General features: G+C 65.5%; 54 protein-coding genes and 1 pseudogene (1 of these 55 cut by a window edge). 15 read left to right on the top strand and 40 right to left on the bottom strand.

The window, feature by feature from the left end; all coding sequences use genetic code 11:
• The 5 genes from C404_RS38270 to C404_RS38250 all read right to left on the bottom strand — a co-directional run.
• On the bottom strand, window positions 1–92 hold the 5' portion of the coding sequence (locus C404_RS38270; RefSeq protein WP_021194048.1) for a putative 2-aminoethylphosphonate ABC transporter substrate-binding protein. Its footprint begins 925 nt before the window's first position; the window shows 92 of its 1017 coding nt (coding positions 1–92); the start codon lies at window positions 90–92; its stop codon lies off the left edge, out of view.
• 64 nt (window positions 93–156) lie between these two features.
• Complete coding sequence (gene phnX / locus C404_RS38265) at window positions 157–1035, bottom strand: phosphonoacetaldehyde hydrolase (protein ID WP_037011355.1); 879 nt, start codon at window positions 1033–1035, stop codon at window positions 157–159.
• A gap of 28 nt (window positions 1036–1063) precedes the next feature.
• Window positions 1064–2818 (bottom strand): putative 2-aminoethylphosphonate ABC transporter permease subunit, encoded by a 1755-nt coding sequence (locus C404_RS38260; RefSeq protein ID WP_031329123.1) that lies wholly within the window; start codon window positions 2816–2818, stop codon window positions 1064–1066.
• A 7-nt stretch (window positions 2819–2825) separates the two neighbouring features.
• Window positions 2826–3929, bottom strand: a complete 1104-nt coding sequence (locus tag C404_RS38255) for a putative 2-aminoethylphosphonate ABC transporter ATP-binding protein (RefSeq protein WP_021194045.1) — start codon at window positions 3927–3929, stop codon at window positions 2826–2828.
• A gap of 129 nt (window positions 3930–4058) precedes the next feature.
• A complete protein-coding gene (locus C404_RS38250) occupies window positions 4059–4931 on the bottom strand; it encodes a LysR family transcriptional regulator (protein ID WP_021194044.1) in 873 nt (290 codons plus the stop codon).
• A 309-nt stretch (window positions 4932–5240) separates the two neighbouring features.
• Between C404_RS38250 and C404_RS38245 the strand changes: the two genes are divergently transcribed.
• Window positions 5241–6977 carry a M30 family zinc metallopeptidase gene (locus tag C404_RS38245; protein WP_374754711.1) on the top strand — a complete coding sequence of 579 codons (1737 nt, stop codon included), beginning with the start codon at window positions 5241–5243 and terminating at the stop codon, window positions 6975–6977.
• Here C404_RS38245 and C404_RS38240 read toward each other — a convergent pair.
• Together C404_RS38240 and C404_RS38235 are read right to left on the bottom strand one after the other, a co-directional pair.
• The gene (locus C404_RS38240; RefSeq protein ID WP_021194042.1) at window positions 6974–7660 is read right to left on the bottom strand and encodes an aspartate/glutamate racemase family protein; all 687 of its coding nucleotides are present in this window, start codon (window positions 7658–7660) and stop codon (window positions 6974–6976) included. The two genes, C404_RS38245 and C404_RS38240, sit on opposite strands and share 4 nt — an antisense overlap.
• A 66-nt stretch (window positions 7661–7726) precedes the next feature.
• Window positions 7727–8026 (bottom strand): PepSY domain-containing protein, encoded by a 300-nt coding sequence (locus C404_RS38235; protein WP_031329120.1) that lies wholly within the window; start codon window positions 8024–8026, stop codon window positions 7727–7729.
• Window positions 8027–8244: 218 nt separating this feature from the next.
• Between C404_RS38235 and C404_RS38230 the strand changes: the two genes are divergently transcribed.
• The 3 genes from C404_RS38230 to C404_RS38220 all read left to right on the top strand — a co-directional run bounded on the left by C404_RS38230 (window position 8245) and on the right by C404_RS38220 (window position 11354).
• On the top strand, window positions 8245–10071 hold the full coding sequence (locus C404_RS38230; protein ID WP_021194040.1) for an ABC transporter transmembrane domain-containing protein: 1827 nt from the start codon (window positions 8245–8247) through the stop codon (window positions 10069–10071).
• Window positions 10072–10154: 83 nt separating this feature from the next.
• Window positions 10155–10493 carry a ferredoxin FdxA gene (gene fdxA, locus C404_RS38225; protein ID WP_021194039.1) on the top strand — a complete coding sequence of 113 codons (339 nt, stop codon included), beginning with the start codon at window positions 10155–10157 and terminating at the stop codon, window positions 10491–10493.
• A 33-nt stretch (window positions 10494–10526) separates the two neighbouring features.
• Window positions 10527–11354 (top strand): crotonase/enoyl-CoA hydratase family protein, encoded by an 828-nt coding sequence (locus C404_RS38220; RefSeq protein ID WP_021194038.1) that lies wholly within the window; start codon window positions 10527–10529, stop codon window positions 11352–11354.
• 19 nt (window positions 11355–11373) lie between these two features.
• Here the strand turns inward: C404_RS38220 and C404_RS38215 are convergent, their stop codons facing one another.
• Complete coding sequence (locus C404_RS38215; RefSeq protein ID WP_021194037.1) at window positions 11374–11910, bottom strand: Mpo1 family 2-hydroxy fatty acid dioxygenase; 537 nt, start codon at window positions 11908–11910, stop codon at window positions 11374–11376.
• Between the two features lie 147 nt (window positions 11911–12057).
• Here C404_RS38215 and C404_RS38210 point away from each other — a divergent pair, with 147 nt between their 5' ends.
• A complete protein-coding gene (locus tag C404_RS38210; protein ID WP_021194036.1) occupies window positions 12058–12783 on the top strand; it encodes a Crp/Fnr family transcriptional regulator in 726 nt (241 codons plus the stop codon).
• 124 nt (window positions 12784–12907) lie between these two features.
• Window positions 12908–15010: an elongation factor G gene (fusA, locus tag C404_RS38205; RefSeq protein ID WP_021194035.1), complete on the top strand. Its 2103-nt coding sequence runs from the start codon at window positions 12908–12910 to the stop codon at window positions 15008–15010.
• A 55-nt stretch (window positions 15011–15065) separates the two neighbouring features.
• Here fusA and C404_RS38200 read toward each other — a convergent pair whose 3' ends face one another.
• Complete coding sequence (locus tag C404_RS38200; RefSeq protein WP_021194034.1) at window positions 15066–15971, bottom strand: LysR family transcriptional regulator; 906 nt, start codon at window positions 15969–15971, stop codon at window positions 15066–15068.
• A gap of 153 nt (window positions 15972–16124) precedes the next feature.
• On the opposite strand from C404_RS38200, the gene C404_RS38195 reads away from it, so the two are divergent.
• Window positions 16125–16958, top strand: a complete 834-nt coding sequence (locus C404_RS38195) for an aldo/keto reductase (protein ID WP_021194033.1) — start codon at window positions 16125–16127, stop codon at window positions 16956–16958.
• A 4-nt stretch (window positions 16959–16962) separates the two neighbouring features.
• Here the strand turns inward: C404_RS38195 and C404_RS38190 are convergent, their stop codons facing one another.
• The 4 genes and pseudogenes from C404_RS38190 to C404_RS38175 all read right to left on the bottom strand — a co-directional run.
• Window positions 16963–18147, bottom strand: coding sequence for an anion transporter (locus C404_RS38190; protein WP_031329118.1), 1185 nt, complete (start codon window positions 18145–18147; stop codon window positions 16963–16965).
• Between the two features lie 161 nt (window positions 18148–18308).
• Complete coding sequence (locus C404_RS38185; RefSeq protein WP_021194031.1) at window positions 18309–18770, bottom strand: helix-turn-helix domain-containing protein; 462 nt, start codon at window positions 18768–18770, stop codon at window positions 18309–18311.
• A gap of 560 nt (window positions 18771–19330) precedes the next feature.
• A complete protein-coding gene (locus tag C404_RS38180; RefSeq protein ID WP_031329117.1) occupies window positions 19331–22567 on the bottom strand; it encodes an error-prone DNA polymerase in 3237 nt (1078 codons plus the stop codon).
• A gap of 7 nt (window positions 22568–22574) precedes the next feature.
• Window positions 22575–23645: pseudogene (locus C404_RS38175) on the bottom strand (Y-family DNA polymerase); the annotation flags it as partial.
• A gap of 237 nt (window positions 23646–23882) precedes the next feature.
• Here C404_RS38175 and C404_RS38170 point away from each other — a divergent pair.
• The gene (locus C404_RS38170; protein WP_004265627.1) at window positions 23883–25739 is read left to right on the top strand and encodes a tyrosine-type recombinase/integrase; all 1857 of its coding nucleotides are present in this window, start codon (window positions 23883–23885) and stop codon (window positions 25737–25739) included.
• Window positions 25740–25771: 32 nt separating this feature from the next.
• Here the strand turns inward: C404_RS38170 and C404_RS38165 are convergent, their stop codons facing one another.
• Window positions 25772–26398 (bottom strand): LysR substrate-binding domain-containing protein, encoded by a 627-nt coding sequence (locus C404_RS38165; RefSeq protein ID WP_021194028.1) that lies wholly within the window; start codon window positions 26396–26398, stop codon window positions 25772–25774.
• A gap of 104 nt (window positions 26399–26502) precedes the next feature.
• Between C404_RS38165 and C404_RS0129775 the strand changes: the two genes are divergently transcribed.
• Window positions 26503–26808 carry a helix-turn-helix domain-containing protein gene (locus C404_RS0129775; RefSeq protein WP_003454714.1) on the top strand — a complete coding sequence of 102 codons (306 nt, stop codon included), beginning with the start codon at window positions 26503–26505 and terminating at the stop codon, window positions 26806–26808.
• 26 nt (window positions 26809–26834) lie between these two features.
• On the opposite strand, the gene mobH is transcribed toward C404_RS0129775, so the two are convergent.
• On the bottom strand, window positions 26835–28682 hold the full coding sequence (gene mobH, locus C404_RS38160) for a MobH family relaxase (protein WP_031329115.1): 1848 nt from the start codon (window positions 28680–28682) through the stop codon (window positions 26835–26837).
• 313 nt (window positions 28683–28995) lie between these two features.
• Here mobH and C404_RS38155 point away from each other — a divergent pair, with 313 nt between their 5' ends.
• The 4 genes from C404_RS38155 (at window position 28996) to C404_RS38140 (ending at window position 31275) form a co-directional block, all read left to right on the top strand.
• Complete coding sequence (locus tag C404_RS38155) at window positions 28996–29313, top strand: type II toxin-antitoxin system PrlF family antitoxin (protein WP_003454724.1); 318 nt, start codon at window positions 28996–28998, stop codon at window positions 29311–29313.
• Window positions 29313–29777 carry a type II toxin-antitoxin system YhaV family toxin gene (locus C404_RS38150; RefSeq protein WP_003454727.1) on the top strand — a complete coding sequence of 155 codons (465 nt, stop codon included), beginning with the start codon at window positions 29313–29315 and terminating at the stop codon, window positions 29775–29777. Before C404_RS38155 ends, C404_RS38150 begins: the two co-directional genes overlap by 1 nt.
• Window positions 29778–29863: 86 nt before the next feature.
• Entirely contained in the window at window positions 29864–30235 is a 372-nt protein-coding gene (locus tag C404_RS38145; protein WP_003454730.1) for a DUF3742 family protein, read from the top strand.
• 68 nt (window positions 30236–30303) lie between these two features.
• A complete protein-coding gene (locus tag C404_RS38140; RefSeq protein ID WP_021194026.1) occupies window positions 30304–31275 on the top strand; it encodes an IS5 family transposase in 972 nt (323 codons plus the stop codon).
• Window positions 31276–31441: 166 nt separating this feature from the next.
• On the opposite strand, the gene C404_RS38135 is transcribed toward C404_RS38140, so the two are convergent.
• The 21 genes from C404_RS38135 to C404_RS38035 form a co-directional block, all read right to left on the bottom strand.
• Window positions 31442–32959, bottom strand: coding sequence for a conjugal transfer protein TraG N-terminal domain-containing protein (locus C404_RS38135; RefSeq protein WP_003454733.1), 1518 nt, complete (start codon window positions 32957–32959; stop codon window positions 31442–31444).
• Window positions 32960–32974: 15 nt separating this feature from the next.
• Window positions 32975–33328: a hypothetical protein gene (locus tag C404_RS38130; RefSeq protein WP_004265620.1), complete on the bottom strand. Its 354-nt coding sequence runs from the start codon at window positions 33326–33328 to the stop codon at window positions 32975–32977.
• Window positions 33325–34728, bottom strand: a complete 1404-nt coding sequence (locus C404_RS38125; protein WP_003454739.1) for an integrating conjugative element protein — start codon at window positions 34726–34728, stop codon at window positions 33325–33327. Before C404_RS38125 ends, C404_RS38130 begins: the two co-directional genes overlap by 4 nt.
• Window positions 34729–34737: 9 nt before the next feature.
• Window positions 34738–35688 (bottom strand): TIGR03756 family integrating conjugative element protein, encoded by a 951-nt coding sequence (locus C404_RS38120; protein ID WP_003454742.1) that lies wholly within the window; start codon window positions 35686–35688, stop codon window positions 34738–34740.
• Complete coding sequence (locus tag C404_RS38115) at window positions 35685–36131, bottom strand: TIGR03757 family integrating conjugative element protein (RefSeq protein ID WP_003454745.1); 447 nt, start codon at window positions 36129–36131, stop codon at window positions 35685–35687. Before C404_RS38115 ends, C404_RS38120 begins: the two co-directional genes overlap by 4 nt.
• A 156-nt stretch (window positions 36132–36287) precedes the next feature.
• Window positions 36288–36782 carry a JAB domain-containing protein gene (locus C404_RS38110; RefSeq protein ID WP_004265610.1) on the bottom strand — a complete coding sequence of 165 codons (495 nt, stop codon included), beginning with the start codon at window positions 36780–36782 and terminating at the stop codon, window positions 36288–36290.
• 193 nt (window positions 36783–36975) lie between these two features.
• The gene (locus C404_RS38105) at window positions 36976–37722 is read right to left on the bottom strand and encodes a DsbA family protein (protein WP_003454752.1); all 747 of its coding nucleotides are present in this window, start codon (window positions 37720–37722) and stop codon (window positions 36976–36978) included.
• A gap of 13 nt (window positions 37723–37735) precedes the next feature.
• Window positions 37736–40618: a conjugative transfer ATPase gene (locus C404_RS38100; RefSeq protein ID WP_021194024.1), complete on the bottom strand. Its 2883-nt coding sequence runs from the start codon at window positions 40616–40618 to the stop codon at window positions 37736–37738.
• Window positions 40618–41052, bottom strand: coding sequence for a TIGR03751 family conjugal transfer lipoprotein (locus C404_RS38095; protein ID WP_004265606.1), 435 nt, complete (start codon window positions 41050–41052; stop codon window positions 40618–40620). Before C404_RS38095 ends, C404_RS38100 begins: the two co-directional genes overlap by 1 nt.
• Window positions 41033–42502, bottom strand: coding sequence for a TIGR03752 family integrating conjugative element protein (locus C404_RS38090; RefSeq protein WP_031329113.1), 1470 nt, complete (start codon window positions 42500–42502; stop codon window positions 41033–41035). The genes C404_RS38095 and C404_RS38090 overlap by 20 nt, the downstream gene beginning before the upstream one ends.
• Window positions 42492–43412, bottom strand: a complete 921-nt coding sequence (locus tag C404_RS38085; RefSeq protein ID WP_003454777.1) for a TIGR03749 family integrating conjugative element protein — start codon at window positions 43410–43412, stop codon at window positions 42492–42494. Before C404_RS38085 ends, C404_RS38090 begins: the two co-directional genes overlap by 11 nt.
• Entirely contained in the window at window positions 43409–44101 is a 693-nt protein-coding gene (locus tag C404_RS38080; RefSeq protein WP_003454780.1) for a PFL_4703 family integrating conjugative element protein, read from the bottom strand. Before C404_RS38080 ends, C404_RS38085 begins: the two co-directional genes overlap by 4 nt.
• On the bottom strand, window positions 44098–44526 hold the full coding sequence (locus C404_RS38075; RefSeq protein ID WP_003454784.1) for a TIGR03750 family conjugal transfer protein: 429 nt from the start codon (window positions 44524–44526) through the stop codon (window positions 44098–44100). The genes C404_RS38080 and C404_RS38075 overlap by 4 nt, the downstream gene beginning before the upstream one ends.
• A 12-nt stretch (window positions 44527–44538) precedes the next feature.
• The gene (locus C404_RS38070; protein ID WP_003454787.1) at window positions 44539–44916 is read right to left on the bottom strand and encodes a TIGR03745 family integrating conjugative element membrane protein; all 378 of its coding nucleotides are present in this window, start codon (window positions 44914–44916) and stop codon (window positions 44539–44541) included.
• A 21-nt stretch (window positions 44917–44937) separates the two neighbouring features.
• A complete protein-coding gene (locus C404_RS38065) occupies window positions 44938–45177 on the bottom strand; it encodes a TIGR03758 family integrating conjugative element protein (protein ID WP_003454790.1) in 240 nt (79 codons plus the stop codon).
• The gene (locus C404_RS38060; protein WP_004265602.1) at window positions 45174–45581 is read right to left on the bottom strand and encodes an integrative conjugative element protein, RAQPRD family; all 408 of its coding nucleotides are present in this window, start codon (window positions 45579–45581) and stop codon (window positions 45174–45176) included. Before C404_RS38060 ends, C404_RS38065 begins: the two co-directional genes overlap by 4 nt.
• A 205-nt stretch (window positions 45582–45786) precedes the next feature.
• Complete coding sequence (locus C404_RS38055) at window positions 45787–46263, bottom strand: Mov34/MPN/PAD-1 family protein (RefSeq protein WP_003454794.1); 477 nt, start codon at window positions 46261–46263, stop codon at window positions 45787–45789.
• Window positions 46251–47879: a ThiF family adenylyltransferase gene (locus C404_RS38050; RefSeq protein WP_003454796.1), complete on the bottom strand. Its 1629-nt coding sequence runs from the start codon at window positions 47877–47879 to the stop codon at window positions 46251–46253. The genes C404_RS38055 and C404_RS38050 overlap by 13 nt, the downstream gene beginning before the upstream one ends.
• Window positions 47876–49018: a CBASS cGAMP synthase gene (locus C404_RS38045; protein ID WP_003454798.1), complete on the bottom strand. Its 1143-nt coding sequence runs from the start codon at window positions 49016–49018 to the stop codon at window positions 47876–47878. Before C404_RS38045 ends, C404_RS38050 begins: the two co-directional genes overlap by 4 nt.
• A complete protein-coding gene (locus tag C404_RS38040) occupies window positions 49012–50013 on the bottom strand; it encodes a CBASS cGAMP-activated phospholipase (RefSeq protein ID WP_003454800.1) in 1002 nt (333 codons plus the stop codon). The genes C404_RS38045 and C404_RS38040 overlap by 7 nt, the downstream gene beginning before the upstream one ends.
• A gap of 5 nt (window positions 50014–50018) precedes the next feature.
• A complete protein-coding gene (locus tag C404_RS38035) occupies window positions 50019–50243 on the bottom strand; it encodes a DUF2188 domain-containing protein (RefSeq protein ID WP_003454802.1) in 225 nt (74 codons plus the stop codon).
• Window positions 50244–50519: 276 nt separating this feature from the next.
• On the opposite strand from C404_RS38035, the gene C404_RS38030 reads away from it, so the two are divergent.
• Window positions 50520–50906: a helix-turn-helix domain-containing protein gene (locus C404_RS38030; protein WP_003454804.1), complete on the top strand. Its 387-nt coding sequence runs from the start codon at window positions 50520–50522 to the stop codon at window positions 50904–50906.
• A 2-nt stretch (window positions 50907–50908) separates the two neighbouring features.
• Window positions 50909–51778 carry an ImmA/IrrE family metallo-endopeptidase gene (locus tag C404_RS38025; protein ID WP_003454806.1) on the top strand — a complete coding sequence of 290 codons (870 nt, stop codon included), beginning with the start codon at window positions 50909–50911 and terminating at the stop codon, window positions 51776–51778.
• A gap of 135 nt (window positions 51779–51913) precedes the next feature.
• Here C404_RS38025 and C404_RS38020 read toward each other — a convergent pair whose 3' ends face one another.
• From C404_RS38020 to C404_RS38005, 4 genes are all read right to left on the bottom strand, one after another.
• Window positions 51914–52663: a TIGR03747 family integrating conjugative element membrane protein gene (locus C404_RS38020; protein ID WP_004265580.1), complete on the bottom strand. Its 750-nt coding sequence runs from the start codon at window positions 52661–52663 to the stop codon at window positions 51914–51916.
• Window positions 52660–54819 carry a type IV conjugative transfer system coupling protein TraD gene (gene traD, locus C404_RS38015; protein WP_021194022.1) on the bottom strand — a complete coding sequence of 720 codons (2160 nt, stop codon included), beginning with the start codon at window positions 54817–54819 and terminating at the stop codon, window positions 52660–52662. The genes C404_RS38020 and traD overlap by 4 nt, the downstream gene beginning before the upstream one ends.
• Before the next feature lie 20 nt (window positions 54820–54839).
• Window positions 54840–55394, bottom strand: a complete 555-nt coding sequence (locus tag C404_RS38010; protein WP_004265578.1) for an integrating conjugative element protein — start codon at window positions 55392–55394, stop codon at window positions 54840–54842.
• Window positions 55391–55852: lytic transglycosylase (locus C404_RS38005; protein WP_021194021.1), on the bottom strand; the 462-nt coding region annotated here is incomplete at its 5' end. The genes C404_RS38005 and C404_RS38010, both read right to left, overlap by 4 nt.

Below are 55852 nucleotides of genomic sequence, written 5' to 3'. Positions count from 1 at the left end.
GCCGTGTACACGGTCAGCGTGGTCTTGGCGAAAGCCGACGTGGCAAAGGCCATCGTAGCGGCAACAGCCAGCAGGGAAAGACGTGCGGTCATGGTTTCCTCGGTATGGGGTGATGCAGGGGAAAGGACAACAAACAGGACAACAAACTCAGATGCGTCAAACGCATTGCGGCCGTTCACCGCGCGCGAGGCGGCGGTTGATGTCGGCCACAACTTCGGGCAGATCGGCAATCGTGTCGATCTCGTAATGCGGGCGGCAGGCGGCAAAGCCGGCCGAAATGGCGACGCGGTGGCGCGCACGCTCGTCAGCGGACAGTGCGGCGTACTGCTCGTACGGCAGGCCCAGCGCGTTGCCCGACATCAGCAGCGCCACGGTCCACATGCCGGCACGGCGGCCCTCTTCGATGCCTGGCACGGTGTCGTCGACCTTCACGCAGGCGGCCACATCGCCAATGGCCAGATCCACCACGCAGCGCAGGGCCTGTGCCGGCCACGGGCGGGCACGCGGCACCTCATCGCAGGCGATCACGCAGTCGGGGCTGTAGCCCGCCTTGGCGGCCAGTTCAACCACCCGGTCCATCACCACGCGCGGGTAGCCCGAGCATGTGCCGATCTTCAGGCCAGCTTCGCGCAGCGCGGCGATGGTTTCCAGCGCGCCGGGGATCATGGCCGAATGCGCGCCCACCTTCTCGATCTGCAGCGGCATGAAGCGGTTGTAGATGGCGGTGACATCGTCATCGGTGGGCATGCGGCCGTGGGCGAGCGAGAAGCGCGCGGCAATCGCACCGTCATTGCACAGCGTGCGGATGTGGTCCCACTTGCCCAGGCCCATCGGGCCGCGCGCTTCGTCCAGCGTGATGGCCACGCCGAATTCGCCAAACGCTTCCACGAAGATTTGCGTGGGGGCAAACGAACCGAAATCGACTACGGTGCCGGCCCAGTCGAGCACGGCGGCTTCCAGGCGCAACGGCGTGGCGCCGGGGTTGATACGGTCAGTACCCGCCTGGCGGGCCGTGATTGGGGATGCGTCACCCATGTTCATGTTTCCTTGACTTACAACGAATTCAATGTGAGGTGGTGCGCCAGGCCTGCGTGCGGCGCGTGATGCCGCGCGTGGCAAGTTCCAGCAGCAGCGAGACGACGATCGACGTGACCAGAATCAGTGTGGACATGGCCGCAGCGGGGCCGATGTCGCCGGCGTCGTCCATGTTCAGTACGGCCACGGAGGCCAGCACGGTGTCAGGGCTGTACAGGAAGATCACGGCTGACACGGTGGTCATGGCCGAGACGAACAGGTAGCGCGCGCACGACAGCACGGCAGGCAGACACATCGGCAGCGTCACGCGCCAGTACGTGCGCAGTGCCGATACCTTGAGCGAGGCCGATACCGCTTCAAACACCGGGTCCAGTTGCCCCAGCGAAGCCACGGACGTGAGGTGCGCAGCCGTGGCGCAATGCATGATCGTGCAGAGCACCATCAGCGCCATGCTGCCGTACAGGCCATTGAGCGGATTGGCCGGGTGGTTGAAGAAGAACACGTAGCCCAGGCCGAGCACGAGGCCGGGCACGGCCATCGGCAGCAGCACCGCAAAGCGGATGGCCGGATGCAGCCAGGCGGTGGCGCGGGTGGTGCGCGTCTTCTCGACCAGCCATGCGCCAGTAAAGATGAGTACGGTGCCAAACACGGTGGTGAGCGCGGCCAGCTTCAGGCTGTTGCGATAGGCCAGCCAGCCGCCGCCATCCATGTTGTCGAAGTCGTAGTTGCGCAGCGACAGTTCAAGGTTGTACGGCCAGAGCTTGACGAGTGACGCGCCCACTGCGGTGGCGAGCATCACCAGAATCCAGCCGACCACCAATGCGGTCAGCAGCAGATAGAGGCCATCACGCATGCGATCCGGTTGCGGGTGATACGGCTGGGCGCGGCTGGCCAGCGCGGCGTGCTGGCGACGCTGCACGAGGCGCTCCACGGCAAAGGTGAGCAGCGCAGGCAACAACAGCATCAGGCCGATGACGGCGCCACGCGCAAACTGCTGCTGACCCACCACCGCCTTGTAGGCTTCCACCGCCAGCACCTGGTAGCTGCCGCCCACCACGGTCGGCACACCAAAGTCCGTGGCGACCAGCGTAAACACCAGTGCAAAGGCACCAAACAGGCCATACCGTGCACCCGGCAGCGTGACGGTGCAGAACGTACGCCACGGGCCCGCGCCCATTGCGCGGGCAGCGTCGTACAAGCGGCCATCGGCCAGCGTGAGCGTAGCCAGTAACAGCATCAGCGCATACGGGAAGGTGTAGAACGCCTCGCCCACCACGATGCCCCAGAAGCCGTAGATGTTGCTGCCACCCAGCCAGGCCTTGAACAGCCCCTGGTTGCCGAACAGGTAGACCAGCGCAATACCCGGCAGCAGGGACGGTGCAAACAGCGGCAACATCGCCAGCGTGCGCATCGTGCCGCGCAACGGCATGCGCGTGCGCTGCACGGCGTAGGCAAAGGCAAAGGCCAGCGGCACGACGATGGCGGCCACGCTGCCCGACACGGCCAGGGTGCGCCCCACCATGGCCAGAAAGTTGGGGCCCTGCACGACATGGGCGACCAGCGCCAAGCCGTGCTCATCAGAGCTGCGTGCGCTGGCGACCAGGCCCGTGGCCTGCAGCAGCATCATGGCCGTGGGCAAGAGCAGGCCGAGCGTCAGCAGCAGGAACCACGCCAGCTTCATGCCGGTCAGCACGGGCGCATCAGTACGCCAGAACGACGTGCGCGCGGCTTGTTTCTGTGGGGTGACCGTTACCACGTTGGCCTCGGGCGGGAGCATTGACATCACCACCTCAGGCATAGACGCGCAGGCCATCACGCTCGAGCGCGATCCACAGCTTGCTGTCGCCAAGCGCGCCACGACCGCTGCGTAGCGCATTCGATGCCACTTCGGCCACCAGCGGCGCATTGGCCAGGCCGTCGATGGCCAGCGTCACACGCGTGCGGCTGCCCAGGTAGATCTGGTCGACCACGCGGGCGAGATGTCGGTTGGGCGCATCGTCGTCCGGATGCAGTGTCACGGCCTCGGGGCGGCAGAACAGGCGGCCAGTGCTGTACGCCGTATCGGCAAACGCCGGATCAAGCAGCAGCGGCTGGCCGGCCAGCGTGGGCGTGCCATCTTCGGTGCGTTCCAGCGGCAGCCAGTTGGCCTGACCGACGAACCCGGCAACGAAACCGGTCGCGGGGTGGGTATAGATTTCCGACGGCGAACCCGTCTGTTCGATCCGGCCGTTGGACATGACCGCAATGCGGTCCGCCATCGCCATGGCTTCGTCCTGATCGTGCGTGACCATCAGCGTGGTCACGTTCAGCTTGCGCTGCAGGCGTCGCAGCTCGATGCGCAGGTGTTCGCGCACCTGGGCGTCCAGCGCCGACATCGGCTCGTCCAGCAGCAGCAGTGAGGGCGCGGGCGCCAGCGCGCGGGCCAGTGCCACACGCTGTTGCTGGCCACCCGAGAGCTGCGACGGGTACTTCGCCTCGCTGCCGGCCAGGCCCACCAGCGCGAGCATCTCTGACACCCGCGCCTGCATGCGGGCGCGGTTGCCGTTGTGCGTATCCAGACCGTAGGCAATGTTCTGCGCGACCGTCAGGTTGGGGAACAGCGCGTATGACTGGAAGACGATGCCGTAGTCGCGCTCGCGCGGGGGCAGGTTCGAAATATCGCGGCCACCGGCAACGATCTGGCCGCCGTCCTGTGCTTCCAGCCCGGCAATGATGCGCAGCAACGTCGTCTTGCCACAGCCCGACGGGCCCAGCAGGCAGACGAATTCGCCCTGCGCCACGTCCAGCGAAACGCCGTCAAGCGCGGTGAAGGCGCCAAAGCGACGGGTAACTTGCCGCACGGAAAGGAACGGCGTGGCGTTACCCGGGGTCGGGTCGGAAGCAGGCTGGGGCATTGACGGGGCGGCTGAGGCAGTAGCAAAAACGGTCGCTACTGTAGCTAGCCGACATGTACCCCATGTGGCAGTTACCCCAAAAACGCCAATGCGCGCATTTCCAGATTTGTGTTCAGACGGATGACGAAGTTAAGGACGGGGCGAGCGCACTTCTGCCAGGAAGGCCGCAATCAGCCGCGCCTCGCGCCGGTCTTGCAGGCAGTAGAGGTATTCGCTCAGCTCCGGTGCGCCGCCCTCGAAGGCCAGTACGCGCAAATCCGCGTGGTTGGGCACCTCCTGGCGGGCGATGACGCTCACGCCCAGGTTGCGCATGATGGCCTCGCGGATGGACTCCCGGCTGCCGATTTCCACCGTGGATGCGGCGGTCACGCCGGCCTGGGCCATCATCGTTTCGGTCATCGCACGGGTGGTGGAGCCCACCTCGCGCACCAGCAACCGGCATTGTGACAGTGCCGTGACCGGCACCGCGCCGCTCGTCTGCCCAGCCAGCGGGTGGCTGCGATGGACCACCAGCACCAGCGGGTCGCGGGCCAGCTCAATGCGCAGGAAGCGGGCGTCGTCCACCCGCTGCGACGACGATGCCACGTCCACCCGGTATTCCTGCAGCGCGTCAAGCATCTGCACCGAGTTGCCGGCCTCGATGCTGACGTCGATGCCGGGGTGGCTCTGGCAGAAGCGGTCAACGATGTCGAGGATGTAGTACGGCGCCGTGGCCCCGATACGCAGGTGGCCGGAACCCATGTCGCCGGAGTTGCGCAGGAAGAAGTCGATCTCGGTTTCCTGCCGCACGAGCTGGTCGACCAGCGGCATCAGGCGCACGCCGGCGTCCGACAGCGCCAGCCGGCGCCCACCCCGGTAGAACAACTCGACGCCGTAGGCCTCCTCCAGCGCGCGGATCTGCGATGTCACGGTCGGCTGAGAAAGCCCGAGCTGCTTGGCGGCCAGCGTGATGCTGCCCAGGCGGGCGACCATGAAGAACGATTTGAGCTGCGCGACGAGCATGAATAGGTGATGTGTCCGGCGCCTGGAATGGCGCAATCGGCGGGAAGGCGGCCCATTCTAGCGGACCGCCCCGGCGCAAAAGTGCGGGTCGGCGCTCTCCCCCGTTTTCCGCTTCTACATCCTCGGGCTACGACTTTTTCAACCTTTCCGACCAGGTGCGCATGACGACACCCCCACATCGGGGGGAATTGGGCCTTGCTGACCCGTTATTTCCACGGATCGAATCCGTCACCTCCCCTTGAGAATCCGCCAGCGCGCCGCAGTCACGAGCCGACAGCGCGCCTGAATTCGGATTTTGGAGAGATGATGATGGAAGGCAGCAAGGGCGGTAGCAGTACAAAGCAATGGACCATCGCAGTGATGGTGGCAGCTGCAGGCATGCTGGCGGCCTGCGGTGGTGGCGGAGGCGGCGGCGGTAGCTCAGGGGCCACGCCGGCCGCAACGCCGGCTACCCCGGCCAGCATCAATCTGGCGGCTGCCTGCAGCGGCTCCAACTGCGGCGCATTGGGCAACACCTACGCCGGCTCCGGCGTGGGCGTGTGGCAAGCCACCAATACGGGCGGTTCGGCCGGCACCGTGAATGTATCGATCGCCGGGCTTACGGGCCAAAACGTCACCCTCATCTACACGAACCAGGGGGCGGCCGCACAGCCGATGCCGTCGGTGTCGCTCTCCAATGCGGGTCTGCTTGGCCTGGGCGGTGGCACAACCACCAGCAGCACGCCCACCAATGGCGCCTCCGGCAACCTGACCACGGCGTCCGTCAAGAACGACGCAATGAACGCAGCGTTCGACCGACAGATTTCCGATTTCAACGCGCATGCACTGGACAGCTACGCCACCGGTGCGGGCCCGCTCAAGACGCAAGGCGCTTCCAACGATACGGTCTTGCGTCCGCAGTCGGTTGCCGCCGTTGGCGCGCAACGCACTTGGAATCACCAGCAGCCGGACGGCACCGCCACGGTGCGCACCGCTACGCTGAAGCAGCAAGCAACCGCCACCGATGGCCGCATCGTCAACCTGTGGGTGGAGAACACGGAGTACGGCAGCAGCAAGATCTCCGACAGCATCATCAGCACGCTGATCACCAAGTTCGCCTCGGGCACGCAGTCGGTCTACACGCTGGCCACCTCGATCGTCGGGCAGCCGTGGGGCAGCTACTCCAGCTCCGCCAGCCTGATTGATCCGAACCAGGCGATCGACATCGTGGTGCTGAACATCCAGCCCGACGGCCAGCCTTATGGCCGCGTGGGCTACTTCTGGGCGCGCAACAACTTCACGACCAGCTCGCAGCCGCTGTCGAACCAATCGCTGTCACTCTATGTGGATTCGGAAACGATCTACCTGGGCGGCACCGACGGGCTGAACACGGTCATCTCCACGCTGGGCCACGAGTTCACGCACATGGCCAACTTCTACCAGCGCGGCGTGCTCAACGGCTCGCAGTACATGTACGGCACGTGGCTGGAAGAAATGACGGCGATGACGATGGAAGATGTGCTGTCCAGCCAGATCGACCCGAGCTTCAACAACGTGCGCGACAGCCGTTTTCCGGCTTGGTTGCAAAGTTCCTACAACTGTTCGCTGACGGCGTTCGACCCGTCGCTCTCGTCGTCGTGCCCGGGGTATCCGATCTCGGGCAGCCTGGGTGGCTTCCTGCTGCGCCAGTACGGCGTGCCGTACTACAAGAACCTGCTGCAGAACTTCTCGTCAACGGATTCGGCCACGGTGCTGAGCAGCGCCATCCAGGCCGGTGGCGGCACGGGCCTGGGCGATGCACTCGGCCGTTGGGGCACCGCGGTGGCACTGCTGCCGGTGCCGGGCAGCCCGGCAGGTTTTGCGTATCCGGCGCGTTCGGACACCGGTTTCTCGATCCCTGCCGTCAATGGCCAGAACTACAGCAGCCAGCGCTCGATGCCGAGCTCCGTGCCGGCCACGCTGCAAGGCTTCGGCCAGTTCCCGGTGGCGCGCGGCTTCAAGACTGGTACGTATAGCGAGACGATTACGGTGCCGGCCAATTCGACGGTGTCGATCATCGCGAACTAAGCGCGCGCGGCGGCACCAACTGGTGCCGCCAGTCCCCCTGCGATGCAGGCGCTCAGCCGGCGCATCGCAGCGGAAATCGGCGCAATGATCGGTACGTCGAATCGCTGCGCCAGACGCACGGCGGCCTGCCCCAGCGGCCCGCCGCCGATGATCACGGCCTGCGCGCCATCCTTAAGGCAGGCGCGCACGGCGTCACTCAATGCCTCTTCCAGCGCGCCTGCATCTGCGGTCAGCGCACGCGGCTCACCGGGCGTGAGTTGCGCGCCGGTATAGAGCGCGCCCAGCCCAAGCGCATGCGCCTTGGCATCAATCGCGGCCACCAGATCGGGCGTGACCGTGGCCACGCCAAAGCGGCGTCCGCCTTCCGATGCCTCCAGCATCGACGCCTCGCAGATGCCGACCACCGGTATGGGCCGGCTTGCCTCGCGAACCTGCATCACGCCGGGGTCGCCAAAGGCGCTGATGATCACGCCCGCGTGCGGCACCTGCGTGCTACGCCAGGTGGCCTCCACCTCGGTGGCCGCTGCGGCCAGCTCCACCTCGTTGATGATCATCGACGGCCCATTCGCAGCCGTGGCCCCCACAACCGTATAGCCGGCGGGCGCGTGGTCCTGCGCGATGCGCACCATCATGTCCGTGGTGGCCTGGGACGAATTCGGGTTGATCAGAAGAATGTGGGGCATGCGGATGCGGCGTCAGAACAAGTCTGCGCACAGCGTACCCCACGCGGGCACGCCATCAGCAATGCGCTACTTGTTGATCGCGGCAGACAGAATCCGGCCGCTGCGTGCATCGAGCCGCACATCGAAGATCCGGCCAGCTTTGACTACCGTGACGTCGTAAATCAGGCCCGATGCCGAGCGATCGAGCCCCGCCCGGATCGCCTTGCCATGCAGGTAGTTTTCTGCCGTGTCCACGGCCGATGCAAGCGGCCCATTGGCAAGCGTCGGGCGAATGGCCGGCCCACCCGGGCGGCGGGCGATGAGGACGGCCGCAACGGCCATCAGAACCGCCAGCATAAGGAAGGTGAGTGTGCGACGTCGGCGCATGCCATGTCTTGGAAAACCGGAGAGATCGCAAGACTAGACGGCTGGACTTAGCGAGCGCTGAGAGCGGTTGATCCAAGGGGTGTGATGCGCGCGCATCAAATATCTTCAGCGGTGCAAACGGTGGCTCGGGTATCTCCGGAAGCGCTGCACGCGGGCCAATCACGGGCCCATCCTGGGGCTGAGATAATGGGCGCCTTCTGGATTTGCTGCCGATTCCCATGTCTTCTGCTGCGCCCCTGCCGTCACGTATCAGCCCCCTCTTCGCGCTCATGCCTTTCCTGCGTCCGTATGCGCGGCGCTGGGCGGTGGCATTCCTGGCGCTGGTGATTGCGGCTGTTGCAACGCTGGCGCTGCCGGTGGCCTTCAAGTTTCTGATCGACCGTGGATTCGCCAGCGGCGAGCGATCGCACATCGACCGCTACTTCATCGCCCTGTTCGTCCTTTCACTGGTGCTCGCCGGTGCCACAGCGCTGCGCTTCTATTGCGTCTCGTGGCTGGGCGAGCGCGTAACGGCCGATCTGCGGCGCGCTGTCTACCGGCACATCGTCGGCTTGAGCCCGGAGTTTTTCGAGACGACACAAACGGGCGAGGTGCTGTCGCGGCTCACGACCGACACGACGTTGATCCAGACCGTGGTGGGGACCAGCCTGTCGCTCGGGTTGCGCAACACGCTGCTGACGGTCGGCGGGGTGGTCATGCTGGTCGTGACGAGCCCGGTGCTCTCGGGCTACATCATCGCCACGCTGATCGTGGTGGTTGTGCCCATCGTCATCTTTGGGCGTCGTGTGCGGCGGCTCTCGCGTGACAGCCAGGACAAGGTGGCAAGCGCAAGCGCGCTGGCCGGCGAGGTGCTCAATGCCATGCCGACCGTGCAGTCGTACACGCAGGAAGCGCATGAAGCGAAGCGTTTCAGCGCCGCCGTGGAAACGGCGTTTGACACCGCACTCACGCGCATCCGGGCCCGTGCCCAGTTGACCGCGGTAGTCATCGTCTTTGTATTCGCTGCGATCGTGTTTGTGCTCTGGCTCGGCGCAAAGGCCGTGCTGGCTGGAGAGATGACGGCGGGCCAATTGTCCCAGTTCATCCTCTACGCGGTGTTCACCGCGGGTGCCGTCGGTGCGATTGCGGAAGTGTGGGGAGACCTGCAAAGAGCCGCCGGTGCCACGGAGCGCCTGCTGCAACTGCTGGCAACCCGCTCCCCCATTGCGGAACCGGACACCCCTGTGGCGCTGCCCGCGCATGCCGAGGGCATCCGCTTCGACAATGTCACCTTCCACTATCCGTCGCGTCCGGGTGCCGCTGCGCTCTCCCACTTCACGCTCGATGTTGCGCCCGGGGAGCACGTTGCGCTGGTGGGGCCTTCCGGTGCCGGCAAGACGACGCTGTTTCAACTGCTGCTGCGCTTTTACGAACCACAGTCCGGAAGCATCTTGATCAGCGGTGTGCCAACGCGGCAAGTTTCACTCGCGGCGCTGCGACAAGCCATTGGCGTGGTGCTTCAGGAGTCGGTGATTTTTTCGGGGAGCGTGCTCGACAACATCCGCTATGGCACGCCCGACGCCACGCTCGCGCAGGTTCAGCGCGCCGCCGAGATGGCTGCCGCTGCCGACTTCATCAGCGAACTACCGCAGGGCTACGACACGCAGTTGGGCGAGCGTGGCGTCAGGCTGTCGGGAGGGCAGCGCCAGCGGATCGCCATTGCGCGGGCCATTCTCAAGGACCCGCCCATCCTGCTGCTGGATGAAGCCACCAGCGCACTCGATGCCGCAAGCGAGCGGCTGGTGCAGACCGCCCTGAACAATGCTGCGCAAAATCGCACCACGCTGGTCATCGCGCACCGCCTTGCCACCGTGCAGCAGGCCGACCGGATCGTCGTGCTTGAGCAAGGCCGCATCGTTGCGCAAGGCCGCCATGCTGAGCTTTTGCAGCGTTCGCCGCTTTATGCACGTCTCGCGGCGCTGCAGTTTGGTGGGGCGTCAATGGAGACCGAAGGGCACGGTGCGCCATCCGAACTGACAACAGGAAGTGCCGACAGATCACATTGAAACCCGCACCCGACGCGGTTCGGGTTGATGCTGCATAATTTCGAACGTTTTTTTTGAACGGGTGTTGAACACCCCGCTTTGCTATGCCGTACGTCGTCACCGAATCCTGCATCCAGTGCAAGTACACGGACTGTGTTGCCGTCTGCCCGATGGACTGCTTTCACGCCGGCCCGAACTTCCTGGTGATTGATCCGGATGAATGCATCGACTGCTCGATCTGCGTGCCGGAGTGTCCGGTGGGGGCGATCTATCCCGCCGCCGAGGTGCCGGCCGATCAGCAGGACTTCATTGCACTGAATGCGCAGCTCTCGCGCCGTGCAGATTGGCCGCGCCTGACCCAAGTGCAGGCCCCGCTGGCCGACCACGCCCATTGGGCGCAAGTCAAAGACAAGCGCGAGGCATTGCTCGTCACACCCGAATAAATCCGACGCGCACCTCGCACGGGACATCTCCCCATGACAGAACGCATCCTCCTCAGCATCGACGCCGGCGTCGCCGAAGTCCGGCTCAACCGGCCCGAGAAGATGAACGCCATCGACCCGGCCATGTTCGAGGCCCTGGTCGCAACCGGTGAACGCCTGATGAATGAACCAGACTTGCGCGCCGTGGTGTTGTCCGGCGAAGGTCGCGCGTTCTGCGCCGGGTTGGACATGGGCAGCATGGCAAGCCTCGGTAAGGGCGACAGCGGATCAGACATCGGCGCCGGCCGGTTAGCTCGGCGCACGCATGGATCGGCCAACCTGCCGCAGTACGCCTGCACGGTCTGGCGCGAGCTACCGGTGCCGGTGCTGGCGGCAGTGCATGGCGTTGCTTACGGTGGTGGGCTGCAGATTGCGCTGGGCGCAGACGTCCGCTACGTGCGTGCCGACACGCGCATGTCAATCATGGAAGTCAAATGGGGCCTGGTGCCCGACATGGGCGGCATGGCCCTCACGCGTGGCCTCGTGCGGCCCGACCGGCTGCGCGAGCTGATCTATAGCGGGCGCGTTGTCAACGGTGACGAAGCCTGCGCCCTGGGTCTGGCAACCCACGTGGTCGACGACCCGTACGCGGCTGCCCTGGCGGCAGCGCGAGAAATTGCGAAGAAGAGCCCAGACGCCATCCGTGCAGCCAAGCGCCTGATGCGCGTTGTAGAGGATGGCGATACCGCTGCCATCCTGCTGGCGGAATCGATTGAGCAGGACCGCCTGATCGGCGCGGCTAACCAGCGTGAGGCGGTACTCGCCGGCATGGAAAATCGCGCACCGGCATTCCAGCCGGCCGCGAAGCACTCAAACAGCTAGTTCAACGGAAGCGATGCACTCAGGCGGCGACGGGCTTGCCGCCGAGCGCCGCACGCATGGCGCGCGAACGGCTGACCACCTCGTCACGCAGCGGCGCGCGCAGGCCCATCGCAAAGGCGGTCTCGGCCACCAGAAACAACGGGCCAACCACCAGCCCGACCAAGTCATCGACAAAGGCCGGTTTGCGCCCTTCGTAGTAGTGGCCGACAAACTGGATGATCCAGCCGATCACAAACGCGCCGATGCCCGCTGACAGCCACGCCGCCACGGAATGCCCGGCCACCTGCTGGCCAACCCACACGCACAGGCCGATCAGCACAAACATCACTACGCCAAACGCCACATCCAGGCGCAGGTAGAACACCGTGACGGCTGCCAGCAGGAACAGCGCCGGCGTTACAGCCACACCGCCGGGCAACGCTGCAAACACGGGGCGGGACAGCAGAATCGCCACCGCCAGCACAATGGCCGGGATGCCGACAAAGTGCGTGGCGATATTGCGCCCGTCTTGGTGATAAGCCGCGTAGTTGGAAAGGTGGTCTGACAGGCTGCGCATTGTGGTCTCCGTTTTTGTGCGTTTGCAGCATGGACGCTGCAGTTGCCCCCTCGTTATGATCCTTTCATCTTAGTCAGCAGATGGAACGGCGCTCTGTCACATAGCCGACAAATTCGCCTTGTCCGTTGCCCCTCCACTGCCGGCCCTATGGACCGCTCCGCTCCCCTTCACCCACCCGCAGATGCTGCGTCGTACCGTGAACGCCTGCATGCCAGCAGCTGGTTCGGCGCGCTCGACGTATCGCTACAAGACGCGTTGATTGGCATTGCCGCCGTGCGCCGCTTGGGCGCGGGCGATGTGCTGTTCCGGCGCGGCGATCCACCCGACGGGTTGTATTGCGTGGTGGAGGGCACGATCTGCATCGGCGCCACCAGCGCAGAGGGGCGCGAAGCCCTGTTGGCGGTGCTGGAACCCGTCAACTGGTTTGGCGAAATTGGTGTTTTCGACCGCCAGCCGCGCACCCATGACGCCCGCGCCGACGTCAGTACCACGCTGTTGCACATGCCGCAGGCCGCGCTGATCACCCTGCTGGACAGCACCCCGGCCCTGCTGCACGCCTTCGCCCTGCTGCTCACGCACAAGCTGCGGTTGACCTTCACCGTGCTGGAAGAAACCGCCCTGCTGCCCGCCTCCGTGCGCGTGGCCCGGCGCTTGCTGTTGATGGCCGACGGCTACGGCGACCTGCGTCTGGGCACCCGCCGTGTGCTGCGGGTGCCGCAGGAGCAGCTTGCACAGTTGCTGGCGCTGTCCCGCCAGACCGTCAATCAGGTGCTCAAAGACCTGCAGGCACGCGGGATACTAAAGGTCGCTTACGGCGAGATTGAACTGTTGGACTTCGCCGGATTGCGCGATCTTGCCCGGGGTGAGGGTTGAATCACAGGCCAATGCCCCTACATGCGGTCAGATAGGACCGATCCTATAATGTGTTCCCACTCGCACATTCGCCCTTCGCATGGTGTGGAGGGCGTGAAGCGAGACTTTCTCCAAGAGATCCATCATGCCCCGCCAGACCCCCATCGAGCGCTATCGCAACATCGGCATCTCAGCGCACATCGACGCCGGCAAAACCACCACGACCGAGCGCATCCTGTTCTACACCGGGGTCAATCACAAGATTGGCGAGGTGCATGACGGCGCGGCCACGATGGACTGGATGGAGCAGGAGCAGGAACGCGGCATCACCATCACGTCTGCCGCCACGCACTGCATGTGGAAAGGCATGGCTGGCAACTATCCGGAACACCGCATCAACATCATCGACACCCCGGGCCACGTCGATTTCACCATCGAGGTGGAACGCTCCATGCGGGTGCTGGATGGCGCGTGCATGGTCTACGACTCCGTGGGCGGCGTACAGCCGCAGTCGGAAACCGTATGGCGCCAAGCCAACAAATACAAGGTGCCGCGCATTGCGTTCGTCAACAAGATGGACCGCATCGGCGCAGACTTTTTCCGCGTTGAGCGCCAGATGCGCGAGCGCCTGAAGGGCAATCCGGTGCCGATCCAGATCCCGGTGGGCGCGGAAGACGGTTTCCGCGGCGTGGTCGACCTCGTCAAGATGAAAGAGATCCTGTGGGACGATGCCTCGCAGGGTGTGAAATTCACATACGTCGACATCGACCCGGCGCTACTGCCCATCGCGCAGGAATGGCGCGAGAAGATGGTCGAAGCCGCCGCCGAGGCGAGTGAAGAGCTGCTCAACAAATACCTCGGTGGCGAAGAGCTGACCGAGGAAGAGATCAAGCGAGCCCTGCGCAAACGCACCATCGCCGGCGAAATCCAGCCGATGCTGTGCGGCTCCGCCTTCAAGAACAAGGGCGTGCAGGCGATGCTGGATGCGGTGGTCGACTACCTGCCCTCGCCGGTGGACATTCCCGCCATTGAAGGCCATGGCGAGAAGGACGAACCGCTGGAGCGCCATCCGAGCGACAGCGAGCCGTTCTCCGCGCTCGCCTTCAAGATCATGACCGACCCGTTTGTCGGCCAGCTCGCGTTCTTCCGCGTGTACTCGGGCAAGATCAACTCGGGCGATACGGTCTACAACTCGGTCAAGCAGAAGAAGGAGCGCCTGGGCCGCATCCTGCAGATGCACGCCAACCAGCGCGAAGAGATCAAGGAAGTGCTGGCGGGCGACATTGCCGCCGCCGTGGGGTTGAAGGACGTGACGACTGGCGAGACGCTGTGCGACCCCGAAAACGTCATCGTGCTAGAGCGCATGGAGTTCCCCGAGCCCGTGATCAGCCAGGCCGTGGAGCCGAAGACCAAGGCTGACCAGGAAAAGATGGGCATCGCCCTGAACCGCCTGGCGCAGGAAGACCCATCGTTCCGCGTGAAGACGGACGAGGAATCCGGCCAGACCATCATCTCGGGTATGGGCGAGCTGCACCTGGAAATCCTGGTCGACCGCATGAAGCGCGAGTTTGGCGTGGAAGCGACCGTCGGCAAGCCGCAGGTGGCGTACCGCGAGACCATCAAGAAGGCCGCCGAAGACGTCGAAGGCAAGTTCGTCAAGCAATCGGGCGGTCGCGGCCAGTACGGCCACGCGGTCATCACGCTGGAGCCGAACGAGGGCAAGGGCTACGAGTTCGTCGACGAGATCAAGGGCGGCGTGATCCCGCGTGAGTTCATCCCGGCGGTGGACAAGGGCATCCGCGACACGCTGAACACGGGTGTGCTGGCCGGCTACCCGGTGGTGGATGTGAAGGTGCGCCTGACCTTCGGCTCGTACCACGACGTGGACTCGAACGAAAACGCGTTCCGCATGGCCGGCTCGATGGCCTTCAAAGACGCGATGCGCAAGGCCGGCCCCATCCTGCTCGAGCCGATGATGGCCGTGGAAGTGGAAACGCCCGAAGACTACATGGGCAACGTGATGGGCGACCTCTCGTCACGGCGCGGCATGGTGCAAGGCACGGAAGACATTGCGGGCGGCGGCGGCAAGATCGTCAAGGCCGAGGTGCCGCTGGCCGAAATGTTTGGCTACTCCACCGCGCTGCGTTCGGCTACACAAGGCCGCGCAACGTACACGATGGAGTTCAAGCACTACGCTGAAGCCCCGCGCAATGTGTCCGAAGCGGTGATCTCGGCCAAGAAGGTCTGAGGCTGTTTTGCTTCATCCACTGCGGCCGCCTCGTGCGGCCGCAGTGCTTTGTGGGCTAACCCGTGGGCAGGTTCTCAACGCAAAAATCGATGAACGCATGCACCTTGGCCGGCAGGTGGCGCCGTGATGGGTACAGCGCGTACAACGCAAAGCGCTCGTCCGGCCAGTCAGGAAACAGGTCGACCAGTTGGCCGCTGCGCCGCAGGTCTTCCGTACCCAGCGCCATCACCTGGGCAATGCCCGCCCCCGCCACGCACGCCGCGTGCATCGTGCGTACGTCCGACACCATCAACCGCCCGGCGGGCCGGATCTCGATGCGCTCGTCCTTGCGCCAGAACTCCCACTCGTAGGGGCGCCCCGTCACCGGGTTGTAGAACAGGATGCGCTCGTGTGACGGCACATCGCGCGGGTGCGCGGGTTTTCCGTGACGGGCGATGTAACCCGGCGACGCCACGGTCACGATGCGCGTGTCGATCAATTTGCGCGCCACGAACGAGCCCACCGGCGGTGGCCCGAATCGGATCGCCAGATCAAACCCATCGGCCACCAGATCGCCCACGTCGTCACGCATGATGAGCTCCAGCGACAGATCGGGATGGCGCTCAAGAAAGCCTGCTACTGGCGTCGCCAACGCCATCCGCGAGAAGAACGGATCGACATTCACCCGCAGTCGGCCCTGCACAGCGCCCGCTGCGCCCGAAGCCATGGCAGCGGCCTCGGCGATACCCGTCAGGTGCGGGCTGACTTGCTCGTAGAGGCGTCGGCCCTCATCCGTGAGCGTGAGCGAACGCGTGGTTCGCTCAATCAGGCGCACGCCAATGCGCGCCTCCAGCCGACTGACCGCACGGCTCACCCCGGACGGCGACAACCCCAGCGCATCAGCCGCACGTACGAAGCTGCCGCTTTCTGCCACGGCCGCCAGCAGCGTGATGCCAGAGAACAATTGCCCGTCGAACGTCATGCAAACCCCTTCTGCCCATCGTCATTACGTGAAATTTTTCGCGAATGATTTGCATGTTACGCACTTTATTCAAAGCTGAGTGATCGGCACCATGGCGGCCTGTTCACCCGTTGGTCCCTCAGTTCATCCATCAGGCAACCCAAGGAGCCGCACATGCAGCACGCATTGAAGACGCAAGGTGTTTCTATTCCCCGGCTGGGGCTCGGCACATTCCGCGTGCCCAATGAAGATTGCCAGCCCGTGGTCGAAAGCGCGCTGACGCTTGGCTATCGGCACATCGACACCGCCGCGATGTATGCCAACGAGGCCGCCGTTGGTGCAGCCATCGCTGCCTCGGGTCTGCCACGCGACGAGATCTTCGTCACCACCAAGGTTTGGCATGACCAACTCGCGCCGCAGGCCGTCCCGCAGGCGCTCGAGCACAGCCTCGCCAAGCTGAAGCTGGATTACGTCGATCTGTATCTCGTCCATTGGCCGGCACCGGGCATGGACATGGCGGCCACCATGGAAGCCATGATGGCGCTGCGCGAAAGCGGCCGCGTGCGCGCCATCGGCGTGTGCAATTTCAATCTGCCGATGCTCAAGACCGCCATCGACACCATCGGCGCGCCGCTTGCCTGCGTACAGGTGGAATACCACCCGTTTCTGGATCAGTCGGCGCTGCTGGCTTATCTAGGTGGCAGGGGAATTCCGCTCACTGCCTACGCTCCGCTGGCACAAGGGCGCGTGGCGGAGGATGCCACGCTGCAGGCCATCGGCCGCAAGCATGGCGCATCGGCAGCACAGGTGGCCATTGCATGGCTGATGGATCAGCCCAACGTGATGGCCATCCCCAAGGCCCAGCGGCGCGAAAGCCAGCAAGCCAACCTCGACGCATTGAACCTGCGCCTGGACGACGCAGACCGCGCCGCCATTGCCGCCCTGCCCAAGGGGTTGCGCTACGTGCAGCCAGCCTTCGCGCCGGATTGGGACGCCGTACCGGCCTGACGCATCAACGTAGCAACGTCAGCCACGCGTACACGGCCCCCGCCGCAACCACCAGAAACGGGATCGAGTACGCGTGGAATGCCAGCCAAGCTCGCCGGTCTGCCGCCATCCGCAGCGCGATCAGGTTGGCCAGCGAGCCAATGAGCGTGCCAAACCCGCCCACGCTCACCGCAAAGGCAATCAATGGCCAATCATGCGAATACTCGGCCAGCAGGATCGCGGCCGGCACGTTGCTGATGACCTGCGACACGCCAATGCCGGCCCAGTACAGATGCATCGGATTGGCCAACGCCAATGCATCCAGCGCCTGCCGTACCACGCCAAGCTGAGCCACCAGACGCAGGTCGATGAACATCAGCACGAACACCAGCAGCAGGCCCCAATCGACACGCGCCAACACATAGCGTGCGCCAATAAGGTACAGCACGACCAGTCCGGCCAGCGCTGCAAGCGGATACCCCAGGTCAGTCAGCACCAGAAACGGCACGTATAGCACCAGTGCTGGCAGCAGCAGGCGCTTGTGCACTTCCACAACCCCCGTTTCGGCATGCAGATGGATTTCGTGCGATGGAAACGCCAGCCACGTGGCCACCAGCAGCAGCACAGTCAGCAAGGCGACCATCGGCGCCATCTGCCAGACAAACGCCCCGAAGGACAACCCTGATTGGTGCCATAGGAAGAGGTTTTGCGGATTGCCGATCGGCGTGAGCGCCGAGCCTGCATTGACAGCCAGCGCCTCAAAAATGACCAACCGCGTGACCGGCAACTTCGCCACCTGCCGTAAGCCGACGGTCAGCGGCACGATCACGAACAATGCGACATCGTTGGTCAGCAACGTCGACAACGCCGCCGACGCGCCCACCAGGCTGAGCGCGAGCACGCGTTCGCTGCTGACGGCATCAACCAGACGCACGCCAAGCAATTGCAGCATGCCGCTGGACTCAACCGCCTTGGTCAGGATCAGCAAGCCGGCCAGCGCAGCAATCGTGTGCCAGTCGACCAACGATGGATAGTCGGCCACGCGCTGCGGCGACACGATCGAAAACGCACCGCAGACGAGCAGCAGCAGCCAGAAGAAAACGTCGCGTTTGAGGTGGTGCCAGAACGGCGGGGGATGCTGCGCGGCAGAGGCCGGATGGGGCGCCGGCATGGCTTGTGCCACGCGCGTACGAGACGGACTGCCGTGCATACGAAAAAACGGAAAGGGAAACGTTGGCGCAGATGCGCACAAACCAACCGGGCGCGGTTTGCCCGGCCGATTGTACGTGCAGCAGCCTCAGTCGCTCAACGCAAGCGCGCAGCCGCAGACCGGGCGCGCGGGGCGCACCCGATCAAGGCTTGCCAGCTCGCTTACGACTCGCGCGAGCCGCCCGGACGATCCGAGCCGCCAGACGAACCCGTACCGCCAGCGCTCGGGCGATCGCTCGTGCCGCTGGCGCCACTCGGATGGTAGGCTGCCTGCGGGGTACGCTCCGGACCGCGATACTGGCCTGCCAGGCCGTGACCGCCGGTCGAGCCGCCCATTGAACCGGACTGGCTGGCCTCGGTGCTCGACGAACCACCTTGCAGCGGCTGGGTCGGATGGCTGGCAATCACGCGCTCGATCTCGGCAACCGCCTCGCGCGGGGCCAGCACGACTTCCAGCCCCAGCGCGCCGGCCACGGCCATCAGCGTCGACAGGCGCGGGTCAGCGCGACCGGATTCCGCGCGCAAATACGCTTCGCGGGAGATGCCGGCCATCTTGGCGACGTCTTCCTGTTTGAGCTTGCGCGACTTGCGCAGACTGTGTAACTGCTTGAAGGGCTGTTCCATCTGTTCGCTCCTGCACCTGAGATGGGAAACACCGCCGGGCCGGGGGGACCCGCACGATGGGCTGAAAACAAAGCGAATGTCGGGTGCACTGCACCTTGATTCGCGGTCGTACACATGTGTGCGGGCGGTGTCATCGTTGTATTGCACACCGTTGCACACGCTTTGGGTGGCGGCCTCCGCGATGTGTTTTCTACAGAGTAGACGTAATTTCGACTGCACCCAACATTGACGCGTGATGAAAGCGCATCCCGTCATCTGTGTTTACCGTGACAAGCCCGGTAAGCGGTCGGTTCCCTCGCAGATGCTGTTTTCTTCGCTTGGTGTGTCACATTTGTGACGCCTCATGCGCAAATCCTTGCACTCACACCATGTTTCGTCGATCCGCGCTTGCCCTATCCACCAATTGGAGGGGTCTCGGGTGAGCGCCTGAAATCGGTAACCCCGGCGTCACGGGCGCATCTTGGGAGCGGGCGGCACACGCCTTTCGTCACGCAATTGCCGTGCCGGAAGGTGACTCGGCAGTCAGTTGACGTTGGGGGAATCAACCGGCAGGTGCCGGTTCAGTGGAAATCGCGGCTGGAGGTGGCCAGACGCCCCAGAAGTGGCGTCAGATCAACTAGGTGCTGGGCGACCAAGTGCCGCGTCTCGCGCTCACACTGCCATGTGCCGTAAACGCCCAGGAGTTGGGCGTTCAGCACCTCGCGGCGCTGGCGCTCGATCAGGCGCGGCCAGAGCACGACATTGATCGTGCCGGTCTCGTCTTCAATGGAGACGAAGATCGTGCCCTTGGCCGTGCCCGGCCGCTGCCGCACTGTGACGATGCCGCAAGCCCGCACGAGCTGTCCGTTGCGATACCCCGCCAGCGCGGCGGCGGTAACAAAGCGCATGTCGTCAAGCCGGGGCCGCAGCAAGCTGATGGGGTGACGCTGCAATGACAGACCCAGGCTGCTGTAATCGGCCACCACCTCCTCACCGATGGGCGGGGCGGGCAGCACGAGCGAGGCTTCCACCGGACGCGCTTGGCGCAGTAGCGCATGGTCATGCCCGGGCTCCTGCAGTGCGAGCGTCTGCCACAACGCTTGGCGACGATGGCCAGCCAGCGGCTTGAGCGCGTTGGCGGCGGCGAGCACGTTCAGATCGTGGCGATCCAGCGCCGCGCGATATGCCAGGTCGTCCACGCTGGTGAATGGGGCCTGTGCCCGGGCGGCTTCGATGCGCTGGGCGGCCGGTTGGCGCATGCCACGGATGCGGTTGAAACCGAGGCGGATATCCGGTTGCGCCCTCTCCTCGCCTGCCGCGCCCGGACGTTCGTGCAACGTGCTGTCCCACACGCTGGCCGTCACGTCCACCGGCAGCACGCGTACCCGGCTGCGCCGTGCCTCCTGCACCAACTGTGACGGCGAGTAGAACCCCATCGGCTGACTGTTGAGCAATGCGGCAAAGAACGCTGCTGGCTCATGGCGTTTCAGGTAGCTGCTGACATAGGCCAGCTTGGCGAAACCTGCCGCGTGGCTTTCGGGGAAGCCGTATTCAGCAAAGCCTTCCATCTGACTGCACAGCGCATCTACGAAAGCCGGGTCGTAGTTCCGCTCTTCCACCATCACCTGTTTCAGCCGCACCTGATGCTGCACCAGATTGCCCTTGCGCTTCCAGGCAGCCATGTCGCGTCGCAGGCGGTCAGCCTCGTCGGGCGTGAAATCCGCAGCATCAATGGCGATCTGCATGACCTGCTCCTGGAAAATCGGCACGCCGAGCGTGCGCTTCAACACGCCCTCCACTTCCTTGCCGGGATACGTCACGCAATCGGTGTTGCCGTTGCGCATGGCCTCGCGCCGCTGCAGATATGGATGGACCATGCCGCCCTGGATCGGCCCCGGACGCACGATGGCCACCTGGATCACCAGGTCGTAATACTTGCGCGGGCGCAGACGCGGCAGCATCGATTGCTGTGCGCGCGATTCGATCTGGAACACGCCGATGGTCTCGGCACGGCAGATCATGTCGTAGGTTTTTTCGTCGCCCTCCGGCAGGTCTTGCATGGCGAGCTTGTCAGCCGTCTTGTAATACGCACGACGACCGGGCAGCGCGTCGACCATATCGAGCGTGCGGCGAATGGCCGTCAGCATGCCTAGCGCCAGCACATCCACCTTCAGCAAGCGCAGCGATTCGAGGTCATCCTTGTCCCACTGGATGACGCGGCGGTTCTCCATGGCCGCATTCTCGATCGGCACCAGGCGCGAAAGTTTGTGCTGCGCGATCACGAACCCGCCCACATGCTGCGACAGGTGGCGCGGAAAACCGCGCAACTCGCTCACCAGCTCAGCCCAGCGCTGCACCAGCGGTGATGCGGGGTCCAGCCCCTGCTGACCAGCGCGCTCGGCAAACTCCTTGCGGCTATCCCACCACGCCTGCCCCTTGGCGACCTGCTCGATGATGCCGAGATCGATGCCGAGCGCGCGCCCAACGTCACGCAACGCACTGCGCGTACGGTACGTGATGAGCGATGCGGCCAGCGCGGTGCGTGTCACGCCGTATTTTCCGTAGATGTACTGGATGACCTCTTCGCGGCGCTGATGCTCGAAGTCGACGTCGATGTCCGGTGGCTCGCTGCGTGCGCGGGAAAGGAAACGCGCGAACAACGCATTGCCGCTGTCCGGGTCCACCTCGGTGATCCCCAGGCAGTAGCACACCGCAGAATTGGCCGCCGAGCCACGCCCCTGGCAGAGAATCTTCTCGCTGCGGGCAAATTTCACCACGTCGTAAACGGTCAGGAAGAACGGCTCGTAGCCCAGATCGGCAATCAGATCGAGCTCCATGTCGATCTGCTTGAGCACCTTCTCGGGCGTGCCTTGTGGGTAGCGCCGCTTGGCACCGGCGTGGACCTCGGCGAGCAGGTACTCGGCGGGTGTCATGCCCTCTGGCACGACCTCGCTCGGGTATTCATATTCGATTTCATCGAGCGAGAACTGGCACAAGCCGGCCAGCTCCACACTGCGATGCAGGGCACGCTTGCCACGCTCGCCCTGGTAGAGAAACGCAAGCTGCATCCGCGTGCGCATGGCCTGCTCGGCGCTTGGCGACAGCTCCAATCCACACTCGGCAATCGGCTTGGACAGGCGAATGGCCGTCAGCACATCGTGCAATGGCTTGCGCTGCCGCGTGTGCATCTGCACGCCGCCGGTGGCAACCATGGGCACATCGAGCTGCTCAGAAACTGCTGCCACCGTGCCGCGATGGCGGTCATCCGCATGCCGCAACGGCAACTCCAGCGCAATCGATAGCCGATCGCCAAATACGCCCCGGCACCACAACGCCTGCATGCGTAGTTGTTGCGGATCGGCGTCATAGTCGGGCAGCAGAATTGCCAGGCAGTCAGGCACGCCGCGCAGGTGGGCCAGCTCGCCCTTGGGCGCAGCCAAGTCATCGGCCAGCAGGCGGTATTCCCCTTTGGGCGCCGCCAGCCGCGCGTGTGTGATGACCTCGCTCAGGTTGCCGTAGCCCTCGATGTTCTGCGCCAACAGCACCAACCGCAGCCAGGGCTCGCCCTGTGCATTGTGCACGGTAAAGCGGCTACCGATGATGAGTTTGAAGTCCTGCTCCTTAGCGGCCACGAGCGCACGCGCGGTGCCAGCCACGGAGCATTCGTCGGTCAACGCCAAGGCCTGATAGCCGTATTGCTTGGCGCGCTCCACCAATTCTTTTGGATGCGACGCGCCCGTCAGGAACGTGAAGTTGCTGATGCAATGCAGCTCGGCATAGTCAGGCAGGCCGATGGAGGGCAATGTGCTTGTCGCCATGACACGCTTAGCCGAATAGGCCGTGCAGATACCAGCGGGCGTCTTCCTCGCTGGCCGATGCCGAAACACGCTCGCGGTAGACCCAGTAGCGCACGGCGCCATCGTCACCCCGGCCTTCTGCGATGAAGTAGTCGCGCTTGATGAGGGCATCGTCCCACCAGCCGGATTCAATGCGTTCGGGCAAGGACACCAGCCTTAGCAGTCCGCGGTAGTACGGATAGTGTTGGCGCGTCAGCAGCGGGATGGGCTTCTCCAGCAGCCACAGCGGCCGCTCGGGTTGCTGCGCGTGCCACTGCGCCAGCGCCTGACGCACAGCGGCGCGGCTATGCGCGGTGGTAGCAGCGTTCACCTCAACCCAGTGGTTGGCGCGCTCAGGGCGGTGGTCAGCACACGGCTGCGGGTGGCGCACGTTGCCCGCACCCAGCCGGGCGATGAGCGTGTCGATCAGGCGGGCTGCATCTTCCGCCCGGCCGCCCGGCTCGGGAAACAAGGATTCGGTGGGCGGCGCCAGCGGTGTGGCGTCTGTCACCGTCAAACGTAGCTCGACCACCGGAGCGATCAGCGTGAGCCGGTGCACACGCTCGTGCAGCACGCGTGACAGATGCGCCAGCGTACGGACCGGCTGCGCCAGGGCGATCTCCACCGGCGTGGAAGACACGGCATCGTCACTGCTCCGGCCGCGCCGCCGCTCGTGCTCCAGCGTGAGCCGGTAGGTCTTGGCGCCCAGTTGATGCGCCGACAGCCAGCCGACCAGTTGCAGCAGCAGTTGCTCCGATGCCGCTAGCACGCCTTCGGCGCTGTCGATACGACCGGGCAGCTCTAGCGGCACATCAAAGCGCAGCGGCGCAGCAAACCATGTGAAGCTCTCGTGCCCATCGCCATAGGCCGCGTCGAGCGTATCGACCAGCAATGGCCCGCAGCGGCGGCGCAGGCCCGCACGTGGCAGCCCGCGCAAGTCGGCCAGCCTGCGGCAACCGAGGCCCTCAAGCCAGTCCGGGCGTGTCAGGCGAACCACGGCATCGATCGACAATGCATCCAGCAACGTCGACATGCGTTCAAGTCGCATCGCCCGCTCCACTGCATCGTTCCAGGGAATTCTGAGGAAGTCCAAGAGGCATCGTAAGTCGTTGATTCTGGTTGAGTTTTCGACACCTCGATGTTCCAGTGGGCTCCACGGAAATCCACCTGAAGCCACGACGTTTATGTCCATTTTTGTGTCCATTTTTGCGGGCACGACGGCTTCCGGATTGTTGCTAGGGCGCTGAGGTCGATGGGTTAAGCATCTGGTTCCTGACTCATGTTCAGGAGCTAGAGCATGGCACTCTCAGACTTGGTGGTCCGCCAAGCCAAAGCCACCGGCAAGGCCTACACACTTCCAGACATCGATGGTCTCTCCCTGGCCGTGACGGCCACGGGCAGCAAGAGCTGGCACTTCCGTTACTACTGGATGAAGGAGCCCAAGCGCATGTCGCTGGGCACCTATCCCGAGGTGTCCCTTCGTGAGGCACGCGCCCTGCGTGACGAGGCGCGCGCCTTGGTGGCCAAGGACATCAACCCGCGCCTTCACCGCAAGCAAAAGCGCGCCGCGGTCAAACTCGCCGGTGAAAACACCTTCGAGGCGATCTACAAGAAGTGGCTTGCCCACCGCGAACGCGGCCTCAAGAAGGGCCGGCAGACCACCCTCTCGATCCTCCCTCGCGTCTTCGCCAAGGATGTGCTGCCCTTGCTGGGCAAGCGCTCGATCTACGACATCAAACGCCCTGACCTGCTGGAAGTGATCGCCAGGATCGAGCGGCGCAAGGCGCTCTCCGTCGCCGAGAAAGTCAGGACGTGGTTCAACCAGATGTTCCGCTACGCGCTGGTGGTCGTGCCGGGCCTGGAGCAGAACCCGGCTTCCGACCTCGACGTGGTGGCGCTGCCGCTGCCCCCGGTGAACCACAACCCGTTCCTGCGCATGGCCGAGTTGCCGAAGCTGTTGCAGCGCCTGCGCAAGTATCGTGGCCGGCTGCAGACCCAGCTCGGTCTGCGGCTGCTGCTATTCACCGGCGTGCGCACGGGCGAGCTGCGCCTGGCGACGCCGGATCAGTTCGACCTCGATCGGGGCCTCTGGATCATCCCGCCCGAGGTCGTGAAGCAGCTCCAGGTGGACATGCGCAGGAAGCGCCAGTTGCCCAAGGACATTCCACCCTACATCGTGCCGCTGTCGGTGCAGGCCATCGAGATCGTCCGGCACCTGCTCGAACAGCTCAAACCGGCCCAGCACTATCTGTTCCGCCACGACAGCGAGTTGAAGAAGCGCATGAGCGAGAACACGCTCAACGGCGCGCTCAAGCGCATGGGCTATCGCGACCTGCTGACCGGGCACGGCATCCGGGGCACGATGTCCACCGCGCTCAACGAGATCGGCTACCCGAAGGTGTGGGTGGACGCGCAACTCTCGCACGTCGATCCCAACAAGGTCAGTGCCACCTACAACCACGCCGAGTACGTCGAGCAGCGGCGGCGGATGATGCAGGATTGGGCCGACCGGCTCGATCTCTTCGAGCAGAACATGGTCGAGGCAGCGAGCATGCCGCTCACCATTCATTTGGAGGGCGTGCCCGTCCTCTCGGATGAGGAAGCCGCGAGTGCGCCACCCAAACCAGCGGCCGCGTCGGCGCCGCTCCTGATCGTGACCAGGCCGGGAGACGCGATGCCACTGGTGTCAGCCGAGACGCATCGGCTGCCCGCAGTGCCGTTGCCGCGTTCCGTCATGGAGGAACCGCTGTCCGACATACAGCGCCAGCGGATGGAACTGGTCGATGTCTTCGAGGCACCACACAACCTGCCAGTCGCCGAGTACGCGAAGATGGCGGGCAAGTCCCGCCGGTGGATCAGCTACGAGATCAAGGCCGGCAACCTGCTGGCGCTGAACCTGGGCAACCGTGGTCAGCGCGTGCCGGATTGGCATCTCGATCCGGTCAAGCACGCGCTGATCCAGGCGGTCCTCAAGCTGACCAGGGGCGCCGACCCTTGGCAGATCTACAACGCGCTCCTGCAGCCGCGCGCGAAGCTGCGCGGCGGCTCGGCTCTGGAAAGCGTCAGTGCCACAAATCTCGACAAGATCATCATGGCGGTGAGCACGACGGTGAAGGAAAGCGAGTGGTCCCCGCAGCAGGTGGCGTTTGCGTAGCGCGCCAGCGCCCAGCAGTGCGCGCCCCTGTCTCAGGACACGGAGCGCGCGCGGCGGGCGAATCTTTCCTGGGGCTCGGTCAAGGACGAGGACGGGCGAAGCAGGTAGGCCATCACGATGATGGGTGCGCCAGCCAATGGCCGCGCGGCGATGCCGCGACGCAGGTAGCAGGTCAGTCTCGCGGCGGGTGCGACGGCAATGCCGTAGCCCGCGGAGACGAGCGTCATCGCCATGTCGAAGGTGCTGACGGTCTGCTCATGGCCCTGCGGTGCATCCTCGACCAGGCCATGCGCCACCGCGCGCCACGGCTCGTCGGCCGTTGACTGCGCGCAGATCAACGGCTGCTTGAGCAGCTCTTGGCGAGGCACTTCACGGTAGGACAGCAGGTGCGAGCGCTTGGCGACGGCGACTGCCAGCGTGTCATGCCACAACGGCTCGCACACCCAGCCTGGCCACTCCCAGGCGGCTGTGGACAGGGTCAAGTCAAAGTTATCGTGCGGCAGTTCCTGCGCCTGCGCTGTGGAACTGCATCCGATCAAGGCGGTGGCGGTCTCTGGCTCTTCGGCGCGCTGCAACGCCAGCAAGTCGGCAAGCGGTGAAGGCACCCACTCGCCGAGCACAGCCACCCGGATTTCAGTGGAGGCATCGCTCGATTTCACGTCCAGTTCCTCCAGGCAGTGAACTCGCGGCGACCGATGAAGTCGCTTCTATTGAGTTAAGTTTAACGTGGTTTATATCGTGTCAATCCTCGACGCTTTTGGCAATGCAAAAGCGTTCGATTCAAAGAGGCCGGCCCACCGGGACAACAACCTACGAAGCGGAACCAGCCATCGCGTTTGGGGCCTCCGTGCGCGAAGAAAGAACCAGTCAAGGCATCGCCCAGGAAACGCTGGCTCATCTGTCAGGAATCGAGCGTTCGCACATGGGAAAGATCGAGCGTGGCGAGCATGTCCCCACGCTCCCCCTCATTCTCAAAATCGCCCGTGCGCTGAAATGCAGTTCTGCCCACTTGATGGCGCTGACTGAAGCCAAGCTGGCAGAGACGGCTCCGCCTAAATCAGCGGACTGAAGCCGGCCCGCGCCGTGGCTCCTTGTCTACCCCTGTTCGTTGTCGTTCTTATTACCGGCGGCTGAATTTTCGCGCTTTACGGCCTCGGTGAGGAGGCGCAGGTATGGATTGTCCGGAGGCATTTCCTGGAACAGCGCTTCGGGAGCGCTCAGCAGGTAGCCGTGCAGTCGCCTGGATTTGCGCGGCCCCGTGACTTCGCAGGTCCAGATATTCAGCCCGCTGGCTTGCTTGCGGTGCAGGCCTAGCTTCTCGAAACGCTTCTGCACCCACTGCCATCCCTCCAGGTTCTCCGGTTTCGCCAGTGCGGCGATTTGCAGATGTTCCTGCGCATAGCGCTGGAAGACGCCGGGGCTCACCAGGTAGGCCGTTCCGGCGACGCTGTGCACCAAGGCTTTGGCGTCGTTGATGATGAGCTTGTGCGTCTGGATGCCCTGACGCAGCCAGGCCATGAAATGCTCGCCGGATGGCTCCGGCCGATCCTGAAATGGCGCGAGGCTTATCTGCGGCAGCACCGTAGGCGCCGGTGGCGAGGCAGGCTCGGGTTCGCTCGGGGCCTCCGGCGCTACGGGTGGGGCCGTGTCACTCAGCAGATCGAGCAGCGCAGCCACGCCGTTGTCGGTGGGCATAGGGACGGTCGGCGCGATGCTTGGTGGCGCCGTATCGGCGCTTTCCAAGCCTGGCGCTTCGGATGCCGGTGCCTGCGGTGTCGGCGCCCCTTGTTCCTCGTCGGCCTGCACGCGACCCGCGAACGGCGCCGGCCGGTCGGCCGCATCCCAGACCATGGCCGGAGACAGTTTCAGGAAGGTGAAGCTGTGCGACCAGCCGGCATCGCTGGTGACGGTGGCCTTCCAGATCGCCTTGCCGTCCGGTGTGGCCAAGGCGATGCCGTGATCCTGCAGCACGTTGAACACCGCCGTGTTGCTGGCCGGGATGCCGTCGATGCCCTGCGACAGCAGATGCGCGCGCAGCTTGTCCGAGACGGTCTTGCTCACCAGCCAGAGCGCGTCCTGGGTCAGCCAGCCATCCGAGGCCTGGGGCTGGTTCAGCTTGAATTCTTCCTTCAGGAGGTAGCGCAGGCCATCGAGCAGCTTGCGCTGCAGTGCGTGCCGGGGCGCTGCCAGGGCCTTGCTCGGATCGCCGCCGAGTTCCTGGGCGACGGATGCCTGGTCCGCCTGCACGACCAGTTCGCCGAGCATGCCGGCGTGCTCGTACTGGCCGGCCAGGACGTACAGCAGCGCGGCCCACAGGTCGGGGTAGTCGGCGAGCCAGTCGAAGATGCCCGGATCGAGCAGCCGGGCGTAGAGCAGCCCGGTGGCGGCGCTGTGCAGCCGGTATTCGCGCTCCCTGCGGTAGCGGAAGCGGTACGGCCGCCGCAGCGGGCCGTGCCAGGGATGCCAGACCGTGCCGTCCGCGTACTCGACGTGCAGGTCGACCGCGATCTTGCCGATGTCGTGCAGCAGCGCAGCATAGGCGGTGCCTGCGGTCCAGGCCTCGGCCTGGGCGGCTTGCGCCTCCGGCGTGGCGCCGGCGGGCAGCAGATGCGACTGCCGCAGCTTGAGCGCGTAGGCGACGATCTCCAGGCCGTGGTCCAGCATGCCGCCCGGATAGGCGTGGTGATGGGCCTCCGACGCGGGGAATTGCTGGACCAGCTCGGCGTAGCGTTCCAGCGGGGCGAGGTACAGCGTGGCGAACTGCCGGCGCGACAGCGAGGTGCGCTGCCAGATGTGTTCCAGCAGCTTCTGCCGGCGCGGCGTCGCCAGCAGCGATGCGGCCGGCTCCGGCCGCATCAGCCCTTTGCCGGGCTCGGCGGGAGGTTTGGGCGGTGGCGCACTGGCGGCAGGTGGCACCCGTTTGCGTTGGAACAGCGAGAGCATGGCGAACCCCAGACGGCGGGCCGGTCGGGAGAGCCTTTTGGCCTTTTCGGGTAGGGCCTTTCCCCTTGGCCCCATTCCCTTGCCCCTTCCCCAGCCCTTTGGCCTTTACGGAAACCTTTGGATATAGGGCAACGACGCCTGCCGAACCACAACCAATGCGGGTTTGGCCCAAGTCGGATTGATGCGGGAAGGCTGGCTGTGCCGCCCCTACGATGGAGCCGTTTCATCGACCGGACGGAGCACCATGCACACCCAGATTGACAAGGTAAGGAAATTTCCTTACCATCCAGGCATTGCCATCAGGAGTGCCGCCATGCCCGAAATCCACGAAGTCGCGACGCTGACCTCCAAGGGTCAGATCACGCTGCCCAAGTCCATCCGGCAAGCGCTGGGCGTGGACACCGGCGGCAAGGTGGCGTTCGACCTGCGCGGCGGCGAAGTCGTCGTGACCCGCGCCGACGCCGACCATGAAGACCCGGCCATCGGCGCCTTCCTGGGGCTGCTGGAAGCGGACATCCGGGCCGGGCGGCACGTCCAGTCCCTGCCGGACGATCTGGCGCGGGCCATGCTGGCCAACGCGCACCACGCGGTGAACCTCGATGAAGACATCGAAGGCGAAGTGGCGCTCTGATGCAGCGGCACGGTTGGACGCTCCTGTTCCACGAGGGCGTGATCGAGCAGTTGCGCAAGCTGCACGCGGCCGCGGAACGGGCCGAACAGAACGACCCGCAGGGGTTCGAGAGCAACGCCAACGTCAAGCTGTTCCGGGCGTTGAGCCAGTTGATCATGGATGTCGTGCCGAGCGATCCTGCGCGCGACGAATTCCGCCAGGGCAACACCTTGGGGCCGGCCTACCGGCACTGGCGGCGCGCAAAGATCGGGAGGCGGTTCCGGCTGTTCTTCCGCTTCGACTCCAAGGCCAAGGCGATCGTGTTCGCCTGGGTCAACGACGAGCAGACCTTGCGGTCGTCGGGCAGCAAGTCCGACCCCTATGCGGTGTTCGAGAAGATGTTGGGACGCGGCAACCCGCCGGACGATTGGGCGGCGCTGGTGGCCGCAAGCCAGGCCGACTGGCGCGCAGCAGACAAGGACTAGACCGCGGTTGAAGAACAGCACAGGTTTCAATCGCGACACGGACAGGGATCACAGCCACACGACAGGATGAACATGAGGTAGCCACCATGAAGACCGCCGCACAGACCACCTTCGCAGAACGCCTCGGCCGGACACTGGGCCGGGCGTGGAGAGGCTGCGCGCGTCTGGATCGGCGGGCGCAGGGCTGGCTGCTCGCGCAGGGATGGGCGCCTGGCATTGCCAAGGCCGCGCTGCTGGCCGTCAAGCTCGCTGCGATCGGTGTCCTGCTCTACACCGCGTTCTGGCTGGCACTGCTGCTTGCGTTCGCGCTGGTCGGCGCCTGGGTAGTCCGCAACGACGATGGGAGCTACGACGAGGAACACAAGCCGGAATGGCGATACGGCCCTGCCGGGTACGGCCTCTACACCCATGACGATTACCGGATCGACCCCCACGATCCAGAAGACGAGCAAGCCTAGGGATGGTCTGCAAAACCTCTCGTCACTCCGACTGGCAGCAGGCGTGAGGGCAGGGGACGATGCGATGCATGGATCAGATCACGCTCGGCCTTGACCCGCTGCCCAAGAAGACCCGCAAGGAAGTCTTCCTCGACGAGATGAACCAGGTGGTGCCCTGGTCCGCGCTGGTGGCATTGATCCAGCCGCATGCGCGAGGCGCACATCAGGCGCTCGGTGGCCGACCGCCGTTCCCCATCGAGACGATGCTGCGCATCCATTGCCTGCAGCTGTGGTGGAACCTGAGCGATCCGGCGATGGAAGAAGAGCTGCATGAGCGCCCGCTGTACCGCCGTTTCGTCGGTCTTGAAGGCGCAGCGCGCATGCCCGACGAGACCACCATCTTGCGCTTTCGGCATCTGCTGGAGAAGCACCAGCTTGCCCCGCAAGTGCTGGCCACGATCAATGCCGGCCTGGCCCAGCAGGGGCTCATGCTCAAGACTGGGACGGTGGTGGACGCGACCATCATTGCTGCGCCCAGCTCGACCAAGAACAAGGACGGCGAGCGCGACCCCGAGATGCACCAGACCAAGAAGGGCAACCAGTGGCACTTCGGCATGAAGGCGCACATTGGTGTTGATGCCGACTCGGGTCTGGTGCACAGCGTCATCGGCACCGCCGCCAACGTCAACGACGTGACGCAGGCCGCGGGCTTGCTGCACGGCCAGGAGAGCGATGCCTGGGGCGACGCGGGCTACCAAGGCGTGGACAAGCGCGAGGAGCTCGCGGACAGCAAGACACGTTGGCATGTGGCGATGCGTCCGGGCAAGCGCAAGGCGCTCGATCCCGAACGCGAACTGCACCAGTTGTACGAGAAGGTCGAGCGGCTCAAGGCCAGCGTGCGGGCCAAGGTCGAGCACCCGTTCCGCGTTGTCAAGCAGCAGTTCGGTTACGCCAAAGTGCGCTACCGCGGCCTGGCCAAGAACACCGCGCGGCTGACGATGCTGTTTGCGATGAGCAATCTCTGGATGGTGCGACGGCAGTTGCCGGGAGCGCGGGGATGAGTGCGCCTGGGATGCGGCTCAAGGCCGCTGCGGTGCCTGAAATGAGGCACCGACCCGCACAGATCACGAGCTGATCGCCCTCGACATCCGCATCACGAAACAGAAACCCCGCTGACAGCCTCATCGAGCGCTGCGAACGGGGTTTTGCAGACCTTCCCTAGAGGCGTTACTTCGCTGCTTTCATAGCGACACCCGCACCCCTGCCGCCAGCAGCTTGGGCATCCCTGGTTCCTGCCGCCAGCCCTTGAATTGCCGTTCCCGCGCGCACGCCTACCCAGCCCAGCGCAGCCACCCAGAAGGTAGGCAGCACGATGAACATCGTCGCCATGACGAAGTTCAGCAGCATGTCGCCGAAGGCGTTGTTCAGGCCGATCAGCGGATCGAAGTTGCTGTGCGGCCGGTTCGCGCCGAACCCCCAGCCGTAGAGCGCGTCGAGGATCGTGCTGTCCAGCCAGCGCGCGAGCTGGAACCAGAAGTCCACGAAGAACAGCGCGAACTGCACGCAGCTCACCGCGACCAGCGCCTTCAGCTCGTAGGTGCCGAAGACCAGCACCAGCGGGATGCAGATCACCAGCGCCATCTTGAGCAGCGACAGCACCATCGGCAGCGCCTGGCGTACCACGTCCATCGCCGGAAAGAAGCCCAGCGAGCCCATGGTCAGCCCCAGGTCGCCGGCGCCGCGCGTCACGACGTTGGGCAGCGTCTTCTCGATCTGGCCGCCGTAGTCGGTGTAGACCGAGCCCTGGTTCATCTTCTGCTGCCGCGGCGAGACCACGGCGCGGATCACCGAGTCGTTCACCTCGCTCTGCGACAGGAAGCCCGCCCAGCGGCCGATGCGCGTCAGCAGGTCGGGATCGACCTGGGCCAGCAGGCGCGCGCGCAGGCCGCTGCCGCCGTCCGACCACCACTGCCGGCACGTGGGGTAGCCCCCGCCGCTATCCACCTGGGCCAGCCCCGCATCGCGCGTCGCGTCGTAGGGCCAGGCCGTGCGTGGCGTGTTCGAGTGGTAGGTGTCGTAGAAGCCCGCGTTGTTCAGGAAGTAGCTCGAACCGATCCAGGTCACGTCATTCATCTGCTCGTCGGAGAGCGTGGGCCGAGACATGAACAGCTTGGCGCGCGAGGGGCCGTAGCAGTCATGCACGAAGTCGCCGACCTCCTGGGCCAGCACCGGGTCATCGATGCGCGTGGCATCCACGTCCATGCGCATCTGACGCAGATCCGTTCCGCAGGGGATGGCCGCCACCGCGCCGCCCGTCACCGCCTTCGAGATGGCGTGCATGAAGAACCACCACACCGGCACCAGCGCGCTCTGGTTGTTGAGCGTGGTGTAGGCGTTCGACCAGCCCGTGTCGGTGGGCTGCGGGACGCTGACCTGGCATTGCGCGGAGCGCGTCGTGTCGAACTTGATGGTGCTGAGGTCGACCGGAATGAAGGGGATGCCGGCGAACAGGATGACGACGATCGCCACCCACACGCGGTTCTCGATGCGCATCGATGACAGCACCCCCTTGTTGCCCTCGTCCGCACCCTCGGCCCGCGCGCGCAGCCATTCCTGCACCACCATGACCACGAAGGGCAGCGCGAATACGCCGCTGGCCACGAGGATGTTCCAGATGCCGTTGCTGACGATCCACCCGACCAGGGTCAGGTAATACTCCAGGTAGTCCGTTGTGTTGAGCGTCATGGCGTTCTCCAGGGCTCAGCCATTGCGCAGTAGCTGGCTGCCTTCGAGCAGCACGAGGGTGGCGACGGCCGCGATCTCGGCGCGCAGCAGGCGCTGATGGGTCTCGGCCAATGGCTCGCGTTCGCGCAGGCGCCGACGCATCCACCACCAGCCGTAGGCCGTCGCCGCGTAGAGCAGCAGCCGCCAGACGAGGAAGTGGCCCGAGTGCTCGCGCAGCCACTGCTCCCAGCCGTCGATGCTGCCGACGATGTGGAGGCCGACGACGTTCACGCCGACCGCGATGCCCGCCACCAGCAGCACCCACAGCAGCACGATGCCGACGCGGCGGCCGAGCAGCCGTGCCGGCCGCAGCCAGGCCCGGCTGGTCATGGCCCGCTCCGCGGCTTCTGCACTTCCTTGAGCCGGTCGCGCGTCGTGTCGCCCTCGAAGATGCCGCGCGAGCCCGCGGCGCGGGTGCCGTGGCGCTGCACGATCGCCATCGCCGAATTGCCGGCCAGCGTGCGCCGCAGCTCCAGCTCGGTCTTGAGGTTGTTGATCTCCTGCTCCAGCGCGTTGTTCTCCTGATCGACCGCCTTCACGGCCAGCTCGTTGGCGGCGACGTTCGGCTCCTTCTTGCCGGTCAGCAGCGTGCGCTGCAACAGCAGGGCCTTCTCCAGCACGCTCGACAGCGCGGCTTCGGACGCCAGGCGCTTGCCGAGCAGGTCTTGATCGGGCTCGTCGCGCAGCGCCTCGATCACGCCGCGCGTGATCGGCAGCGAGTTGCTGCCGGCGGCTTCGAGGTTTGCCACCGTCATCGGCGTCGAGCCCGTCACGAGGCCCTGCAGTGCCTGCAGCTTGGTCTCGTACTCTTCCTGGATCACCGGCGTCAGGCCGACGCCAGGCGTGGTCTGCGTCTTGGTGCAGGTCTCGCAGGTGCGTTGCTCGCGCTCGCCGAGCACGCGGGTTGCGAAGTCCGCTGCGGCCTGCGGCGAGGACCAAGTTTGGCAGGTCAGCCGGTTGCCGCAGGACGCGCGCGGGATGGATGAGGTGTCGCTGACGCCGCGGCTGTTGAGCAGGTTGTAGCCGGCACGGGTCACGTCGCCGACCACCTTGATGGAACCCTGGCCCGAGCCGCCCGCGTTGCCGCCGCCCACCCAGGGCACGCCGTTGTTGCCCTTGTTCGATTCGGCCTGCTCGACGGCGGACACCGCATCGGTGCTGCTCACCGCATCGCGCAGCGCGAAACCTTCGGCGAGCTGATCCCACCCGGCCTGGCCGCCGGCCATGTCCGCCATCCGGTTGGCCATCGCCTTGCACGTCAACTTGCTGCGGTCGAAATCGAGCCGAGCCTGCAGCACGCCGTTGGTCAGCAGGTTGTAGAGGCCCGGATCGGCGCGCTGGATGATCAGGGCCGGCAGCGACGCCACGGCGCTGGTGGCGCTCTGGATCACCGAGGACATGATCTGCTGAAAGCCATTGGTGAGGCCGTTCAACTGGTTCTGCAGCGTCGTCGTGATGCTCATGTTTCCGCAGATCAGGTTGCTGTTCCAGCCGATGCCCACGCCGATGCTCTGCATGTTCCCGGCGCCGCCCATGGACACGGCCCGGCCGCCGCCGATGCTGTAGAGCACGTCGTCGCCGATGACGCTGCCGCTCACGCCGACGCCGGTGGGGCTGATGCGGGTCTGCGCCCACGCGACGCCGGCTGCGGCCGTGACGGCGCAGGCGAGCGCGATGCTGAGCGCGTAGGGCCTGGCGCGCTGTGCGAAACGGGAGAGAGACGCTTTCATCGGAATACCTCAGAGGAAATCGACGCTGCCGAGGAAGACCTGCCCGCGGCGCTGGCAGCAGGCATAGGGCCGCCACAGCGCCCAGGCGTAGTCGCCTTGCTGGGCCTGCACGCGCGTGTTGGAGTGGGGGAACACGGCGCAGGAGTTGGAGAGGGTCGGCGTCAGCTCCTGCCACTTGCCGGTGGAGGCATCGCTCTCCACCAGGGCGCCGGCCGGCCAATAGCCGTCGCTCGAACTCGCGAGCAGCGGCTGGTAGACGTGCGGCTGCATGCGCCGCGTGACGACATCGCCCGCGCGCTGCGCGACGACGGCGCCGCTCTTGTAGTCGTCGGTCTGATGCAGGAAGCCGCCGCGCGGATAGACGTTGCCCCACAGGTTGAGCGTCGTGCGGCCGCCGATCTCGCGCATGCCGGGGATCACCGCCTCGGGGTACACCATCTCCGGGACGTTGTAGCGCCAGGCCAGCGTGTCGAGGGTGCTCAGCAGGTACGGCATGAAGGCCGTGCCTGCGCCCTGGCAGGCGTAGCCGGACGCGCTGGCGAACTGGCTGAACACCGAACCGCCGGGATGCCCGATCACGTCGGCGTTCTTGAACTTCGCCAGGTTGTTCTCGTTGTCGTGGTTCGTCGTCCCGTCGCCGCCGGCCTGCGCCGTGGGATTGGGCATGCTCATGGCGCGCACCTCGATCCACGGGTTCTCGCCGGTGTTGCTGTAGCTCGACACCACCGCGTCGGGAATGTAGTGGCGCACCTTCACCGAGGTGCGCACCGTGCAGCCCGTCCAGGTGCAGAACAGCCAGTAGCAGATGCCGACGACGCGATATTCCAGGCAGTCGGGCGACAGGGCCGAGGACACGATGGTAGCCGTGTTCAGCGCGAAGCTCGAAGCGGCGCCGCCGAGCAGCACCGAAGCGATGGCAAGGCGGGCCCGGCGCGACGACGCCGACAGCAGGCGGTTCATGGCTGTGCCCTCCGATGTGATTCGATGCGTGCCACGGCGCGCGCGACATCGGGCTCGCCGTAGACCACGTAGCGGCGATCGACCACCACGGCAGGCACCTTGGCCAGCCCCAAGCCCCAGGCATCGGCGACGCCCTGGTAGGCGCTGCCGATGCGGCGCTGTAGTGCCTGGCTGCCATCGCGCAGGCGTTGCTGCACGAGCGCGGCCGCGCGGCCCGGATCGGCAGGCAGGCCCGCGGCCAGTTCGGCCTCGATGCGCTCGGGCAGATCCAGCTCGATCACGCGCGCGCCGGATGCGGACTGCACGGGATGGCGGCTGTCGGTCACGACCAGCACGTCGGCTGCGGATGCGTCCTGGCCGAGCAGGCACAGCAGCAGCCCTCCCGCGCAGGCGATGCGCGTACACCGCAGCCGCGGGATGGGTTTCAAGAAGGGAGCCGTCATGGCGGGCGTCCTGGGAATGAGAGCAAGGCTCTAGTCGAACGCCGAAGGCAGTCCAACCGCGACAAGGAATGCGCACCGCGCGCGCTCCGCTTTGGGCAGACAGGCGAAAGAAAAGCGGCAGCCGAGGCTCCCGCGGGGACCAGGCGGTCAGCGGCGCTACAGCAGGCCGGATTCGGCGAAGGAGTACGGCGTGCCCTTGCCGACGATGAAGTAATCCACCACCCGGACATCGACTATCGCCAGGGCGGCTTTGAGCCGGTCGGTCAGCGCCTGATCGGCGGCCGAAGGCACGGTCATGCCAGATGGATGCTGGTGGGCCAGGATGACCGCCGAGGCGTTGAGGGCCAGGGCGCGCTGCACCAGCACCCGCGGGTACACCGAGGTTTGATCGACCGTGCCCTTGAACATCGGCTCGTAGGCGAGGACTTGGTGCTGAGAGTTGAGGAACACGACGGCGAAGACCTCGTTGGGCTCCGCGACCAGCTTCAGATGCAGGTAGTCGCGCACGGCGGCGGGACTGTTCAGCATCGGGCCGGCCTTGAAGATGCGTTGTTCCAGCAAGGCGATGGCCTGGCGGATGATCCAGTCTTCGTGCTGGGCGGCGATCAGGCTGAGCGACTCGGGACGCGAGTCGGCGACGACATAGGACATGGCGAACCTCCACGGGATGAAGTCGGAGGACGCCTGTCCCGGGAGGGACAAACCCTCCGGGGACGATGAAGAACAAGCGGCAGAAGAGCGGGCATCCGCCACCGCATGCACAGTGGCTGTTCGCGTCCAGGGATGCGCAGCGAACGGGGTCGATCAGCACGGCCAAGCCGCGTCGTAGCCTTGAAGATCGTGGCTACCTGGGCATGTCTCCGAGAGACTCGGCAGGCATTTCCTTCGATGCGGGCTCGGCCGCTGCACTGGCCGCCAGCAGGTCGATCGCGGACAGCAAGGCATCTCCTTCGACCGGGCCGTGCAGCAGCAGCGTCTTGCCGGACTGGCGATCCTGCAGGCGCAGCGTGGGCGTGACCTTGATGCCCTCCTGCGCCGCGCTCGCCGACTGTGCGCGGATCAGCGCATCGGGGCGGTCGCTGTCGAGGCACTGCTGCGCGGCCGGCGTGAGGTCGGGATAGCGCAGGCCCTCGGGCAGGCCCTGACCGTCGCCGCGGGTGTGCGTGTAGACCCACTCGGCGGCCTGCCAGAACGCGGCCTGGCCGCCGGCCTCGCCGACGCACTCCACCAGGCGCGCACCGGCAGACGCGGCCGGCTCGTGCAACGGCAACGGCAGGTGATGCCATTGCCAGCTCACGTCCGGGTGCGCGTCGATCCAGCGCTTGAGCACTGCGAAGTAGGCGCGGCAGAACGGGCATTCGAGGTCGGCGTACTCGACCACCGTGAAGCGCGCATCGGCGCGGCCATAGCGCCAGGGCGGGCCGGCTGGTGCCGTTGCCGGCGCAGGCGTTGCTTCTGCCGAAGGAAAATCGGGTTCGGCGGGCGGCGACTGCGGCCGCAGGCCGAGCCATGCGGCCGTTGTCAGGGCCGCGGCCATCAGCAGCGCGACGACAAGGACGGTGCGGGACGGCGCGAAGCGAGGGATGCGCATCGTGGACTCCCCGTCACGCCAGCGCATCGAGCACCAGCGGCTCGATGCTGCGGGCGCGGTCGATCTTCTCGGCGATCTTGAAAGCGGCGTCCAGTTCGCCGATGCCGTACTGCTGCATCAACTGGAAACGCTCGGCCTTCTCTTCCGGCTCGGTCTGAGCCAGCGCCAGGTACAGGCTGGGCGGCACCGCGCGGAATAGCACTTCCATGCTCTTGGAAAGGATCACGCCCTCGCTGAACTTGCCGGCCTCCTTGCGGGCCGACAGCATCAGCGCCTTCTGCGCCGCGTTCAGCTCGCGAAAGCGCGCGATCTTCTCCACCTCGTCGGGCGGCATCGAGAGGCAGATCCACCACTCGATCATGTTGAGCATGGGCTCGGCGGCCTTGGGCAGGTCGTCGATGTTCTGCGTCGCCAGCCAGTACCAGGCGCCGAGCTTGCGCCACATCTTCGTGATCTTGACGACGTAGGGCGCAAGCAGCGGGTTCTTGGTGATGATGTGCCCCTCGTCCGTCACGTTGATGATCGGCCGGCCGAGGAACTGGTCGCGCTCGGCGATGTTGTTGACCGTGTTGATAAGGCTGATGTAGGCGATGGAAAGCTGCGCGTTGTAGCCCTCGCGTGCGAAGGTCGCCAGATCGACGATGGTGATGTCGGCCTCGGGCCAGGGCGTGCCGGGCCGGTCGAACATCTCGCCGTCCACGCCCTGGCAGAACATATCCATCGCGTCGGCCATTTCCAGCAGCCGCGCGCGCCGCACCTCGGGTAGTGCCGTATCGCGGGCGCGCTCGCGCAGCGCATCGCGCACGTCGCGCGTCAGGACGGTGCGCTGGTTGGCCACGCAACGCTGGGCCGCATCGAGGATGCACTGGCGGATCAGGCTGCGGTCGGCGCGCGTCATGCGCGCCTCTTCCTTGTCCTCGCCGCCGGTGATCATCAGCCGCGCGGTGATTTCCAGTTCCCCCAGCACGTCACGCTGCTCGTCGGCATCCGCTGCCTGTGCCGCTTCGTCGCGGTCCTCGTCCAGGGCGTCGGCATCCAGCGTCTGCACCTGGCTGGGCGTTTCCACCAGCCGGTGGGCGTCGGCGAACGGCGCGAGGCTCACCCCGGCACCGGGGGCCAGCTTAACGCGATGCACCTTCATGCCTAGCCGCGCCGCGAAGTCGCCGAACAGGCCGAAGCTGTTGCCCGCCTCGACGATGAACAGCCGCGGCCGGTAGATCGCCGTCACCTGGTTCAGGATGTTGTTGAGCGTGGCGCTTTTGCCCGAGCCGGTGGGACCGAACAGGAACAGGTGAGCGTTCATCTGCCGGTCGAGCCGGTTCAGCGGGTCGAAGGTGATCGGCCCGCCGCCGCGGTTGAAGAACGTGATGCCCGGATTGCCGGTGCCCTGGCTGCGGCCCCACACCGGCGCGAGGTTCGCCGCGTGCTGCGCGAACATCAGTTGCGTGTACCACTGGCGCTTGTCGGTGGCCGGATCGAACACGCACGGGAGCCAGCGCAGGTAGCTGTTGAGCGGCGCCACCTCGTCTTCCTCGCGCACCGGCTGCAGGCCGGCGTTGAGCATGACGTTGACCAGTTGCAGGCCGCGGGCGTCGAGCTGCGCGAGGTCGCGTCCGCGCAGATAGAAGGCAAGCGCACCGCGGTAGAGCTTGTGCGCGCTGCCGATCAGCCCGCGCGCTTCCTGCACGTCGCGGCGCGTCTGCTCCGAAGCCAGCGTCTCGCCGACCGACTTCTTGCTCAGGTGGTTCAGGTGCTCTTCGAGCACGTCCTGCGGCGTCGCGACGACGGTCAGGCACATCACCGTGTCCTCGGGCATCTGGTCGAACAGCGCGTTGACGGCATCGCCGCCCTTGCGCGTTTCGCCGGTGACGTGGCCGGTCGCAGGCGGCATGCGCAACCGGTCCATCACGATGATCCGGTGCGGCATGCCGTCGAGCAGCCACGTGCCGTTCGCCACGTCCGAGCGCGGCTGGCCGAAGAACAGGCGCTGCGCGAAGTCTCCGCTGGCCAGCTCGATCTCGCCGTCTTCGACTGCCTCGGGGTAGCGCGTGAGCGCATAGAAGCGCTCGCGGTCGTCGGCGCTGGGGCCGAGCAGCGTCGGGTGCGGGTTGAACCAGCGCAGCAGCCAGTCGTGGATGTCGGCCGCCTCCATGCGGCGGGATTTCACGCCCGCGTTGGCGAGGCCGCCCACGAGCCGGTCGCAGATCGTCGTCAACGCCTGCTCGGGGGACTGGCCGCGCCGCGATGCGGTCGTAGCGTTCGCGCGCCGGTAGACCACCATTCGCACGCGCCGGACCTGGCCGCGCCACGGCAGCCGCGTCACCGTGGTGTCCTCGAACAGCCCGCCGGGCTTGGCAATGGCGCGCAGGTGGTGCCCAAAGAAACGCAGGTAGAAGTCCGTGAAGGCGCTGCCCTGGGCGCGCGGCCGCACATAGTCGGCCAGCCCGCGCAGGTAGGTGTCCCAGGTCGATTCGTCCTGGGCGTAGAGCTGCACGACCCACGGGTTCTCGTCGAGTTCGTCGAACGAGTCCTGCAGCGCGTTCTCCAGTGCATCGCGTGCCTGCCACAGCCAGGCCATCTCACGGCCTTCGGTGCCGACCGGGGCCAGTTCGAAGAAGCCCGCAACCGACTGGCCGTCTTCCAGCAACATGCTCTTGGAGCCGGGCAGGTACTCCATCCACGGCAACAGGTCGGCGAAGGACGGTGCCACGCCGTAGAGCGCCTGCAGGTCCGCTTCGGTGGTCGGCGGGCGCGGCTGGCTGCCCATCGCGCTGCCGGGCTCGGGAATGCCGTGCGCGGCCAGCGTCGAGACATGCTGCGACCAGGCGTCATCGGCATCCAGGTCGGGGCCGGCGGGCGTGACGGCCTTGCGTGCCCAGGGCAACGACCAAGCCATCAGTAGTCCTCCAGGCGCTCGCCAGGCATCGCGTACTGCACGCGCTGGTAGAGCGGGAACACGGTGGTGTAGCCGGGCACGGGCACCGGGTCGGTGCCGGCCAGGTGCGGGAACACGTACATCACTAGGTCCGGGTTCGGCAGGCGTCGGAACTGGCGGTAAATCTCGTTGGCCGCGGTGCGCGTGTAGGCGGCAGCGGCGGCGGGCACCGCCTGCACGTCGGCCTCGGTCAGCGGCCGGCGCAAGTCCTGGCGTGCATCGAGCAGTTGCCGCGCTGCCTGCCCACCACCGGCGCTGCCGCCCGTCTCCTGATTCCACACGTCGAGCATGGTGTGATCGCCGTGCGGCAGCAACTTGTCCTTGCTGGTGGCGCAGCCGCCCAGCACCAGGACCGCGCACAGGATCGCGGCCGATTCAATCCAAATCCGACGCATGCTTGCCTCCGATGCGTTGATTGACCCGGCGCCCCTTGGCGTCGTAGTCGATGTTGAGCGGCTGCTCCAGATGCACCGCGACCTTGGCGCCGGGCCGCACGTAGACGGCGGCGAAGGCTTGGCCGTAAAGCTTGTTGACCCAATCGGCCATGTCGCGGACGCCCCCGGCCAGGATGCGGCCCATCGCCTCGTTGCCGCTGATGCCTACCGTGCCAAGCGAGCCGTTGCTGTTAGCGACCACGGCCACGCTGCCGTTGTCCGACTTGATCAGTGAAGCGGCGCCGGCGCCGGCCGCGGTGATGAGGGCTTGCGAACCCAGGTACTGCTGCGCGTTGCTGCGCCGTTCGCCGCTGACGCAGGGGATGCCGTAGGGATCGCTGATCCAGCCCAGGCCGCCTTGCGTCGTGCTGTTTGCACCATTGCCCTGGCCGCCGCCGCTCTGGTTGCGGTTGCCGTCCTCCGGCATCGTGCGCACCGTGCCGTCGTTGAAGACGAACGTCACCGAGCGAATCTGGCCGCGCACGCAGGAAAGCGTCCAGTCGCCCGAGGCCGTGCCGCTGACCACCGCGCCCGCCACGTCGGGAATGTCGATGCCGTTGGCGGTGAGGTTGTCCGGGCCGATCAGCACCTTGAAGGGGTACGGGTCGTTGACCGTGCCGTCGATCGGCACGCGGCCGATCAGCGCGGTCATCGCGATGGAGCCCATCAGCGTCGAGTTCGACGGCACCGTGTAGACCGGCTTGGACGACGTGCCCACGGCGCGGCTGCCTGCATCCGCGACGGTGCTGGCCACGTTGTCGGCCGTGTCGGAAAGCGTCTTCTGCGCCGGCCCGAAGCTGGTCGGAAAGTTCAGGCCGCCGCTGCTGCCGTTCTTCGCCGAAGGCTTCGCATCGTCCGGTTCCACCCAGCGCGTGCCGCTGGTGCTGCGCGCGGCGCCGCCCTGGCTGCCGCTGAAGCCCTTGCCGTCGCCGTCCTCCAGGCCGAGCCCGACCGGCAGATCGGCCTGGCCGCCCTTGCCGGAAAGCCCATCCAGGCGCCGCTGCAGGTCTTGCAGCAGGCCCTGGGTCTGCTGGCGGTCGCCGGCCAACTGCTCGCGGTCCTGCTGCAGGCGGCCGCGTTCACCATCCAGCGCGGACTGGATGCGCTGGTCGATCGCGCTTTCCCGCGCGCGCATACGCTCGTTCTCGCTCTTCTGGTTCTTGTTGTCGTTGAGCGCCGTCTGCAGCTCGTTGCGCAACTGCTTGACCTGGGCCACCAGTGTGGCAACGGTATCGCGCGGCGTGTCGCCCTCGATGCCCAGCGCCTTCATCTCTTCGGGCGTGAGCGAGTTGGCGCTGCCGGCCGGAACGGGCTTGGCGCCGCGATCCCCGGAGAACATCTTGATGCCGACGAACAGCAGCACCAGCGCCATCGGGATCAGCAGCCACTTCAGGAGGGGGTTACTTTTCATGGCGGGCACCTCCTTCGGCCTGGCCGGCCGCCGCGGCCGGCGGCAGGTTCACCGTCGCGTCGATCGGTGAGAGCTTGGGCAGCAGCGACTCGGCCAGGCCGTGGCCACGGGTCACGAGGTAGACCACCGTGGTGTCGGCGGCGCGGCCGGCCGGCGCCAGATTCGGGTGCTGGAAGGTCGCGGCGAGAAAGTCGCCCTGCAGCGCGCGGGGATCGAGGTCGAGCCAGCGCCCGGAGGCGTTGGTGAGCTTCACCGCCGTCACCCACTGGTCTTCGAGCCGCCAAGCGGCCAGCGCCTGCGCACGCACCGGCAGTGTGGGCAGCAAGGTGGAAAGCTCCAGCCCACGGCGCAGATTGACGCGGCCGAGGCCGGGAACGGGCTCCACGGTGCGCAGCGGCGCGTAGAGGTTCTGCGCCGCATAGCGCGTGAGCACAACCGCCACCGGCGTGGCGCGCTTCGCTGCGGGTACGGTGCGCTCCGCATCGTCGTCCGCCGGCTTGGCCGGCTCGCCGTAGCGCGTCGCCGGCACGTCGCCTTCGACGATGCGCACGGGTTCGAGTGCAGGCTGGCCCGCCTTCGCCGGCTCGGCCGCGATGTCCAGCAGGATCAGCGCGCCCGACTCCACGTCCTGCAGTTGCAGCCGTGTGGGCGGGATCGGCGCGCTCGCGCGCAGGTAGATCGCGCCACCAGCGCTCTGCACGCGCAACTGCTCGCCAACCGTGGGCGGCACACCGATGCGCACGTTGCGCTCGATGAACACCACGCGCTCCTGGCCGACCACCAGCGGCACCGCCAGCGGCAGGCGCTCCCAGCGCAGGATTTCGACGGCATGGGCCGCAGGCACGAAGGCCAGGCACAGCAGCAGGCCAGCCAGGGCCGCCGCAGATGAACGCTTCACGAGGGACTTCATGGGGTGTCTCCCTGCAAGTTGGAGCCGGCGCTTGCGGCCCGGCCGGGCGGCGCCGCAGGCGGCGGGGTCTCGATGCGCTCCGGCGCGCGTGCATGGCAGTCCAGCGCCAGGCCGAAGGGGTTGCGCTCGGGGTCCACGTCCATGCGCACAACCTTGAGTGCATAGCGCACGAGCGCGCGCTTGACCTGCTCGGCGCCCAGGTACTCGTCGGCGCTCACGTCCAGCGTGACGATCCAGTTGTTGGCCGACACGGTGCGCACGCGCATGGCCGGCTCGTCGCCGTAGCCGCGGCCGGGAATCTCGTAGATGCCGCGCACGCGCTGGCGTAGCTCGCCGTTGCTGCGCCGGAATTCGTAGTCCTGCTGCAGGAAGGCACGGCAGCTCGGCGTGAAGTACGCAGACAGTGCATGCAGGTTGCGCGGGTAGTCCTGCTCGCCATTGGTCGGCCAGCGCTGGGCCTGCTGCCAAATGTAGAAGGTGAAGGCGTAGACGCTCTCCGGCGGCACGTCCCACCACTTGCGCGTGCTGCCCGAGCGCAGGTCGGGTGGCACGTGGATGGTCAGGCTCTTGGGTGCGCTCCACCAGCCGAAGCCGAGCAGCAGCGCCACGACGAACAGTGCGGCGCCAGCCAGGCGCAAGGTCTTCACATGCGCCTGCAGGTGCGCGACCTCGTTCTTGAATCGGCTCATGGTCTACCTCGACGCAGGGACGGATCGGGCCGCAGGCGCCGCGTGGACCACCAGCCCGACCGGGTGATGAGCTGGCCCCCGCCCGCATGCGCAGCCAGCGCGGGGTAGCGCAGCGCGAGGCGCCACTGGAGCTGGCGGTACAGCCAGGTGTCGGGCCGGCCGCGCTTCCACCGCCGCAGCAGGCCGCCGCCCACGAAGACACCGACACCGATGCCGGCGACGATCAGCGTGGGCACCATCGCGATGCTGTGCGTCAGCCAGGCCAGCGGTACGCCGGCCACGAGACCGGCCGCGCCGGACAGCCCGGCGCAGACCCACAGCTCGTCGGCCGTGAGCCCGCGCACGACCACCGGGTGGCGGTTGAGGCGGTGCGGCAGGAAGGTCACGAGCCCGTCGCGCGACGGACTCTCCAGGGCGCCGGCCATCGTTGCCGGGCCTTACAGGACGCCGGTAGCCTTGGTCAGCAGCCAGATGCCGACGACCAGCAGGATCGCGCCCACCGCGACGGTCAACCCGAACTGCCCCCACGTTGCGCGGCCGGTGTGGATCTCGGCGTAGCGCGTGTAGGCGTGGTAGCAGACGCCGACGAACATCGAGGCGACGACGAGCAGCGCGATCAGCAGCACGATGTCGTAGCCGTAGTTTTGCAGCGTCTGCATGATGCCGCTGCCGGTGCCGCGCGACGGGTCTTCCAGCGTGGGAAGGTCGGCGAACGACGGCAGCGGCGTGGCGGCGATGCCCAGCGGGATCAGCAGCGCGGCGATGCGCGCGGCGGGCCGCGACGTGGGACGGCGAGAAGTAGCGGGAGCGTTCATGGCGAAGTACCTTTCATGGGGTCAGGACAGGAGGAAAAAGCCCAGCACCAGGTACATCGCGACGAAGCGCACGATGACGCCGAGGAACTGGCGTTGGGTCAGGTGGTGCTCGGCCCAGCCGACATAGGCAGTGCGCATCGCCCACACGCCCCACAGCAGCAGGATGGCGAAGACGAAGCCGAGCACGACGGTGGAGACGGCCCCGGGCGCGAAGCCGCCGTTGGCCGTGAAGGCGGCGACCTGATCGGCGGAAGGCGTCATGACGACGGCGCCTCCTTGGGCGACGTCGCAGGCGCCGCGTTACTGCGCGTGTAGTCACCGGCCAGCGGCACGGGATCACGCGGCTGGGCGCGTTGCGGAACGAGGTAGTCGCGCACGCCGGTGCGCACGCGCTCCAGGTCGGCGCGCAGCCGCGCGTAGTCGAAGTGGTAGCGGGCGCGCTCCTGCGGCGCGGTGGTGGCGGCGTGCTCGGCGAGGCGGTCCAGCAGTTCGAGCTGGCGCGTTACCGCGGCGAGCATCTCGCGCTCCGCAGCGTTGTCGGAGGCGTCAGCGGCGATGGCGGGCTGCAATCCGGCAGCGGCAAGCAGCAGCGCGGCAACACGCACGGCCCAGGGTGCCTCGACGGCGAAGCGCCGAACCTGCGCGGGATTGCGAGTGGTTTCCATCGAGCCGTTCTCCGAGGGATGCGGATGGCTCGATGCTCAAACGGCCGGTCTTCCGGCGCCGCAATCAATCGGAACCGGCCAGCCACCGCTTTCCGCGGCAAACTCCGCTGCAGAGGAAGGAATTTCCCCGATGACGTCGTCTTTAATGCACTACCGTCTGAGTGGAGGTGCAAGTCAAGACGATGATGGTTGTTGCGCTAGTGCTCTACTCCACGGGGAAGAATATCGACCCTTCGCCTGATCTCGGCACCAACTCTGCATACAGAGATCTACGCCCGATGATGACAGCGAGCACTGGCCGCTTGTCCCGACGCTGCGCTGCCAACAAAGTCCATTCAGATCTGTCAAGGCTAGAAGGCTGGGGATGGTCTTCCGGGTGGGTATGCCATTCGCCTAAATAGCGGACAGTTCCCTGACTCGCCGTCCATCGCGACAACGCAATAGCCTCATGACCAAACGGCATCCGCTCGAACAGATAGCGAAACCGCTTGTCCCACGCGGTAGGAACCGTCGCCTGCTCAATGAGCAAATGGGCTCCATGTACAGAACCAAGCAAGAGTCCGCCCGCTTCGCAGTCGGCATCACTAGCCTGGATATGCTGACTGAATGTCTCCAGCGTCTGGGTCGAAAAATGCAGCAACCTGCTCTTGTCGCCAGTTGCCCAGGACCCTAGGAATTGCATAGAGGGCAATCATGATCTCGCAGAGGATCGCAGTCAGGCGTGGCCAGATGATGGGTCTGGTCGATCAGCCGGGTCCGCAATGCAGGAGAGTGGACGCCCTTGACCCAATCAAGGGCCATCTCAGCACCCAAGCTGGCTGCCTGCACCGACACCGAAGCCGGAAATGGCACATACAAGCCCTCGCACCCGTGGCCTGCCAAGATGTTAGGCAGAGCATCAATGGTCGAGCGAAGTTCGCCTCTTCTGTGGCTCTGCCATAGGCATCGGTAGCACGCACCCGATGCGTTCGTTCTCAGGAGCGCACGCACAGCCGTTCCCGGCCCTTCGATCCAAACAGAAAGCATGGGCGTGGGAGCCCTGTAGCGGCCGCACAGCCAATGCCCGAGGGATTCTTCGCCGGTGGCATCGATGAGTAGGTCCAGCTTTCCCAGTTGGGCCTGTCTCACGTCCACGGGGAGCGCATGAACCTCGACGCCTGGCGACAAGCGCTTGAGTTCCTTCGCCATCGCCTCAGCCTTGTTCGACAACAGGTCCGGGAAGCCGAGCCGATGCCGTCCGATGTTCTGTGGAAGGAGGCCATCAAAATCCACCAGCGTGAGTTTCCCTCCGCATGATCCTGCCCCGGCCTTGACCAGCATGTCCGAGAGGTATCCGCCGATCGTGCCGCAACCCACAAGTGCGATTCGTTTCCCCGCCAACGTTTTCGACTTGGGGATGTTGCGCTGGGCCAGATACCGGTCATCGATCCTGATCACTGAGACGGGCATTACCTTCAGCCCAAAACTCGAATCCCTGCGATCAGCAAGCTTGGTCTTTTGACTCACTTGGTGGTCAAAGAGCACGGCAAAGCCGTAGGTCATCAGTGGCGATTCGATGATGATCAGGACGCCATTTGCTTTTTTGCTTTGCCCTTCCTTGATTCGTTCGTGAATCTTGCGCCGACACCGTGGGTCCAGGGTGCTTTGCCAAGCCAAGACGTCCCCCACCGTTTCGGGGGGCCAGTGGCTGGTTAGTGGGCGGGGTTGCGCGGTGGTCTTGACCCGGTATGTCAGCACCGTTTTATCAGTGACCTGGTAGCCGAGTGAATGCAACTTTCTTGTTGTTCGATCTTCGTTGTCGGTGATGAACCAGAGTGGATTCCCATTGGCTTGCGCAACGATACAGTTTTGTCGCCCCAGATCTTCGCCTTGCATGTCCACAAAACAAAGCCAGCCGTTCCAGTAGGCAAAGAACTCTTCGGCGAGATCTTCGATCATCTCGCCCTTCAAGATCTGCCCGAGCACCGCTGCCGCCCGTTGCAGGCACGCCAAGGACTGCCCTACAGGATCGTAGATGTCCAGCACGACAGTTCCCTTGGCCAGATAGCAAAGGCCGCCCTCCGCGCCAAGATGAGGAACTGCATTGGGCAGTTCAGGCGGAATTTCGAGCAGCCGAATGCGAGGCAGGTCGAAGAAGGTAGGGTCGAGCTGAACCTCACATGGAATGCCATCGTCCGCGCCGCACGGGATCAACGGCCCCCTCAGCTTGAACCAGCCGTCGTCCGTCTTGCCGACAAACTCGAAGCCTTGCAGCCTGAAGGCTTCGACCACATCGGAGACCACGGCGACGCTGCTCATCCGGCCTTCGTGCGCCCGACCAATTCGCTCGGACCAGCCGTAGCCGGCGCTGCGGCAATGGTGGCGACAACGGATACCACCTTGACCCGGTCCGGCTCGTTCGGAAAACGCGGACCGAATTCGCCTTGCATCCAGACGCAGGCCTGTGAAGGGCTGCCGGCGTTGGTGGCTCCGCGCAGCACTTTTTCGAATGCTTCGAACGCTTTCGCAGCCTCTTCGACGCCCTCTTTACCAAGGCGTGCAGTAAGCGACTCCGACTCATCAACGGGGTTGTTCACCCCCGCGCGCAGCCGGGCCGGCAATGCCGCGACGACATCCAGCAACGCCAGGTCGTCGCGCCGATCCCGCTTCTCGAATAGCGGAGCCGCAGCGGCCATCAACAGAATCGAAGCCGGTCCACCGCTCGACCACCGCCAATCGCGAAACGCCTTCAAGTAGCGAATCACGCGGCGGAACTGTTCGCCCTTGGCCTCCACCTCGCCCAAAAACCATTCCTTCACAGGCCTGGGGTCGGAGGGCATCCAGTTGCACTCGCGGTGAGCCAGGAGCACTTTATCAGCGGGCAATGCCGTCCAGGCATCCCGCTCTGCCATGTTCACCGCCTCCGTCAGCGAGTCATAGCCGTATCGCTCCATCGAGGCTTTCGCGAGCGTGACGAATTCTTCGTCGGGGATGGCGTACAACGGAATGTCGATGTGGGCATAGGCCGCAATGACAATCCGGATGCATGTCGGCTTGTCGGTGACAAGCTTCCAGTGCTTCTCCTCGACCAACAGCCTCAAGGCTTCTTCAGCAGCTGCAAAGAACACCGTTGTGGCCCTGCTGGGACGCTTCGTCTGCGAGACAAAACTCAACGGCAGATAGCAACCATCATCGACATCCGCCTGCTGGGGCCGTTGTGCCGGGCCGTTCAAGGTCTTGTACGCCCACGATCCTTGCGTGAAGAAGCGTGGCTGCGGCACGTCGTCCGTGTACCCGCGTTCGCGCAGCACGCGCGGAATTCCGGTGCGAAGGCAGTTCCTGACATCATTTCGGGCGCTGGCGATCCAGGCTCGTTGCTCGGGCGACAGATCCAGCTCGTCATGCATGCAGGATTCGTCATCGACGGTGGTAAAGAAAAGCGGGCTCAGGTTCAGCATTCGGCCTCCGGCACATTCTTGTTGGGGCCGTGATAGAAGGTGGGTGCGCCGGCCTGGTGCGCTCGAAACGGTTGGAAAAGAGGGTCGCCAAGCGCGCGCTGCGCTGCATGATTGCCGCGGTCCTTCAGCGTATTCGTGGCGCCGATGGAAACCCGGTCCAGCGCCTTTACGTCCTTGCTTTGATCGGGCGTGGCCTTGTCGTCGATCTGGAAGTAGTTGCTACCCAACGACTGGCGCAGCATGTAGTCCACCGACGACTCCTGGGCAGAGATCACCAGATCGAACAGCCCTCCGCGCCACTTGCCGAATCCGCGGTCGAGGCTGGCGCCGCCACGGACGGTTGCACCGATCGTCATCGTGCCGATGGACAGCACCCGGACCAGTGCATTCTGTTTCGGCGCGAGGAACGTATTGACTTCGTGCAGCCCGAACAGTCCTGGCGCATTGCCGACCAGTCCTCCATCCGCAAAGACGCCACGATCGTTGCGCGCTAGCGGAAAGTAAACGGGCGCAGCGGCGGTCGCCAACGCCACATCCACGATCCTCATGCGGTGGTCCATCTCAAATGAGGGATGGTGAGGCGTTTTGAAGAACTGGCCGCGCCCCGTCGAGTAGTTGACGGCTGGCACGAGAACGCGGTGCTTCAAGTTGCCGATCGTGGCGTCTTGAAAGCGCTCGGTCAGCACGCCCCGCAACCCTGCGGAGTCGTGCTTGGCGGTCAACCAGAAGCCCAGAAGGCGCCGAGCGAGACTTCGGCAACCAAAGATGCGGGAGCCCTGTCGTTCGAACAAGGCTTTGAGTTCAATGGCGGGGATTTCCGCGGCCAGCCCCAAGGCCAGCATCCCGCCTGCAGAGGTGCCGCAGATCAGGTCGAAGTGCGAAGCGATGGGGCGGCCTAGCACGGCTTCAAGCTCGGCAAGAACCGTCGCTGTGTACAAGCCGCGATAGCCGCCCCCAGACAGGGCGAGCACATGGTAGGTGGGCACGCCCATCATGGCACTCAGCCCTTCGGCGGGAAGGAGTCGTTACCGTGGCTGTCCTTGTCACGGATGCGACCGTCCGGACGGTGGATGACCAGTTCGGACTGCTGGTTGCGTGCGATGTCCCGCGCCGCGTCAATGGCCTGCTGCTGCGTATCGTGCACGGAGGTTGCCCGTTGATTGCCGGCACCCTTGACGGCCCAACCGTCCTGGTGAGGAACTACATGCTGATTTTTGCCTGTCATGGCGAATTTCCTAAAGTTGAACCATCGAGACCCCGGCCAGCCGGCCGGGTTGCCAATGACCACCGGTTGAAGCAAAATTCGTTGCTCTTGCAGACAACGGGCGAGTCAAGCCAAATCAACTTGCTGCAGTCGTAGAACTCACTTCTGTTGTCTGGCTGGACAACAATGTATCAGACTTGGTGCCAAACTGCAAATGGTGGGCTTGGTGCCGCAGAACGCAACTGCTTCGGACCGGACACACACCGTTGTCCGCCGCAGCCACAAGGAACGGAACGGATGTCACAAACAGGCCTGGGCGTCGCCCTCAAGACGCTACGCGAGCGCAGAACCCTCTCATTGCGCGAAATCGGTCAACTGTCTTCGGTGGACCATGCCTATGTCCACCGGCTGGAGTCCGGCGAAAAGACAAATCCGTCAGTGGACTTAGTCGAGAAGCTGCTGAAGGTTCTCAAACCAGGTGAAAGAGATGCTGCGCTGGTGATGTGGCTTGTCGACCATGCGGAGGCCGATCCCCGCCTTGTTGAATTCGTGCTGAACGATCCTTCCATCAGCATCGACATCTTTTCGGCTGCAGCAGGCGTGAGGCATCGTGGAAATACAAGGCCCGATCCCGCGACACTGATCGCCCGGATACAGCGAGCATTCGAGGACGAGGATGACTGAATATGGATGAAGCGGATGTCACACAGAAAGCACGGGCCTTTGTTGCGAAGGTTGATGTGTCCGGCATCCGAGAAGACCTGACGCCCTATGTGGTCGCGGCCAACGCCAAAGTCAAGAAAGAGGAGCTTAGTGAGGGGGAGTCCGGCTACACGATCACCAAGCCGAATGGCAAGCACGTGATCACGGTGAATTCGCTGGAGACAGAAGAACGCCAACGCTTCACCATCTGCCACGAAATTGCGCATATCGTCCTTGCGCTGGAATCGAGCCACGAAGAGGTGCCGTCCTGGTCCTATGCGAAGCGGCATCCGAACGAAATCGCATGCGACACTTTCGCCGCCGAGTTGCTGATGCCGTATCAGCAATGGCTATCGCTTGTGCCCAAGGAAGAACCTTCGCTGGAGCTGATCCAGGGCATGGCGGCGCTTTTCAGCACATCATTTCCCGCCGCTGCGTCGCGGTTCGCCTCCCTCAGCGACATCCCTTGCGCCTTCGTCACCATGGAGCGCGGTGCAGTGCGCTACGCGGCACGCTCCACCAGTTTGCGACAGGCTGGGGCTTGGATATCTCCCAGGTCTGCCATTCCTGTCGGCTCTGTGGCTCACCGTCTCCGTTCTTCAGGCAGCAGTGCTGCCGACACAGATGAGGTTGCACAAGACATCTGGTTCGACAACTGGGAAAAGGGCCTCGATCTCTGGGAACTCTCCAGGCACTACGCACGTACTGACACCACGACCTCGCTGCTCTGGTTCGACAGCGACGATTTACCTGAGGTCGAAGTGAACCGCTTCGGTGTACGCGTCGAGGACGACGGTGGCTTGGCTGAACTCACTGGGCAGCTACCGTGGCCGGGACGCAGCAGGCGCCGCTGAGACCATTTGCGTTCGTGTGTCTGAGTGGCCACATGGCCTCGAAGATGTAGGGTGGATGCAGTGTCAAAGGTCAAAAGATGTTTGGTGTCGATGAGTCGCCATGAAGAGTGAGACGGAGATTATCTTGAACCGCTTTCACAGATACTTCTTGAACGTCGCCGACGCGATGCACACCGCGACGCCGAGCAGCGCCGCGCTGGGCAGCAGGATCAGCAGCGGATGCACGCTGACCGGCAGCGCGAGGTAAGTGACCCAGGGCAGCACCGCCAGCGGCATCAGGCTGGCTCTCGCCCGGTGGTAGACGAAGCCCGATTCGCGGCCGGCGCCGAAGCCGCGCACGTCGCGGCGCACGAGCCCGTCCACCAGGCCGGTGAAGGCCGCCATCAGGAACAGCGGCAAGGTCAGGACCAGCACCAGCAGCCGCACGAGGAACACCAGCACTGTGTACGCCGAGGCGATCAGGTAGCTCTCGACATGCACGTAGAGCTGACCGATGTAGTAGCGGAAGTCCTGCGCCTGGCTGCGCGCGCCGGCACGCGATTGCGCCGCCGCGTCGCGTATCCAGTCCAGCAGGCCCGTTTTCACGAACAGTCCTTGGTAGGCCCACTCGACGAGCTGGAGGGCGCTGCGCCCCGGCTCCTGCACCAGCACGCTTTGCGTGAAATGCTCCGAGACCTGCGACAGCTCGTAGTTCAGCATGCCCTGCGCATGGCGCCAGCCCTGCTCGGGCCAGAAGAAGTGCATGCCGATGCACTCGATCGCGATGCACAGCACCAGCGAACCGGCCAACACCCCGAACAGCCGGAACGGCAGCGTGATGAGGCCTGCGATCAGGCCCTGCTGGCGAACCTGCTGGCGCTGGACGGCGACGGCGGGGTCGCTCATCCCGTGGCCCCTTCATCCGCGCTGGCCATCTGCTTGAAGTCGGCGAGCAAGTCGTCGGGCAGTGCTTGGTCCTGCAGTCCGGGAAGCCCATTGTTGTCCCACCAATCGCCGGCCTCGACGTAGTGCTGGCGCATGTAGCCGGCCAGCTCCTGCAAATCCTTGGGCATGGCCTCGTCGGGGTCGGGCGCCGGCAAGGGCATGCGCACCTTCCAGAGGTGCCCGCCCTCGATCAGTGCAAAGCACTGGCCCTTGGGCAGCCCGACCACGTGCGCCGGTTCAATCAGCGGCACGCTGTTGCTGCTGATGCGGTCCTGCGTGTTGGAGGTGAAGGCGGTGTTGCCGGTCGGGTCCGAGCTGTCGGTGGCGCCGCTCATCACCGTCGTCGTGTAGACCTCGACCTTGGGCAGTTGCCGCGTCAGCAGTTCGGCCGTGGCGGTCTCGCGCACGCGCAGCATGAACAGGTTGTTGAAGTTGCCCACCACCTGGCCCGCCTTCGCGCGGTTGCCGATGCGTGCCTCGATGTCCGAGAGGGTCTGCGTGTAGGCCGTGACCTGGACGCCCGCGCCGCCGCCCTTGTTGACCATGGGTATGAACTCGTCGCCCATGAGTTCGTTGAACTCGTCGGCATGGACGTTGATGGGCACCTTGATGCCCGTCGCGGCACCCGGCAGGCCGTCGTCGATGCCGAACTTGTAGATGTGACCCGCGACGGATACGAGGTCGGAGAACATCGAATTGCCGACCGCCGCCGCGACTTCCGCGTCCGACAGTGCATCGAGGCCGACATAGACCACGGCCCGCTTCCTGATGATCTGCATCCAGTCGAAGATCGGGCGTGGGTCGGCGAGGTCCGAATAGTTCGGCGCCAGCAACTGCGCGATCTTGCCGGTGGTCAGCTTCTCCAGCAGCGGTAGGAGCGATGCGACGATCTTGTCGAAGTACGTCCTGTCGTAGCGCACCGCGCTGCGCAGGCCGTCGAGCACAGGGTCGTAGATGCGCACCTGCGACAGGTACTGCTCCAGCGCGACGACGCGCTTCTCGCGGCCGATCATGTTGCGCGGGATGTTCTTGTCGTTCAGCTTGGCTTCGAGCTGGACGATGACCTCCCAGGCCTTGGGCTCGTTCCGGGCGAAGTAGTGCTGGGCGTACTCGATGAACAGCGCATCGATGTTGATGACATGGCGCTGGATCAGCAGGTAGTCGGGCCGCTGCCCCAGCTCGACCAACGCCCGCGCGATGATGTTGACGAAGCGCCAGGCGAACTCGCGGAACGCCGCGCTGTTGCCTTCACCGGAAAGCTGGCCGGCGATGCGCGTGGCAACTTCCGAGATGCGTCCGAAGCGGCCCACCGCGTTGTAGCGGGCGCTGATGTCCGGCCAGCCCAGGTGGAAAACGTAGAACTCGCCTTCGCGTCCGGCGCGCTTGGCCTCCACGTACATGCGCTTCAACAGATCCGCATCGCCCTTGGGATCGAAGACGATCACGACCTCGTGCTGTCCATTGACCTTGCGCCGGATGTCCTGCGTGATGAACAGCTCGGCCAGGCGGGTCTTGCCGACGCGCGTGGTGCCTAACACCAAGCTGTGGCCGACGCGCTCGGCCAACGGCAGGGTGACGTCGACCTCGTGCGGCTCGATGCCGTGCAGCCGCGGCAGGCCGCCCACCGGCGGCAGCGGCCGCGCCGGGTTCAGCGGGCTGTCCCAGGCCAGGGCCTTCGCCATCTTGGACAACGGGTACGGCGCGAACTCCAGGCGCTCTTCCATGCGCCGTGCCATCCGATAGATTGCCGTCGGCTCCACGTAGCGACGGAACTCCGACCGATACGTCTGCATCAGTCGGTGCGTGTGACGCTGGTCCCAGTGGAAGCCCCGGCCGACGAACAGCCGCTGCTGGCTGACCGGCACGTCGCGGCTGGTCATCACGTAGCGCGGCAGGCGCCGGATGTTGCGCCGGTAGCGCAGGATGGCCCAGGCGTCGCGAAAGCGCAGCGCGCCGAAGGTGAGGAAAGCGAGCGCGCTGCCCAGGCCCAGCAAGGGACTCAGCGCGAGCGACCACGGGGCCACCAGGCACAGAAACGCGGCGCCCGCACAGACCGCGACGGTGTATAGCTCCACCGCTGGCCGCAGCAAGACTTCGACGGCTTGGGACTGGGGCATGGCGGGTGCTTCACGTCACGTCAGGGCTCGATGCCGGTGGCGGTGATCAGCACCGGGTAGTGCTTGAGCCCCAAGCGCTGCGCCAGCTCGTCGCCCGAGGCCGGCGACAGCATCAAGCCCGGTGCGAGGCGACGCAGCGCGGCCAGGGCTTCGGGCGTCGCCACGTTGACCACCAAGCCCACGGCGCGTAGCGCCTGCAAGTCCTTGCCCCGTCGTTGGAGCCAGGCTCGTGAGCGGTCGTCGTCGCCGATCAGGAACAGCGGCGTCAGGCCCGGCGCGCGGATCACGCGGCGCGGCTCGTCGCCGGGTGTCAGCCGCATCGAGCGCACCGGCAGCATGGCCGCCTCGGCTTCGGCCGGGCCGCCAATGCGCGGCTTGGTTTGCGGCGTGGCTGGCTGACCGGGCTGCGCATCCTGCGGATTCAAGGCCCGGTAGTACGGCAGCGCCGAGGTGCCGCCTTTGTCCTCGACCACGATCAGCGGCGGGGAACTGTTCTTGGTAACGGGGCCGCGGTCCTGCGCGTCTGCGGTGGTGGCCAGCAGCGCCGCAGTCGCGGCGACGAGGATGCGGTTCATGGCATGGGACTCCGGGCAGAGGGAAGTGAGGCTCCCGGCCCGAGCACGCGGGTCAGGTGCTGGTGGACGCTGCGGCGGTAACGGGCGGCGGGCGCCCCGCCCGCGGGGCGGTGGTAGCGGCCGATGGCGACCAGCCAGTCCTCGCCCGGCGTGTGCTGCTCCTGCAGGATTTCCGCGGCGATGGCGAGGTTGCGGTATGGGTCGAGCAGCTCGCAGGGATGCGCGTAGCGGTGCGCGTGGTAGCCGAGGTTGACCTGGCCGAGGCCGGCGTCGATGCGGTTGACCGGCGTGCGGGCGAGCGCCCGGCGGATGCCGGCGCAGGCCTCGGCCCGCGTGGCATAGCGTTCGGCGCGGCCGGCGACGTTGAGCGTCCACGGCCACGGGATCAGCCGGCCGCGCAGCCGGGCGCCGCTCTCCTGCAGCGCCACCGCATACAGCACCGGCGACGGCACGCCCGC

The sequence above is a fragment of the Ralstonia sp. AU12-08 genome, assembly GCF_000442475.1.
GTDB classification, from domain to species: domain Bacteria; phylum Pseudomonadota; class Gammaproteobacteria; order Burkholderiales; family Burkholderiaceae; genus Ralstonia; species Ralstonia insidiosa.
Note: the sequence above shows the minus strand (reverse complement) of the source record. Positions and strands in the feature narration are given on the sequence as shown.

Coding starts and splice junctions, on each gene's coding strand:
- phnX (WP_037011355.1), bottom strand. CDS start 1,035: ATGGGTGACGCATCCCCAATCACGGCCCGCCAGGCGGGTACTGACCGT.
- C404_RS38260 (WP_031329123.1), bottom strand. CDS start 2,818: ATGTCAATGCTCCCGCCCGAGGCCAACGTGGTAACGGTCACCCCACAG.
- C404_RS38255 (WP_021194045.1), bottom strand. CDS start 3,929: ATGCCCCAGCCTGCTTCCGACCCGACCCCGGGTAACGCCACGCCGTTC.
- C404_RS38250 (WP_021194044.1), bottom strand. CDS start 4,931: ATGCTCGTCGCGCAGCTCAAATCGTTCTTCATGGTCGCCCGCCTGGGC.
- C404_RS38245 (WP_374754711.1), top strand. CDS start 5,241: ATGGAAGGCAGCAAGGGCGGTAGCAGTACAAAGCAATGGACCATCGCA.
- C404_RS38240 (WP_021194042.1), bottom strand. CDS start 7,660: ATGCCCCACATTCTTCTGATCAACCCGAATTCGTCCCAGGCCACCACG.
- C404_RS38235 (WP_031329120.1), bottom strand. CDS start 8,026: ATGCGCCGACGTCGCACACTCACCTTCCTTATGCTGGCGGTTCTGATG.
- C404_RS38230 (WP_021194040.1), top strand. CDS start 8,245: ATGTCTTCTGCTGCGCCCCTGCCGTCACGTATCAGCCCCCTCTTCGCG.
- fdxA (WP_021194039.1), top strand. CDS start 10,155: ATGCCGTACGTCGTCACCGAATCCTGCATCCAGTGCAAGTACACGGAC.
- C404_RS38220 (WP_021194038.1), top strand. CDS start 10,527: ATGACAGAACGCATCCTCCTCAGCATCGACGCCGGCGTCGCCGAAGTC.
- C404_RS38215 (WP_021194037.1), bottom strand. CDS start 11,910: ATGCGCAGCCTGTCAGACCACCTTTCCAACTACGCGGCTTATCACCAA.
- C404_RS38210 (WP_021194036.1), top strand. CDS start 12,058: ATGGACCGCTCCGCTCCCCTTCACCCACCCGCAGATGCTGCGTCGTAC.
- fusA (WP_021194035.1), top strand. CDS start 12,908: ATGCCCCGCCAGACCCCCATCGAGCGCTATCGCAACATCGGCATCTCA.
- C404_RS38200 (WP_021194034.1), bottom strand. CDS start 15,971: ATGACGTTCGACGGGCAATTGTTCTCTGGCATCACGCTGCTGGCGGCC.
- C404_RS38195 (WP_021194033.1), top strand. CDS start 16,125: ATGCAGCACGCATTGAAGACGCAAGGTGTTTCTATTCCCCGGCTGGGG.
- C404_RS38190 (WP_031329118.1), bottom strand. CDS start 18,147: ATGCACGGCAGTCCGTCTCGTACGCGCGTGGCACAAGCCATGCCGGCG.
- C404_RS38185 (WP_021194031.1), bottom strand. CDS start 18,770: ATGGAACAGCCCTTCAAGCAGTTACACAGTCTGCGCAAGTCGCGCAAG.
- C404_RS38180 (WP_031329117.1), bottom strand. CDS start 22,567: ATGGCGACAAGCACATTGCCCTCCATCGGCCTGCCTGACTATGCCGAG.
- C404_RS38170 (WP_004265627.1), top strand. CDS start 23,883: ATGGCACTCTCAGACTTGGTGGTCCGCCAAGCCAAAGCCACCGGCAAG.
- C404_RS0129775 (WP_003454714.1), top strand. CDS start 26,503: ATGCAAAAGCGTTCGATTCAAAGAGGCCGGCCCACCGGGACAACAACC.
- mobH (WP_031329115.1), bottom strand. CDS start 28,682: ATGCTCTCGCTGTTCCAACGCAAACGGGTGCCACCTGCCGCCAGTGCG.
- C404_RS38155 (WP_003454724.1), top strand. CDS start 28,996: ATGCCCGAAATCCACGAAGTCGCGACGCTGACCTCCAAGGGTCAGATC.
- C404_RS38150 (WP_003454727.1), top strand. CDS start 29,313: ATGCAGCGGCACGGTTGGACGCTCCTGTTCCACGAGGGCGTGATCGAG.
- C404_RS38145 (WP_003454730.1), top strand. CDS start 29,864: ATGAAGACCGCCGCACAGACCACCTTCGCAGAACGCCTCGGCCGGACA.
- C404_RS38140 (WP_021194026.1), top strand. CDS start 30,304: ATGGATCAGATCACGCTCGGCCTTGACCCGCTGCCCAAGAAGACCCGC.
- C404_RS38135 (WP_003454733.1), bottom strand. CDS start 32,959: ATGACGCTCAACACAACGGACTACCTGGAGTATTACCTGACCCTGGTC.
- C404_RS38130 (WP_004265620.1), bottom strand. CDS start 33,328: ATGACCAGCCGGGCCTGGCTGCGGCCGGCACGGCTGCTCGGCCGCCGC.
- C404_RS38125 (WP_003454739.1), bottom strand. CDS start 34,728: ATGAAAGCGTCTCTCTCCCGTTTCGCACAGCGCGCCAGGCCCTACGCG.
- C404_RS38120 (WP_003454742.1), bottom strand. CDS start 35,688: ATGAACCGCCTGCTGTCGGCGTCGTCGCGCCGGGCCCGCCTTGCCATC.
- C404_RS38115 (WP_003454745.1), bottom strand. CDS start 36,131: ATGACGGCTCCCTTCTTGAAACCCATCCCGCGGCTGCGGTGTACGCGC.
- C404_RS38110 (WP_004265610.1), bottom strand. CDS start 36,782: ATGTCCTATGTCGTCGCCGACTCGCGTCCCGAGTCGCTCAGCCTGATC.
- C404_RS38105 (WP_003454752.1), bottom strand. CDS start 37,722: ATGCGCATCCCTCGCTTCGCGCCGTCCCGCACCGTCCTTGTCGTCGCG.
- C404_RS38100 (WP_021194024.1), bottom strand. CDS start 40,618: ATGGCTTGGTCGTTGCCCTGGGCACGCAAGGCCGTCACGCCCGCCGGC.
- C404_RS38095 (WP_004265606.1), bottom strand. CDS start 41,052: ATGCGTCGGATTTGGATTGAATCGGCCGCGATCCTGTGCGCGGTCCTG.
- C404_RS38090 (WP_031329113.1), bottom strand. CDS start 42,502: ATGAAAAGTAACCCCCTCCTGAAGTGGCTGCTGATCCCGATGGCGCTG.
- C404_RS38085 (WP_003454777.1), bottom strand. CDS start 43,412: ATGAAGTCCCTCGTGAAGCGTTCATCTGCGGCGGCCCTGGCTGGCCTG.
- C404_RS38080 (WP_003454780.1), bottom strand. CDS start 44,101: ATGAGCCGATTCAAGAACGAGGTCGCGCACCTGCAGGCGCATGTGAAG.
- C404_RS38075 (WP_003454784.1), bottom strand. CDS start 44,526: ATGGCCGGCGCCCTGGAGAGTCCGTCGCGCGACGGGCTCGTGACCTTC.
- C404_RS38070 (WP_003454787.1), bottom strand. CDS start 44,916: ATGAACGCTCCCGCTACTTCTCGCCGTCCCACGTCGCGGCCCGCCGCG.
- C404_RS38065 (WP_003454790.1), bottom strand. CDS start 45,177: ATGACGCCTTCCGCCGATCAGGTCGCCGCCTTCACGGCCAACGGCGGC.
- C404_RS38060 (WP_004265602.1), bottom strand. CDS start 45,581: ATGGAAACCACTCGCAATCCCGCGCAGGTTCGGCGCTTCGCCGTCGAG.
- C404_RS38055 (WP_003454794.1), bottom strand. CDS start 46,263: ATGCAATTCCTAGGGTCCTGGGCAACTGGCGACAAGAGCAGGTTGCTG.
- C404_RS38050 (WP_003454796.1), bottom strand. CDS start 47,879: ATGAGCAGCGTCGCCGTGGTCTCCGATGTGGTCGAAGCCTTCAGGCTG.
- C404_RS38045 (WP_003454798.1), bottom strand. CDS start 49,018: ATGCTGAACCTGAGCCCGCTTTTCTTTACCACCGTCGATGACGAATCC.
- C404_RS38040 (WP_003454800.1), bottom strand. CDS start 50,013: ATGATGGGCGTGCCCACCTACCATGTGCTCGCCCTGTCTGGGGGCGGC.
- C404_RS38035 (WP_003454802.1), bottom strand. CDS start 50,243: ATGACAGGCAAAAATCAGCATGTAGTTCCTCACCAGGACGGTTGGGCC.
- C404_RS38030 (WP_003454804.1), top strand. CDS start 50,520: ATGTCACAAACAGGCCTGGGCGTCGCCCTCAAGACGCTACGCGAGCGC.
- C404_RS38025 (WP_003454806.1), top strand. CDS start 50,909: ATGGATGAAGCGGATGTCACACAGAAAGCACGGGCCTTTGTTGCGAAG.
- C404_RS38020 (WP_004265580.1), bottom strand. CDS start 52,663: ATGAGCGACCCCGCCGTCGCCGTCCAGCGCCAGCAGGTTCGCCAGCAG.
- traD (WP_021194022.1), bottom strand. CDS start 54,819: ATGCCCCAGTCCCAAGCCGTCGAAGTCTTGCTGCGGCCAGCGGTGGAG.
- C404_RS38010 (WP_004265578.1), bottom strand. CDS start 55,394: ATGAACCGCATCCTCGTCGCCGCGACTGCGGCGCTGCTGGCCACCACC.